Source organism: Sporomusa malonica (genome assembly GCF_900176355.1).
Taxonomy (GTDB): Bacteria; Bacillota; Negativicutes; order Sporomusales; family Sporomusaceae; genus Sporomusa; species Sporomusa malonica.
The window spans coordinates 1-57311 of sequence record NZ_FWXI01000028.1 but is presented as its reverse complement, the minus strand read 5'-3'; the positions used below and the strand labels follow the sequence as shown (position 1 = coordinate 57311).

The 57311-nt window shown below is 45.1% G+C and carries 59 protein-coding genes and 2 other annotated features (1 of these 61 running past the window's edge); of the genes, 49 read left to right on the top strand and 10 right to left on the bottom strand.

Translation table 11 applies throughout. From position 1 onward, the window contains the following. The 4 genes from B9A22_RS22275 to B9A22_RS22260 form a co-directional block, all read left to right on the top strand. Nucleotides 1-324, top strand: the 3' portion of a protein-coding gene (locus B9A22_RS22275) for a BMC domain-containing protein (protein ID WP_084578149.1). 21 nt of this gene lie to the left of the window's left edge; 324 of the gene's 345 nt are visible here — the last part of the coding sequence; its start codon lies off the left edge, out of view; the stop codon is at nucleotides 322-324. A gap of 2 nt (nucleotides 325-326) precedes the next feature. Next, nucleotides 327-776, top strand: a complete 450-nt coding sequence (locus B9A22_RS22270; RefSeq protein WP_084578148.1) for a EutP/PduV family microcompartment system protein — start codon at nucleotides 327-329, stop codon at nucleotides 774-776. Between the two features lie 19 nt (nucleotides 777-795). After that, the gene (locus B9A22_RS22265; RefSeq protein ID WP_084578147.1) at nucleotides 796-1419 is read left to right on the top strand and encodes a cupin domain-containing protein; all 624 of its coding nucleotides are present in this window, start codon (nucleotides 796-798) and stop codon (nucleotides 1417-1419) included. An 89-nt stretch (nucleotides 1420-1508) separates the two neighbouring features. After that, a complete protein-coding gene (locus B9A22_RS22260; RefSeq protein ID WP_084578146.1) occupies nucleotides 1509-1964 on the top strand; it encodes a response regulator in 456 nt (151 codons plus the stop codon). 206 nt (nucleotides 1965-2170) lie between these two features. Here B9A22_RS22260 and B9A22_RS22255 read toward each other — a convergent pair whose 3' ends face one another. Then, entirely contained in the window at nucleotides 2171-2713 is a 543-nt protein-coding gene (locus B9A22_RS22255) for a hypothetical protein (RefSeq protein WP_245824105.1), read from the bottom strand. Between the two features lie 241 nt (nucleotides 2714-2954). Here B9A22_RS22255 and B9A22_RS22250 point away from each other — a divergent pair, with 241 nt between their 5' ends. Then, entirely contained in the window at nucleotides 2955-3284 is a 330-nt protein-coding gene (locus tag B9A22_RS22250; RefSeq protein ID WP_084578144.1) for a hypothetical protein, read from the top strand. Nucleotides 3285-3323: 39 nt separating this feature from the next. Here the strand turns inward: B9A22_RS22250 and B9A22_RS22245 are convergent, their stop codons facing one another. Both B9A22_RS22245 and B9A22_RS22240 read right to left on the bottom strand, forming a co-directional pair. Further along, entirely contained in the window at nucleotides 3324-4151 is an 828-nt protein-coding gene (locus B9A22_RS22245) for an alpha/beta fold hydrolase (RefSeq protein WP_084578143.1), read from the bottom strand. Between the two features lie 99 nt (nucleotides 4152-4250). Beyond that, complete coding sequence (locus B9A22_RS22240; RefSeq protein ID WP_084578142.1) at nucleotides 4251-5147, bottom strand: LysR family transcriptional regulator; 897 nt, start codon at nucleotides 5145-5147, stop codon at nucleotides 4251-4253. A gap of 132 nt (nucleotides 5148-5279) precedes the next feature. Between B9A22_RS22240 and B9A22_RS22235 the strand changes: the two genes are divergently transcribed. The 11 genes from B9A22_RS22235 to B9A22_RS22185 all read left to right on the top strand — a co-directional run bounded on the left by B9A22_RS22235 (nucleotide 5280) and on the right by B9A22_RS22185 (nucleotide 16814). Beyond that, entirely contained in the window at nucleotides 5280-5966 is a 687-nt protein-coding gene (locus B9A22_RS22235; protein WP_084578141.1) for an epoxyqueuosine reductase, read from the top strand. A gap of 18 nt (nucleotides 5967-5984) precedes the next feature. After that, nucleotides 5985-6350 carry a cupin domain-containing protein gene (locus tag B9A22_RS22230; RefSeq protein WP_084578140.1) on the top strand — a complete coding sequence of 122 codons (366 nt, stop codon included), beginning with the start codon at nucleotides 5985-5987 and terminating at the stop codon, nucleotides 6348-6350. A gap of 126 nt (nucleotides 6351-6476) precedes the next feature. Then, nucleotides 6477-6713 (top strand) — a binding site (T-box leader). A gap of 120 nt (nucleotides 6714-6833) precedes the next feature. Further along, nucleotides 6834-7994, top strand: coding sequence for an ABC transporter substrate-binding protein (locus B9A22_RS22225; protein ID WP_245824104.1), 1161 nt, complete (start codon nucleotides 6834-6836; stop codon nucleotides 7992-7994). A 33-nt stretch (nucleotides 7995-8027) separates the two neighbouring features. Continuing rightward, the gene (locus B9A22_RS22220) at nucleotides 8028-8909 is read left to right on the top strand and encodes a branched-chain amino acid ABC transporter permease (protein ID WP_084578139.1); all 882 of its coding nucleotides are present in this window, start codon (nucleotides 8028-8030) and stop codon (nucleotides 8907-8909) included. Between the two features lie 2 nt (nucleotides 8910-8911). Beyond that, nucleotides 8912-9892 (top strand): branched-chain amino acid ABC transporter permease, encoded by a 981-nt coding sequence (locus tag B9A22_RS22215; protein ID WP_084578138.1) that lies wholly within the window; start codon nucleotides 8912-8914, stop codon nucleotides 9890-9892. Then, entirely contained in the window at nucleotides 9889-10650 is a 762-nt protein-coding gene (locus B9A22_RS22210; protein WP_084578137.1) for an ABC transporter ATP-binding protein, read from the top strand. The genes B9A22_RS22215 and B9A22_RS22210 overlap by 4 nt, the downstream gene beginning before the upstream one ends. Nucleotide 10651: 1 nt before the next feature. Beyond that, complete coding sequence (locus B9A22_RS22205; RefSeq protein ID WP_084578136.1) at nucleotides 10652-11365, top strand: ABC transporter ATP-binding protein; 714 nt, start codon at nucleotides 10652-10654, stop codon at nucleotides 11363-11365. 328 nt (nucleotides 11366-11693) lie between these two features. Further along, the gene (locus B9A22_RS22200; protein WP_084578135.1) at nucleotides 11694-13019 is read left to right on the top strand and encodes a GTP cyclohydrolase; all 1326 of its coding nucleotides are present in this window, start codon (nucleotides 11694-11696) and stop codon (nucleotides 13017-13019) included. Nucleotides 13020-13305: 286 nt separating this feature from the next. Further along, a complete protein-coding gene (gene dcuC / locus B9A22_RS22195; protein WP_084578153.1) occupies nucleotides 13306-14556 on the top strand; it encodes a C4-dicarboxylate transporter DcuC in 1251 nt (416 codons plus the stop codon). A gap of 132 nt (nucleotides 14557-14688) precedes the next feature. After that, a complete protein-coding gene (locus B9A22_RS22190) occupies nucleotides 14689-15996 on the top strand; it encodes an amidohydrolase (RefSeq protein WP_084578134.1) in 1308 nt (435 codons plus the stop codon). 272 nt (nucleotides 15997-16268) lie between these two features. Then, the gene (locus B9A22_RS22185) at nucleotides 16269-16814 is read left to right on the top strand and encodes a flavodoxin family protein (RefSeq protein WP_084578133.1); all 546 of its coding nucleotides are present in this window, start codon (nucleotides 16269-16271) and stop codon (nucleotides 16812-16814) included. Between the two features lie 62 nt (nucleotides 16815-16876). Here the strand turns inward: B9A22_RS22185 and B9A22_RS26160 are convergent, their stop codons facing one another. After that, complete coding sequence (locus tag B9A22_RS26160; protein WP_084578132.1) at nucleotides 16877-17527, bottom strand: 3D domain-containing protein; 651 nt, start codon at nucleotides 17525-17527, stop codon at nucleotides 16877-16879. Between the two features lie 214 nt (nucleotides 17528-17741). Here B9A22_RS26160 and B9A22_RS22175 point away from each other — a divergent pair, with 214 nt between their 5' ends. From B9A22_RS22175 to B9A22_RS22150, 6 genes are all read left to right on the top strand, one after another. Further along, nucleotides 17742-18047, top strand: a complete 306-nt coding sequence (locus B9A22_RS22175; RefSeq protein ID WP_084578131.1) for a zinc-ribbon domain containing protein — start codon at nucleotides 17742-17744, stop codon at nucleotides 18045-18047. Nucleotides 18048-18352: 305 nt separating this feature from the next. After that, a complete protein-coding gene (locus B9A22_RS22170) occupies nucleotides 18353-20044 on the top strand; it encodes a methyl-accepting chemotaxis protein (protein WP_084578130.1) in 1692 nt (563 codons plus the stop codon). Nucleotides 20045-20064: 20 nt separating this feature from the next. Beyond that, nucleotides 20065-20367 (top strand): STAS domain-containing protein, encoded by a 303-nt coding sequence (locus B9A22_RS22165; RefSeq protein WP_084578129.1) that lies wholly within the window; start codon nucleotides 20065-20067, stop codon nucleotides 20365-20367. A 115-nt stretch (nucleotides 20368-20482) separates the two neighbouring features. Beyond that, nucleotides 20483-23095 carry a PAS domain S-box protein gene (locus B9A22_RS22160; RefSeq protein ID WP_084578128.1) on the top strand — a complete coding sequence of 871 codons (2613 nt, stop codon included), beginning with the start codon at nucleotides 20483-20485 and terminating at the stop codon, nucleotides 23093-23095. Between the two features lie 171 nt (nucleotides 23096-23266). Further along, nucleotides 23267-23581, top strand: a complete 315-nt coding sequence (locus B9A22_RS22155; protein WP_084578127.1) for a zinc-ribbon domain containing protein — start codon at nucleotides 23267-23269, stop codon at nucleotides 23579-23581. Between the two features lie 158 nt (nucleotides 23582-23739). Continuing rightward, nucleotides 23740-24327, top strand: a complete 588-nt coding sequence (locus tag B9A22_RS22150) for an N-acetylmuramoyl-L-alanine amidase family protein (RefSeq protein ID WP_084578126.1) — start codon at nucleotides 23740-23742, stop codon at nucleotides 24325-24327. A gap of 191 nt (nucleotides 24328-24518) precedes the next feature. On the opposite strand, the gene B9A22_RS22145 is transcribed toward B9A22_RS22150, so the two are convergent. After that, nucleotides 24519-25025, bottom strand: coding sequence for a hypothetical protein (locus B9A22_RS22145; protein ID WP_084578125.1), 507 nt, complete (start codon nucleotides 25023-25025; stop codon nucleotides 24519-24521). Nucleotides 25026-25184: 159 nt separating this feature from the next. Further along, nucleotides 25185-25607: a PaaI family thioesterase gene (locus B9A22_RS22140; RefSeq protein ID WP_084578124.1), complete on the bottom strand. Its 423-nt coding sequence runs from the start codon at nucleotides 25605-25607 to the stop codon at nucleotides 25185-25187. Nucleotides 25608-25780: 173 nt separating this feature from the next. Between B9A22_RS22140 and B9A22_RS22135 the strand changes: the two genes are divergently transcribed. After that, nucleotides 25781-27043, top strand: coding sequence for an MFS transporter (locus tag B9A22_RS22135; RefSeq protein ID WP_084578123.1), 1263 nt, complete (start codon nucleotides 25781-25783; stop codon nucleotides 27041-27043). A gap of 4 nt (nucleotides 27044-27047) precedes the next feature. On the opposite strand, the gene B9A22_RS22130 is transcribed toward B9A22_RS22135, so the two are convergent. Beyond that, nucleotides 27048-27410, bottom strand: a complete 363-nt coding sequence (locus tag B9A22_RS22130; protein WP_084578122.1) for a hypothetical protein — start codon at nucleotides 27408-27410, stop codon at nucleotides 27048-27050. A gap of 242 nt (nucleotides 27411-27652) precedes the next feature. Between B9A22_RS22130 and B9A22_RS22125 the strand changes: the two genes are divergently transcribed. The 21 genes from B9A22_RS22125 (at nucleotide 27653) to B9A22_RS22025 (ending at nucleotide 48755) form a co-directional block, all read left to right on the top strand. Then, nucleotides 27653-29635: a sigma-54-dependent Fis family transcriptional regulator gene (locus B9A22_RS22125; RefSeq protein WP_084578121.1), complete on the top strand. Its 1983-nt coding sequence runs from the start codon at nucleotides 27653-27655 to the stop codon at nucleotides 29633-29635. Between the two features lie 360 nt (nucleotides 29636-29995). Beyond that, complete coding sequence (locus tag B9A22_RS22120; RefSeq protein ID WP_084578120.1) at nucleotides 29996-30370, top strand: Lin0512 family protein; 375 nt, start codon at nucleotides 29996-29998, stop codon at nucleotides 30368-30370. 46 nt (nucleotides 30371-30416) lie between these two features. After that, a complete protein-coding gene (locus tag B9A22_RS22115) occupies nucleotides 30417-31379 on the top strand; it encodes a thiamine pyrophosphate-dependent dehydrogenase E1 component subunit alpha (protein WP_084578119.1) in 963 nt (320 codons plus the stop codon). A gap of 23 nt (nucleotides 31380-31402) precedes the next feature. Then, nucleotides 31403-32374 (top strand): alpha-ketoacid dehydrogenase subunit beta, encoded by a 972-nt coding sequence (locus B9A22_RS22110; RefSeq protein WP_176215650.1) that lies wholly within the window; start codon nucleotides 31403-31405, stop codon nucleotides 32372-32374. A gap of 27 nt (nucleotides 32375-32401) precedes the next feature. After that, the gene (locus B9A22_RS22105) at nucleotides 32402-33400 is read left to right on the top strand and encodes an ATP-NAD kinase family protein (protein WP_084578118.1); all 999 of its coding nucleotides are present in this window, start codon (nucleotides 32402-32404) and stop codon (nucleotides 33398-33400) included. Between the two features lie 28 nt (nucleotides 33401-33428). Beyond that, nucleotides 33429-34625, top strand: a complete 1197-nt coding sequence (locus tag B9A22_RS22100; protein ID WP_084578117.1) for a dihydrolipoamide acetyltransferase family protein — start codon at nucleotides 33429-33431, stop codon at nucleotides 34623-34625. Between the two features lie 57 nt (nucleotides 34626-34682). After that, nucleotides 34683-35009, top strand: coding sequence for a carboxymuconolactone decarboxylase family protein (locus B9A22_RS22095; RefSeq protein ID WP_176215649.1), 327 nt, complete (start codon nucleotides 34683-34685; stop codon nucleotides 35007-35009). A gap of 17 nt (nucleotides 35010-35026) precedes the next feature. Next, nucleotides 35027-35890, top strand: coding sequence for a lipoyl synthase (lipA, locus tag B9A22_RS22090; protein ID WP_245824103.1), 864 nt, complete (start codon nucleotides 35027-35029; stop codon nucleotides 35888-35890). A 41-nt stretch (nucleotides 35891-35931) separates the two neighbouring features. After that, nucleotides 35932-36231 (top strand): DUF6506 family protein, encoded by a 300-nt coding sequence (locus tag B9A22_RS22085; protein WP_084578115.1) that lies wholly within the window; start codon nucleotides 35932-35934, stop codon nucleotides 36229-36231. Further along, the gene (gene lipB, locus B9A22_RS22080; RefSeq protein WP_084578114.1) at nucleotides 36228-36947 is read left to right on the top strand and encodes a lipoyl(octanoyl) transferase LipB; all 720 of its coding nucleotides are present in this window, start codon (nucleotides 36228-36230) and stop codon (nucleotides 36945-36947) included. Before B9A22_RS22085 ends, lipB begins: the two co-directional genes overlap by 4 nt. After that, on the top strand, nucleotides 36944-38035 hold the full coding sequence (locus tag B9A22_RS22075) for a lipoate--protein ligase family protein (RefSeq protein WP_084578113.1): 1092 nt from the start codon (nucleotides 36944-36946) through the stop codon (nucleotides 38033-38035). Before lipB ends, B9A22_RS22075 begins: the two co-directional genes overlap by 4 nt. Nucleotides 38036-38055: 20 nt before the next feature. After that, the gene (locus B9A22_RS22070; protein ID WP_084578112.1) at nucleotides 38056-38475 is read left to right on the top strand and encodes a glycine cleavage system protein H; all 420 of its coding nucleotides are present in this window, start codon (nucleotides 38056-38058) and stop codon (nucleotides 38473-38475) included. A gap of 42 nt (nucleotides 38476-38517) precedes the next feature. After that, nucleotides 38518-39978, top strand: a complete 1461-nt coding sequence (locus tag B9A22_RS22065; protein WP_084578111.1) for an FAD-binding oxidoreductase — start codon at nucleotides 38518-38520, stop codon at nucleotides 39976-39978. Continuing rightward, complete coding sequence (locus tag B9A22_RS22060) at nucleotides 39975-41144, top strand: (Fe-S)-binding protein (protein ID WP_084578110.1); 1170 nt, start codon at nucleotides 39975-39977, stop codon at nucleotides 41142-41144. Before B9A22_RS22065 ends, B9A22_RS22060 begins: the two co-directional genes overlap by 4 nt. 29 nt (nucleotides 41145-41173) lie before the next feature. Then, the gene (locus B9A22_RS22055; RefSeq protein ID WP_084578109.1) at nucleotides 41174-41584 is read left to right on the top strand and encodes a glycine cleavage system protein H; all 411 of its coding nucleotides are present in this window, start codon (nucleotides 41174-41176) and stop codon (nucleotides 41582-41584) included. Nucleotide 41585: 1 nt separating this feature from the next. Beyond that, on the top strand, nucleotides 41586-42704 hold the full coding sequence (locus B9A22_RS22050; RefSeq protein WP_176215648.1) for a lipoate--protein ligase: 1119 nt from the start codon (nucleotides 41586-41588) through the stop codon (nucleotides 42702-42704). Continuing rightward, nucleotides 42701-43780 carry a geranylgeranyl reductase family protein gene (locus B9A22_RS22045; protein ID WP_084578107.1) on the top strand — a complete coding sequence of 360 codons (1080 nt, stop codon included), beginning with the start codon at nucleotides 42701-42703 and terminating at the stop codon, nucleotides 43778-43780. Before B9A22_RS22050 ends, B9A22_RS22045 begins: the two co-directional genes overlap by 4 nt. A gap of 46 nt (nucleotides 43781-43826) precedes the next feature. Next, nucleotides 43827-44900 (top strand): radical SAM protein, encoded by a 1074-nt coding sequence (locus B9A22_RS22040; RefSeq protein ID WP_084578106.1) that lies wholly within the window; start codon nucleotides 43827-43829, stop codon nucleotides 44898-44900. Continuing rightward, the gene (locus tag B9A22_RS22035) at nucleotides 44893-45777 is read left to right on the top strand and encodes a radical SAM protein (protein WP_084578105.1); all 885 of its coding nucleotides are present in this window, start codon (nucleotides 44893-44895) and stop codon (nucleotides 45775-45777) included. The genes B9A22_RS22040 and B9A22_RS22035 overlap by 8 nt, the downstream gene beginning before the upstream one ends. Nucleotides 45778-45839: 62 nt before the next feature. Further along, entirely contained in the window at nucleotides 45840-47441 is a 1602-nt protein-coding gene (locus B9A22_RS22030; protein ID WP_084578104.1) for a lipoyl protein ligase domain-containing protein, read from the top strand. Nucleotides 47442-47699: 258 nt separating this feature from the next. Then, nucleotides 47700-48755, top strand: a complete 1056-nt coding sequence (locus B9A22_RS22025) for a 2,3-butanediol dehydrogenase (RefSeq protein ID WP_084578103.1) — start codon at nucleotides 47700-47702, stop codon at nucleotides 48753-48755. 70 nt (nucleotides 48756-48825) lie between these two features. On the opposite strand, the gene B9A22_RS22020 is transcribed toward B9A22_RS22025, so the two are convergent. Both B9A22_RS22020 and B9A22_RS22015 read right to left on the bottom strand, forming a co-directional pair. Next, a complete protein-coding gene (locus B9A22_RS22020) occupies nucleotides 48826-50739 on the bottom strand; it encodes a sigma 54-interacting transcriptional regulator (RefSeq protein ID WP_084578102.1) in 1914 nt (637 codons plus the stop codon). A 209-nt stretch (nucleotides 50740-50948) separates the two neighbouring features. Then, nucleotides 50949-51902, bottom strand: coding sequence for an NAD(P)-dependent oxidoreductase (locus B9A22_RS22015; protein WP_084578101.1), 954 nt, complete (start codon nucleotides 51900-51902; stop codon nucleotides 50949-50951). A 179-nt stretch (nucleotides 51903-52081) separates the two neighbouring features. Between B9A22_RS22015 and B9A22_RS22010 the strand changes: the two genes are divergently transcribed. The 5 genes from B9A22_RS22010 to bfr all read left to right on the top strand — a co-directional run bounded on the left by B9A22_RS22010 (nucleotide 52082) and on the right by bfr (nucleotide 56848). Then, nucleotides 52082-52546 carry a DoxX family protein gene (locus B9A22_RS22010; RefSeq protein WP_084578100.1) on the top strand — a complete coding sequence of 155 codons (465 nt, stop codon included), beginning with the start codon at nucleotides 52082-52084 and terminating at the stop codon, nucleotides 52544-52546. Between the two features lie 140 nt (nucleotides 52547-52686). Beyond that, nucleotides 52687-52986, top strand: a binding site (T-box leader). Between the two features lie 49 nt (nucleotides 52987-53035). After that, nucleotides 53036-53143: a symporter small accessory protein gene (locus B9A22_RS26505; RefSeq protein ID WP_342747869.1), complete on the top strand. Its 108-nt coding sequence runs from the start codon at nucleotides 53036-53038 to the stop codon at nucleotides 53141-53143. Between the two features lie 148 nt (nucleotides 53144-53291). Then, on the top strand, nucleotides 53292-54869 hold the full coding sequence (locus B9A22_RS22005) for a sodium:solute symporter family protein (RefSeq protein WP_084578099.1): 1578 nt from the start codon (nucleotides 53292-53294) through the stop codon (nucleotides 54867-54869). A gap of 31 nt (nucleotides 54870-54900) precedes the next feature. Further along, nucleotides 54901-56223, top strand: a complete 1323-nt coding sequence (locus B9A22_RS22000; RefSeq protein WP_084578098.1) for a phenylacetate--CoA ligase family protein — start codon at nucleotides 54901-54903, stop codon at nucleotides 56221-56223. A gap of 157 nt (nucleotides 56224-56380) precedes the next feature. Then, nucleotides 56381-56848 carry a bacterioferritin gene (gene bfr / locus B9A22_RS21995; RefSeq protein WP_084578097.1) on the top strand — a complete coding sequence of 156 codons (468 nt, stop codon included), beginning with the start codon at nucleotides 56381-56383 and terminating at the stop codon, nucleotides 56846-56848. Between the two features lie 79 nt (nucleotides 56849-56927). Here bfr and B9A22_RS25895 read toward each other — a convergent pair. Continuing rightward, nucleotides 56928-57311, bottom strand: a 384-nt coding sequence (locus tag B9A22_RS25895) for a hypothetical protein (RefSeq protein ID WP_217806019.1), incomplete at its 5' end; no start/stop codon positions are given.

Genomic DNA, 57311 nt, shown 5'->3' with positions numbered 1-57311 from the left:
CGAATGATTCAAGAATATGTTCCAGGCAAACAGGTAACGATGGCCCATATCCTGCCTAATCCGCAAGGTGGCTTGCATGAGCGTCTGGGGATTGGCGGTGACGGGGCCTTAGGCATCCTGACAATTACCCCCAGCGAGGCAGCCATTATTGCCGCCGATGCTGCCGTAAAGGCTGGCAATATTGAAATCGGGTTTGTTGACCGGTTTACCGGCTCACTCGTACTGACCGGAAATGTAGCCGATGTCGAGGCGGCTGTCCGGGCGGCAGTCGATACGCTTGTCAACATATTAGGGTTCTCGGCAGCAGAAGTGACACGGAGTTGACGATGAAAAACAAGATTCTTCTCATGGGCGGCATCGGCGCTGGCAAAACGACCTTAAAACAAAGGCTGTTGAACGAGTCGCTTGTATATCTAAAAACACAATCATTGGATTATTCCAGCATTTTTATTGATTGTCCTGGTGAATATTTGGAAATACCCCGCTATTATCATGTGTTGATTGACGCCAGTTTTGGTGCTGTTGAAGTCTGGGCCTTGCATGACGCAACCCGCCGCAACTGTCCTTTTCCGCCTAAATTTGCCACGGCTTTCCGCAGGCCGGTTATTGGGGTCGTTACTAAAGTAGACCATTGTGATGCTTGTCCTGATATTGCCGAGAATAATCTGCGTAAAGCTGGTATTGTTGGCCAGATATACCATGTATCTGCTAAGACTGGCGATGGTATACAAGAACTTGCGCTACATATGTCAAGCTTAACAAGCCAATCAGAATAATGAAAAAGGGGGTGTGGGCGTGAAAAAACTAATTTCTGCTACAACCTTGCGCCAAATGGCTGAAACCGGAAAACGAGTGGTAATTCCGCCACAATGTGTATTGACTCCCTCGGCACAAGACCTAGCCAAAGAGCTTGGTATTCAGATTGTCCGGGAAAACACCAAAGAACTACAGGGAGAAACTAGTCAGCTGGATGCAATCAGCAACAGCGACGCTAAGCCTGCGGACACAGCCGGTACTCTTGAAACACAAGTCCGAAAAGTGTTATCTGAGCTGTTAAAACCAGCTTGCACTAATCCAAAAGTTACCCACGTGAAAGGCGCAACCGTTGTATTGCAGCCTTTTGATCAGGCTCCTCCTGGACAAAATATAAAACTAGTAGATGTGATTACTGCCAGGGAGGCAAATCTTGCCGCAGGCTTTATGGCATTTGACTGTTCTGTACTTCCCTGGAATTTAACATATGATGAAGTGGATTATGTAATAGAAGGAACTTTTACGATAGAAACCGGCGGCAAAGTGCATACATGTGTTGCTGGCGATGTTTTCTATATACCAAAGAACACTAAGGTGATTTTCGGGTCACCGAATCAAGCCAAAGTATTTTATGTGACATATCCGGCAAATTGGTCAGAAGTATAGAAGGACAAAGCAGGGGCTGACCTATTTTCATTAGGTTAGCCCCTGGACGCTAATGATAAAGCAAGTTTGTTTAAAGGCAGGGAGAGCAAGTGTATAAGCTAATCGTCGTAGATGATGAAGAATTGGAGCGGCAAGCTATTCGCTTTATTGTAGACAGGTATTGCCCGGAAATATCAGTTGTAGGTGAGGCCAGTGACGGTGCGTTGGCTTTGCAGGTTGCAGCCCAGGTACAGCCCGATATTGTTCTTATGGATATTCGTATGCCAGAAATGACCGGTCTGGATGCTGCTAAACATATGCGTGCAATTGTTCCAGAGGCTAAAATTATTTTTTTAACTGCATCTGGCAATTCGAATTATGTTAAGGATGCTGCCAATTTGGGGGCAGCTGATTATATGCTGGAACCTGTCCGTCCTGACAAACTGGTGCGTAGTCTACATTGTATTACACATAGCAAGTTAGCCGAAGAATTGACGATATCAGCCAACAAGTTTGATATCGCCGGTAGTATAGAGTTACTGGGAAAAGTAGCACCGTTAGGTTAAAATAGATTTATGTGCAAGAAATTAGTCCCGTTTTTCATTAGATCCAAACTCAAAGAGCTGGGATTTTGCAAGGCTGTTATCGTGGCGTTGGCAGATTAGGTTGGAACATAATAATAAAATCTGGATTATTTCAAGAAATAAGAAATCGCTATTTGCCTGTTGAAGGACAAATAGCGATTTTTGCATTACATGATTTTGTTTTCCAATTAGAACTTAAAGTTGGCACCAAACCCTAGACCATCAGCCGTAGCGGCACCGTCTTCTTTGTAGGACTTGTAGCCAAGATGGAGGGAAGCTTGATTATTCAACTTGTAGGTTAACCCTGTTTGCCACTCTGTAACAATACTGCTTGTGGTCACAGAGGCATAACCATCAACCTTTGGAGCTAAGTTAGTACTGGCTCCGACGCCGTAAAACATTTTACTTGGACCGTCGCTGTAGTCTCGGCTGCCAACAATGAGGCGAATATTCGGGTCGAGCTTGTAGTGCGCATAGATATCTGTTGTCTTGAAATCATAGCCTGGAACAGAATAGGAGTTTCTTTCAACACCGACTATCACTTTATTTCCGATTCCATTTTCCAGATAGAAACCATCTGTGTCAATATTTTGTCCGGCTGCATCTAAGTTATAGTGATTATAACCAATATTGCTTTCGCCTTTTTGTAAGTCGGTCAGCGGCGCGGCCATGCCGACACTCGCTACTAACATAGTTCCTGTAAGAAGGGTTAAAATTTTCTTTTTCATCATGTATCCTCCTGAAAATAATTTTATCTTATGGGGGCTATTTAACGATGGCCGCATTTGAGCTTGCCTGTGCCATCGACTTATCCAAAGAATACCATGGAAGTGTGACAAAAATATGACAACGCCTGGAAAAACATGAACGGCGTTTACTATAGATCCAGACCTTCCAATAGAAATCTAAGAAATGGTGTGTATCATTTAATTGTTGAAGATATAAATAGCGAAAAGCAGAGGAGCGTGTCATATGGATAAGATGGTAAAAAAAGTAGCGATTTACTCCATGGTCGGATTGATGCAGCTGGGTTTAGCGGTTTCAGTAATAGAAGCATCACCAAGAGGTCAAGAACCTCCCAGACAAGAACAGCGTGATGACAAACGTCAGCACGAGCAGGAGAGAGAGCGAAGGATACAAGAGGAAAATGAACGGCATGAACGCGAAATGAGACGTCGCGATCACGAAAGTGAACACGAGTGGCATGAACGGCAGCGCCAGGAAAAAGAAAGACACGATAAGGCCATCAAGGCGATTACTGGACTTATCCTGCATATCCTAGAGAATGCGGATAAAGACTAGTTAAATTAAAAACCCGCGAAATTTCGCGGGTTTTTTTCACTATAGAAAATTGCACTCCTCAATAAACTCTGCCAATTCCTTGGTGAATTTATCACGCTCATCAAAGAGCAAGCCGTGACCGCTGAAGCGGAATGGTACAAGTTTAGAATGTTTAATTCCTTCCTTTTGAGCTTCAGCTAATGGGAATCGGCAGACCTTGTCATGTATTCCGTGGAGAATCAATGTAGGGACGTTTATTTTCCCCAGATCGGAAAATAAGCGTTCTTCGTCAAGCCAAGCAGCTGCAACCGCTGCGGTAGCCCAATTTGCTGCCTGTAGTCCTAATTGGAAAAACCAATCTGAAAAAGGTTTAGTTATATATTGGAAAAAGAACATATCCCCAAATCCCTGCAGCATTTTGGGGCGATCAGTATATGTTTCTTTAATAATATTGAGTACATCATCTTTGTTTAAGCCATAAGGGAAATAAGGGCGTTGGATCAGGCTGGGGGCAGCGGCTGCAAACAGGGCGAGCCTGGATACCCCATAGCCGCTATGGCGGGCCATATAACGAATGGCAATCGCGCCTCCCGTGGAATGGCCACCTAGTGTAATATGTTGTAACCTAAGTGCTTTAACCACACAAAGAATGTCGTCTGCCATTCTGTCGTAGCAATAACCCTCCCATGGCTTATCTGACTCACCAAAGCCTCTACAGTCCATTCCTATACAGCGATAGCCAAGTCGGGCAAGCTGAATAAACTGATATTCGAACATCTTATGATTTGCAGGCCAGCCGTGAATAAACAAAATAGTCTCCTGGCCCTCAGGGTTAACATCCTCTACATAAACATTGACGTCTTTTTCTACAGTAATATAATGACCCATGTTTGATTCCCCCATTAGTCACTCTTTTTATAACCATGTTATTCGTTTGAATATAAAAGAGTTACATAGGTGGTTTAATCCGGCAGCTCAAATAAGGAGTTACGTACCCGCAGTTTTAAATGCCGTAAGTGTTATGTCAATAAACGCTCTGAGAGCAGGAGAAATCCACTTGTCTTTGTGGTAGATCAATTGGGCTTTAATAGCAAAAGCTGGGCCAGCCCAAGGCAAGGCGATTAATTGATTATTCTTAAGTTCCTGACTTACCACGACATGGGGTAAAAAGCCGATTCCCCAGCCATCACAAACAAACCTCTTAATCACTTCGTTACTGCTTACTCCCATTACGGACGCGGGTTTTGCGCCTATTTGTGCGAGAATGCTTTCGAAAATTCGGCGATAGCTGCAGCCGTTTGCAGTCAGGATGAGCGATTGGCCACTTAAATCATGGGGAATGACCTGACGTTTTTTGGCTAAAGGATGGTTTGGCGCCGCTATTACGGCCATAGGCTCCTCGAAGAGTACATGTGTAATCAGATCATTCTCATTGCACGGCACATCAAGAAAAAAGACGATGTCAATGGTGTTTTTTCGGAGAAGTGTCCGATAGTCACTGCCTGTATCAAAGTGAAGATTGATTTCCACTTTGGGATAACGAGAACGGAATGTGTTGAAAACTCCAGGCAATCGATGTAGGCAAAGCGATTCCGCGGTTCCAATAATTAGAGACCCTTTCGGGATTAATGAACTGGAAATTAGGTCTTTGGCCTCGTCAGATAGTTTGAGAATTTGATTAGCATAGGCGTATAGGTGTTCGCCATCCTTTGTCAACTTTATTTGTTTGCCTAAGCGTTCAAACAGCATTGTACCTAACTCTTCTTCGAGCGCCTGAATCTGATTGGTAACTGTAGACTGGGCGTAACCAAGGTCATTTGCAGCTTTTGTAAAACTTGACAATTTTGTCGTTGTAACGAAAGTTTTCAGTAGCCGAAATTCCATATTTCCACCACCCATCGATTTTGGTGAATTATCTCATCTATATTATCAATTTTACCTATTGATAACACTATGATAGTATAATTTCTAAAAGAGGTCTAGAAAAAAATGACCTCAAATAGGAGTGGTGAGTGGATGAAAACCATTAGTGCCGAAGAAATTAGGTGTCGGGCAAAAGAACTTGGAGCTGATTTATGTGGGATCGCTTCTGTAGAGCGATTTGATGATGCACCTCCCGGATTTCACCCAACAGATGTGGCTCTGGGATGCAAAAGTGTGATCGTACTAGCTGCACGTTTTCCGAGCAGTACGCTAGCGGCTTCTTCCCAGGCGGCATATACCTTTGTTCGCAATCGGCTGGTTGACAGGATTGATTCCATTACGGTTCAAATCTCATCCGAGTTAGAACAGCTAGGATATTGTGCAGTACCCATTCCCTCATCTGATCCTTATGATTATTGGGATGACAGTAGGCGGCACGGGCAAGGAATATTGTCCTTAAAACATGCCGCTGTACGGGCAGGATTGGGTCATATGGGAAAAAACACCCTGCTTGTTAACGATGAATTAGGTAATATGCTTTGGCTAGGGGCTGTGCTCATTGATAAAGAACTCGAACCGGACCTGATAGCTGGCTATCAAACTTGTAACCCTGATTGCAGGATTTGCTTAGATTCTTGTCCAGCTAATGCCTTGGATGGTACTACTATTGACCAGCGTAAATGCCGTGGTGTATCAGCAAAATATACTGAGGGCGGCGGCGGGGTCTATGCATGTAATTTATGCCGGAAGCTCTGCCCACAAAACAAAGGGATTAAGTGAGTAATGGAGGGACACAGTATGAATATCCAGGTTGTGAATTTCGAAGAAAAATTCGCCATGATTAGCGAACTTCATTCTTATAAAGTGATTGCACAGATGAATGACTGCCATTTTAAGCTTGTGAGAATGAAAAGGGAGTTTATTTGGCATAGTCACCCTGAAACAGATGAAGTTTTTATGATAATTGATGGCAGCATGCAGATTGATTTAAGAGATAGAACACTCACCTTGAAACAGGGCGAAATGGTTGTTATACCTAAAGGAATTGAGCATAAACCATCTAGTAGGGAAGAGTGCAAAATATTATTAATAGAGCCAGCCGGAACAATTAATACCGGAAATGCTGGTGGGAATCTAACAGATGTTGAACTGGAATGGATTTAATTTTGTAAGTTAGATCCTATTGACAAAACACTGTTGTCCTGTGATAATGAATAATAAATGCAAAGTACACACGTCTAGTTGTAAAGTTGGGATGTAAGTGTAACTCTGTTTTGTCAAACAAGCATAGTAAAAGTAATGATTGGGATTAAAGCATCAATACAAGCGCTTCAGAGAGCCGGCGGTGGTGCAAGCCGGTGCGTGATTGTTGCCGTTACCTCGCCCATGAACTCTTTAGCTGACGTGTATACATAGTAAAGTATACATTAGGTTGAAGCGTTGCCCTGCGTTAACGGGAAGTTCGGTTGTTGTTGCCGGGCGCAAGGAGTATAACGTAGGGTGGTACCGCGAATTGTCGCCCCTACTGGCAGGGATACCTGTTCAGTAGGGGGTTTTATTTTTCTTCAAGGAGGTTGAGATATTAGGTTGGTACTATGATCGATATCTAGAGTATTAGTCAAATATAAAAAAAGGTGGAGAAGTATTATGTTTAAGATGCCAAGTAGTATAAGAAAATGGGCAGTAGCTACATTGGTCATGGTGTTTACCGTTTCAATGGCTGGTTGTGGTGGCAACCAATCTGCAGCTCCGGCAAGCTCAGCGGCTGGCTCAGCAGCAAAAATCGGGGTAGTATCATATCTTACCGGTGGCGGAGCTGCTTATGGCGAGGCCATTAAACAGGGGCTGGAACTAGCAAGGGATGAAATCAACGCAAAAGGCAAGGTAAAGATTGAGCTCCTTTTCGAAGACTCAAAGGGTGATAAAAATGAGGCCATCAATGCAACCAATAAGCTCATTCATAAAGACAATGTAGTCGGAATAATCGGGCCAACCCTGAGTGGCGAAATGTTTGCTGTAGGTCCAATTGCTAGTCAGGCAGGGGTTCCTATTATGGGTACTTCGACTACTGCTGAGGGTATCACTGATATCGGCGATTATGTATTTCGTAATGCGCTGCCTGAGTCCTTGGCAATACCACATGCTGTGAAAAAAGCAAAAGAAAAGCTTGGCTTGAAAAAAGTAGCTGTCATGTATTCGAATAATAATGACTGGGCAGTATCAGGGTTTAAAACTTTTGAACAGGCGATAAAAGACAATGGTATGGAGACCATTACTGTTGAGACTTTTGCTGATAAAGATACCGATTTTTCCGCTCAGCTAACCAAGATTGCTGCACTCAAGCCAGATGCAATTATGGTTGCTGGTTTGTATCAAGAGGCTGCACTCATTCTTAAAAAGGCCAGAGAGATCGGTATTACTGTGCCAATTGTCGGCAATAACGGTTTCAACTCACCGCAACTAATTAAATCTGGCGGCAATGCAGCTGAAGGAGTAGTTGTGGCAAGCCCTTGGTATCCTGGTAAAGATGACGAGAAAGTTAAGAAATTTGTAGCTGCTTACAAAGCTAAGTATGGTAAAGAGCCAGATCAATTCGCAGCCCAGTCTTATGATGCTTTATATATCATGGCTGAGGCCTTAGAAAAAGCCGGCACCACAACAGACAGGAAAAAGCTCAGGGATAGCCTTGCCAACGTAAAAGATTTCCCTGGTGTTACCGGCAAATTTGCTTTTGATGCCAAGCGTAACCCGGCTATGGATGTTACCATTCTTGTTGTTAAAGGCGGTCAGTTCACAGAATTAAAATGATAATAGCAAAGTAAAAACGAAGAGGTGAAGTTAGTGTTCCTGCAGCAAGTAGTCAACGGCCTCACTTTAGGTAGTACCTATGCGGTTATTGCATTAGGCTATACCTTGATTTTCGGCGTACTAAACATTGTCAATATGGCTCATGGCGAAATATTCATGATAGGGGCTTTTGTCGGCTTGATGCTTGTCACAAAGTTCAATATCGGTATTATTGGGGCACTTATCGGTGCGATGATTACCGGGGCAGCGCTTGGCTATCTATTAGAAAGAGTAGCTTTGCGCCCCCTGCGACGCAAGGAAGTATCACATCTGGCGCCGCTGCTTAGTACGATTGGTGTATCAATTTTTCTCGAAAGTCTGGCTCTTAAGGTATTTGGTCCGCAGGCACAGTCCTTTCCGACCGTGTACTCAGGGCAACTTCTGGATCTAGGGGTATTTAAAATTTCTTTTATCCAGATTATTATCCTTGCTATTTCATTTGGTTTGATGTTTGCACTCCGTTTTTGGCTGGCAAAGACAAAAGCAGGGAAATCAATACGAGCAACAGCAGAGAACATTGAAACTGCCGGCCTGCTAGGTGTTGACACGCGCAAGGTCATTGTAATGACAGTCATGCTGGCTTCCGGGCTCGGGGCAGTAGCTGGTGTGCTTGTAGGACTGGCGTTTAACGCTGTTGAGCCTACTATGGGTATCACTATGGGTTTTAAGGGATTGGCGGTACTTATTCTGGGCGGTCTGGGTAATATAACCGGAGCCATGGTTGGCGGCTTAATCTTAGGGATTGCTGAAGTATTCAGTGTCGCGTATGGGGATTCATCATACCGGGATGCTGTGGCATTTGGATTAATTATGGTGCTGCTCTTTGTACGCCCACAAGGCCTTTTTGGCAGCAGCACTCCCCAGGGAGGTCGGTAGCCATGGACGCACTCCTTAATCCGTATTATCTCCAGATTCTCATGTTCGTTCTAATCAATGCTATGCTGGGTATTAGTATTTATTTAACCCTGGCGACAGGGCAGTTATCCTTGGGAAATGCCGGCTTCATGAGTGTAGGTGCGTATACATCAGCGTTATTGACGCTAAAGCTGGGGCTTCCTGTATATCTGGCCATTCCAATAGGCGGGTTTGCCGCTTGTCTGATGGCGGCAGTCATTGGTGTTCCAGCTACCCGGTTACAAGGGATATATTTAGCTATTGCCACCCTTGGTTTTGGCGAGGTAGTAAGGGTTATTATTCTCAACATGAAGATTACAAACGGAGCTTTAGGGCTTTCTGGAATACCGTCATTAGGTGTACTTATTGGCAAGCAGCTCTCTGCTCTGGGGTATAGCCAAGGGTTTGCGGGATTTAGCCTGCAGCAAATAAGTAATCTGTCTGTGATTGTGATTCTGGCGGCTATCTTGACGTTTATGGTTTTCTTTGCCGTACGATTACGTAATTCCAGGATAGGCCGGGCGTTTGCGTCCATTAAGGCTGACGAGCATGCAGCCGAAGTGTCAGGAGTTAATACAACCTATTACAAGCTGCTGGCCTTTTTCTTGGGAGCCTTTGTTGCCGGGATTGCCGGGGGGCTGGCGGCACACATTACTTTCTATATTGGCCCGAAGGATTTCTCGTATCATCGCGCAGTTGAAATATTGCTGTTTGCCGTCTTTGGCGGTAGTAATGTGGTATGGGGACCGCTCTTAGGCTCAGTCATATTGACAACGCTCCCTGAGCTGCTGCGCTCAGCCGCAGACTACCGGGCCATGATTTATGGCGGTATTTTAGTCGTAATGATGATTTTCCGGCCACAGGGGCTTATCAGTGAAGAAACAATCCGTTATTGGAAGTCTAAGCTGCGGGCATCTTCTGCTGCGAACGAACAGTCAGAACCGGCAAGGAGGTCGGCAGGATGATCCTGGCACTTGAAAAAGTTAGTAAAAATTTCGGTGGTCTGGCTGCTTTGTCAGATGTGAGCTTTAGTATCGGCAAGGGTGAAATTCTTGGTGTAATCGGACCCAATGGGGCGGGGAAAACTACCCTCTTTAACCTGATTACCGGTGTTTTATCGCCAAGTGAAGGCCGGATCGTATACCAGGATAGAGCCATTGTCGGTTTGAAGCCTCACAAGATTACCGAGATGGGGATATCCCGTACTTTCCAGAATATCCGGTTATTTGGTCAGATGACAGCGTTAGAAAACGTTATGGTTGGCGCTCATTGCCGTACTAAGGCAGGGCTCTGGCAAGGCTTATGGCAGACCAAAGCGCAGCAGAAAGAGGAAAAAGCCATCAGGGGCAAAGCCAGAGCAATGCTGGAGCTCACAGGCATCGGCGACGAAGTCAATACTTTTGCCGGAGCACTGTCTTATGGCAAACAGCGCCGCCTGGAGATCGCCCGGGCGCTGGCCTCCGACCCTGATTTGCTGCTCCTAGATGAGCCTGCCGCCGGCATGAATGAGAGTGAAACAGAGGACTTGCGGTTATTGATTGCTAAAATACAGCAATTGGGTAAGGCCGTTATCCTGATTGAGCACGATATGCATTTAATGATGAACGTATGTGAGCGGTTTGTCGTGTTAAACTTTGGCCGGAAGATTGCGGAGGGTTCGCCGGTAAGCATCCAGGAGAACCCAGCGGTTATTGAAGCATATTTGGGAAAGGAGGATGTGTGATATGCTTGAAATTACACAACTTGTTGCCGGTTACGGAAATATAAAAGCGTTAAAAACGGTCGACATCTCTGTTCCCGAAGGTGCAATTGTTTCCTTAATTGGTGCGAACGGCGCAGGTAAGACGACGACTATGAAGTCGATCATGGGACTGGTTCAGCCAGGGGCAGGCCAAATCACCTTCCAGGGCCAAAATATAACAGGGTTGGCTGTACACAAGGTAGTCAATCTGGGAATATCGCTTGTTCCTGAAGGACGCAGCATACTGTCCCAAATGACAGTGCTGGAGAATTTGGAGATGGGCGCTTATCAGCGTAAGGACAACTCCATTCAGAGTGATCTGGAAAAAGTTTTTAAACGGTTTCCGATACTGGAAGAACGTAAAACTCAGTTAGGTGGAACCTTATCTGGTGGGCAGCAGCAAATGCTGGCAATAGGGAGAGCCTTAATGGCTCGTCCGAAGCTGCTGCTCCTGGATGAGCCATCTATGGGGCTAGCCCCGTTGGTAGTGGCCGATATATTTAAGGTAATCCAGGAGATAAATGCAGAGGGGACAACCATTCTGCTAGTTGAGCAAAATGTCCGTCAGGCCATCAAGATTGCTCATTATGCTTATGTTATGGAGACTGGACGCATCGTGCTCCATGGTAAATCTGAAGATATAGCCAATGATCCGAGAGTAATGGAAGCCTATTTGGGTGGGAGAAAAGTTGGCTAGGTTAGAAAGAAGCTGCTTCGATTAGTCGAAAGCAGCTTCTTTGTAGTTTGCCCCGAATGGGCGTGTCCCCTTTTTGCTTTGGGAAAAATTTTAAGATGAAGAAGCCGCTATGGATCAGCAAGCTTTGCAGATACATAGCGGCTTTTATTTTCTGTATATGTGGTTTCTCCCTGCCACCTATTGAAGTTGCAGCCTATGCGCGAAATATAAAAATAGGTTATAATGGAAAAAGTGATTAACAAGTACACGGTAGAGCTTTAACAAGGATGTTGAAGGTATTCAAAGGCCGTACCATTGAGATAGAAGAGAATTGGAGATAATAAAATACATGGAAAAATTACGAATGGCTATTGTCGGACCTTCCGATTCGGTGTCCTTAGCCTATGCGGTAGCATTGGAACGAAACGATATTTTATCGCCGCAGGTTATCGTCTATCAGGATGCATCGCAGGTACCGGAGCTTATGCAGGCACGGTGCCCGGAGTTTGATATGTGGTTATTTTCCGGTATTGTGCCCTACCACTATGCATTGTCTGTATCCACACATAAGCCACTGTTTTATCTTCCACATACCGGTTCAAGTTTATATCGGGCCTTGCTTGAAATCACGTATATTAAAAATTTGAAGTTGCATAGGATTAGCTTTGATACATATAGTCAGGTCGAGGTAGAAGAAACTTTTAAGGATATAAGTTTACCGTTGCCTACCATATACGTTAAACCGTTTTCCGACGTGGCTTCGGCCAAGGAGTTTGCCAATCATCATTATGAACTATGGCAGGCAGGCAAGATCGATATTGCCGTCACTTGTTTTTTGGCAACGTATGAAAAGTTAAAAGAATTAGGGGTGCCAGTTTTTCGTGTTTGGACGACACGGAGCAATATTCGCACTACGTTGGATCTGGCAATAAATTCCTGTTTGGCACAACGTTTTAAAGGAACTCAATTAGCGATACAAGAAATTGCTATTGATGAATACGATAATATAGTACTTGCCAGTTCAAGCTATAATGTGAAACGCATGGAAATGTGTTTATATAAGATTTTAATCGACTATGCCGAAATGTTGAAAGGTTCTCTCATAAGTCGCGGTGATGGGCAATATACTTTGTATTCTACTCGTGGCATTCTTGAAGACAGTACAAATGAACTTACCATTATTCCAATACTTGAAGAAATATCTTGTCAGGTTAAGGCTGCAGTGAGCGGCGGCATTGGTTTCGGTGTTACGGCCTATGATGCCGAACAGAATGCATTTCGTGCACTGGGCATGGCACAGCAGAAAGGCAAGGGATTATGGATGGCGGTAACCGATGATCGGGAAGTGATTGGCCCATTAAGCTCGGCAGTCCATCTTAAGTATTCCGTACAGGCAGATGCTGCGTCCTGTAAGCGAGTGGCTGATCAGCTAAACCTCAGCGTCACTACGGTAAATCGTTTGTTGGCAGTGATTGATAAACTGGATAAGGATACGTTTGGGGCAGAGGAACTGGCTGCCTATTTGACCATTACGGCACGCAGCGCCAGAAGAATCTTAACTATTTTGCTGGATAACGGCTTGACTGAATTTGCCGGAGAAGAGATGATTGCTAAGGGACGACCGCGTAAACTCTATAAAATCAAGGTACAGTTACTGCTGGCGCATTTTACATAATCAAGATAAATTCATCTAAAATAGATTGACAAAGGCTATAAAAGCAAGTAAAATATATTACATAGCAATGAAGCTCTCGTATTTTATACGAGGGCTTTTGTTGTAAAAAACGAGTAATACTCGTTTTTAAATTATTCATTTAAGGAAATATCCGTAAATGGACTGAAAATGGAATGACGGCATACTGTTTACCCGGTTTGCCTAATTTGAAAAATGACGGAAAGGAGAAGGGCTGCAGAAATAAGGAGAAACGAATTTCATAGTGATGAGGGGAGAGGTGTTTGATATGATGCTTTCAATTGGTGTGATTTTGGTCATTATTACGATTTATTTTTTAGTCAAACGTTACGATGCGCGTTTAGTGCTTTTAGTATCTGGTGTTCTTATGGCCTGTGTGGCTGGCACCCCTATGGCTTCTTTGAACGCTTTTGCCAAAGACATGACAAATGCCGGACTGATTCAGGCCGTATGTTCTGTTATGGGCTTTGCTATGGTTATGCGGTATACCGAATGTGACAAACATTTAATCAATCTGATGGCCAGTGGCTTAGGAAAAGTTCGCCCGCTTTTGATTCCCGGCGTGGTGCTTGCTACCTTTGCGGTCAATGTGGCTTTGCCGAGTGCGGCAGGAACAGCAGCGGCGGCAGGCGCAATTTTTGTACCGCTGATGATGTCTGCGGGTGTGCATCCTGCCATGGCGGCTGCAGCGGTCAAGTGTGGTACATATGGTAGTATGCTTAATCCCGGTTTAGCACATAATCCGATTGTAGCAAAAATTGCGGGCGTTGGGGTTATGGAAGTCATTGCCTTTCAATTCAAAGCTAATATTGCGTCACTGGTTGTTGCGGCGATTTTAATTACCGCTATTGCCTACTATAGAAAAGAACACCAAGGATACCACGCAGAAGGACTGGAAGTGGATAACTCCTTTAAAGTCAATCTGATTTATGCCCTGATGCCGATGTTTCCGATTCTGCTGCTCCTTTTAGGGGCTACCTTGGTGCCTGCTTTAAAAACTGATGTGCCGCAGGCTATGATTATCGGTTGTGCACTGGCTCTTTTAGTTACCAGGAAAAATCCTGTCGGCCTTAGCAATGCCTTTTTTGATGGTATGGGCAAAGCATACGGTGAAATAATCGGTATTATCATTGCGGCCGGGGTATTTGTGTCTGGCTTGACCGCAATGGGGCTAGTCAAGGCCTTTATTGACGCTATGATCCATAATCCGGCTATTGTCAAGCTATGTGCTGCCGTCGGGCCTTTTCTCTTGGGATTTATCACTGGTTCCGGCGATGCGGCCACAATGGCTTTCAATCAGGCAGTTACGCCGCATGCAGCAGATTTTGGTATGGAAGTTATGCAAATGGGCAGTATGGCTACCTTAGGTGGTACACTTGGGCGTACGATGTCTCCGATTGCTGGCGCTACTATCATTGTAGCCGGTATTGCTGGCGTTAATCCAATGGAAGTTACAAAACGCAACTGGCTGCCAATGGTGGGAGCTATGATTATCGGTATGGCCCTTTTGATGTATTGATAGCAGGAAAAAAGAGGCTGTCTTTTAAAGATGCAAGTCTGTACATCGCATAGTGGTGTACAGCTTGCGTTTTCGTATTATACCAAGTCCCAATTTGTCAGGATTAACTTATTTGACGAGGGAGATTAACGAATGAATACGGACATTTTGGAATTAGTGAAAGCAAAAAAGGAGCAGCTTGTCAATTGCCGCCGCGATTTACATAAACATGCAGAAACAGCTTGGACAGAATTTCGTACAGCAGCTATTGTGGCTGAAACCTTAACACGCCTCGGCTATCAAGTGGCAGTGGGCGAAGAGGTGATTGATGCTGAGGTTATGATGGGAGTACCATCCCAGCAGGAATTGATCAACCATCAGGAAAGAGCTATAGCCCAAGGGGCTGATCCCAACTGGGTAGGCAGAATGCAGGGGGGTAAAACCGGTGTAATGGGCGTGATGCACTTCGTTCAACCAGGGCCGGTAGTCGCATTCCGCTTTGATATGGATGCAAATGATGTAGTGGAAGCGATGCTGGAGGAACATAGGCCTTGGCGTGAAGGGTTTGCTTCTGTCAATTCGGGGGCGATGCATGCCTGCGGCCATGATGGTCATACCTCGATTGGCTTAACCCTGGCAGAGGTTTTGGCTGAAATGAAAAATGTATTTGCCGGCACGGTGAAGCTGATTTTTCAGCCTGCTGAGGAAGGGGTGCGAGGTGCGAAAGCGATGGTTTCGCGCGGCATTGTAGATGATGTGGATTTTTTTGTGGGCTTGCATGTGGGGATAGGATTGAAGCAAATGGGGACGATGACTTGTAACACTGTAGGCTTCCTGGCGACGACGAAACTTGATGCAGTCTATACCGGCGTTCCTGCGCATGCCGGCGCAGCGCCGGAAACCGGTCAAAATGCATTACTGGCGGCGGCCACAGCTGCCCTAAATTTACACGCTATTTCCCGCCACAGCCAAGGGGCTTCGCGTATCAATGTCGGGGTATTGCAGGCTGGAACCGGACGCAACGTCATACCAGACCAGGCGATATTGAAACTTGAAACACGCGGGACTACCAGCGAGATCAACGATTATATGTACCAGAGAGCCATTAGAATCCTAGAGGCAGCAGCTGCTATGCATGATGTTAAGCTTGTTTTGTCGCCGATGGGTGGTGCCGCTAACTGTGATAATAATCCGATACTTGTCGAGCGTTTGCAGCAGGTTGCTGAAAAAAGCAACCTGTTTGAAAGTATATTGCCGGAAGGAGACATCGGCGGCAGTGAAGATTGTACCTATTTCATGGAACGGGTACAGCAAAAAGGCGGGCAGGCTGCCTATCTGATGGTTGGTACCGAGTTGGCAGCAGGGCATCATGATTCGCGTTTTGATTTTGACGAAGATAGTTTAGTGCGTGCGGCCGCTTTGTTAGGCAATACAGCTATTGAGCTTTTGAGTAAGAAATAAATCGGATGATTCGGCCAATAAGCAATATACCTTTTTCATGTTTACCCAAATCAAAATAAACTTTAGTTTGCCAAAGGGCAAGCTAAAGTTTATTTTTTATTTTATACAGCACTTTAGTAACTTGCTATAGCACATGACGGTGATATTCAGTATAAAAATAGATACTATGGCACAAATAAGTGCTTACTTGTTGTTGCAATAATTACTGTGTATTATTATTGCCAGGAAAGCAATTCCCAAAAACTAAACACAAGGGGAGGTTACGGTAAGCTATGTCAAAAAATATACTTGTTTTAACAGGTAGCCCTAGAAAAGGCGGCAATACCGATAAATTGGCAGATGCATTTATTGCCGGTGCCAAGCAGGCGGGACACACAACCGTAAAATTTACAACAGCAGAAAAACACATTAAGGGCTGTATCGACTGTCAGACATGCTTCAGTAGGGGAAGCGCCTGCTCTGTTCCGGATGATTTTGCTAACCTTGCACCGCTGCTGGAGCAAGCCGATATGGTTGTGTTTGTCACACCAATGTACTGGTTTTCATTTCCTGTACAGATAAAAGCTGCTATTGACAAGTTGTATTCTTATTTAATTGCGAAGAGGACATTGAAGATAAAGAAATGTGCGCTTCTGGTCAGCGGCGGTGTGCAAGATGAAACTATGTTCGAGGGTATTGTTAAGTCCTATAAATTAATTGCTGAATTCCTGAGTTGGAAGGATCGCGGTGTAGTCATTGTACCGGGTCTTCATGATAAAGATGATATTCTGAAGACCGACGGACTAAAGAGAGCTGAAACATTGGGGAAAAACATATGATAACAAGGGAAGGCTTCACCTCAGGTGACCTTCCGCTACTCGCGGAGTAGCTCCCTTTTGTATTAATCAAGTACGAAAACCGTCACCATTTTACGGCCAAAATTAAATGCTTCACTCCGACTTTCATAAGCTAGATCAATTTTTGTGCCTTTGATGGCACTACCGATGTCGTCGGCGATGGCATAACCATAGCCCTCGATGTACAACCGACTCCCTAGTGGGATTACTTTGGGATCAACTGCGACAAGCCCCCGGCGTAGAAGATGCTCACGTTTAGTCAAGTTGCCACAGCCTGGATCCTGAGAAGTATAGGCGGTAGCCTGCATTGATAGTTTTTTGCGGTACTTATTCGGGCGGATTCGGGCTTCACGGGCTAATACATCCACAAGTTTCTGATCATACTTGCCTGTTTGCTCTAACTTAAACATTCTTTGCGCTCTAACAATAGCATCCTTAGTAGAACTCGCTAATACACCGCTCATTTCTCCTGGGTAGAACCCGGTATCAGCCAATAGTTGCTGCAATCGCTTTAGCTTGGTGTCTACTGCTTTAGGAGGTGTTTTTTTATCACTAGATACTTTGACAACCGTCCCTGAAGTTTTCGACAGTGAAACTGTTGACTTTTCCGATGTTGCGGCTTCTGCTGTTGTGCATATCATAATTAAGCAAATAATAAATATCCAAATATTCCAGGCAGACCATTTACTCTGCATCTGTTAATCCCTCCGCAAAGGTATACACCGCCTCATTGCGGCTTGTCCAAGTTCTTCTAAAAGCATTGTACCATGGTAAACGGTAAACAGAACAGCCGTTGTTTTTAATTTGATAAAAAAACCACTTTTTACTAGACATTGAAGATATGGTTTTTGACCAAAATAATATTGCAAGGCTTATAATTGTAGGCATTCTAGGAGGTAATTAATTATTATGGCTCAAGACAAAGATTTAACATGTCGTGACTGCAATGCCCCTTTCGTCTTTACTGCATCTGAACAAGACTTTTTTGCTGAAAAAGGATTTACCAATGAGCCAGGTCGTTGTCCCAGCTGCAGGGCAGCTCGTAAGCAGAGTAGTGGAGGGGGCTTTAATAACCGCAGTAGCAGCCGACCACAGCGCGAAATGCACGCTGTTACTTGCTCTGAATGCGGTAGGCAGACAGAAGTACCTTTTCGCCCCAGTGGTGATCGTCCCGTATACTGCAGAGACTGCTTTAGCCAAAACAGCCGACATTAATTATTGTATGGGAATCGATTTTAAAATGAGTTGGAGGAGTCTCTGACTCATTTCTGCTTTTTATCAATAAAATAAGCAAATTCAAAAACCTGTATTAATTTACGGGTTTTTGTAGTTTAAAATGTTGTTTGTAACATATGCATAATTTTTAAGAGATAATTGAAAAAATTAGAAACATATAACAAAAAAAGTTTGTTTAGGTGATATAATAAAGAATATATTTACTCATGCAACAGGTATTTATCGAACGATTAGATCATTAGGGGGGAGAACACTGATTCTAAGCAAGTGGAATCAGGAAATGAATGAAATTAACATTAGCAAAAAAAATGATAGGTTACTTTTTAGTAGTTCTTTTAATAGCAGCAGCTGGGTTTGCCTACACTATTCATCTGAGCAGTGAGTCGGAGGATAAAATCAATGTTCTAGGTCAGCGGGATATTCCTCAGTTAGAAATAATTAATGAGATTGCCTTTAATGCAATGGCCAAAACGGCCAATGCACGGGCGTATTTCATATACGGGGATGAACGCTATGCTAATGAATTTAGACGGGTAGCCGGGTTGAATGTCAAACTTGAAGAGGAAATGATCGGACAGGCTCGCACTGATGCGACAAGGCAGTTAATTACTGAAATAAAGGTGTTGGATGATAAGTACACAGAAGTTGCTGAAAAGAAGGTTATCGCTTCAGTTAAGGCTGGGGATAAAGAGGCGGCAATGCGTGCTCTGGTTAACGAATTAGCACCTTTAGCCGGTGAACTTATCGCGAAGATTGATGACGCCGAAAAAGCTCAGAAGGCAAGTATCGAACAAGCAGTGGCAGCGACAGTGGCCAATGCTCAACACGCCAAGTCGACGGCTGTCGCAGTAGCAACCTTGGCAACAGTTGCTGGCATTGTAGTTGCTCTATTTGCAGCCCGCAGGATTACCAAGCCGATAAAAGAATTACAGGGTCTGATGGCTGAGGCAAGTAATGGTAACTTGTTAGTAACAGCAACTGTAACTTCGCAGGATGAAATCGGGCAGTTATGCGAATCATTCAATACAATGATTACATCAGAGCTTGAAATTGTCAGAGCGGTGAGAAATAGCGCAGTTGAGTTGGCTGCGGCGTCCGAGGAAATGGCAGCCTCAGCCAACGAGGTATCGACGGCAGCAGCAAATATTTCTGAAGAAATTCAGGATGTAGCGCGCTCAATGGAGGCGGCATCAAATTCAAGCACTGACACTGCCCAGATCCTAGTCCAATTATCATCACTTATTCAGATTGCTAAAGATAAAGCCACATCAGCTACTGGTAATTCGCAAATTACAGTAGCAGCAGCTAAGGGTGGCAAGGAAACTGTTACCGAAGTAAAAAATAGTATGAACACAATTTACAACAAAACGATAGAGGCCGAAAAAGTAATCACTCTTTTAAACCAATACTCACAGCAAATCGGAACAATTAATGCAACGATTACCGGCATCGCAAAACAGACCAACCTTTTAGCACTGAATGCCGCCATTGAGGCTGCACGAGCTGGGGAGGCAGGCAGAGGGTTTGCTGTTGTTGCCGACGAGGTTAGAAAATTGGCCGAGCAATCCGATACCGAGGCAGGGAGTATTACCGAGCTTATTAATAAGATTATCGAGAATACAGATAGTGCTGTAATTGCTATGAAGCATAACCTGGCTGAGGTGGAGATAGGTGTTGAAGCGGTTGGTAAGGCGGATAAATCGCTTGAAAGCATATTGGCGGCTGTCGCGGAAACTGTGAATGACATAAATGGAATCGTCAAGGTAACTGAAGACGAAATTGCTTCATCTGACAAGATTGTGCAGCTTATCGAGGATGTAGCCGAAGATATTGAGCGAACAGAACGGGATGCCCAGCAGGTTTCGGCATCTACAGAAGAAACTACCGCAACAATTGAAACAATAGCGGCAAGTTCTGAGCAGACCAGTGCTATGGCGCAAAATCTGCAAAGCCTGATTAGTAAATTTCAAGTATAAAAGCAGAGGACGGATCAGCAATGAAACATTCGCTTACCATTAGCGGCAATCATGTAAATGTATCGTTAGACGGGAAAATATATGCTCATGATGCGGGAATCGTTCGGGATGAACTATTAGAAGTAATTGATCGGGGTGCCACAGATATTCGTTTTGATCTTTCTAAGCTTAGCTACATAGACAGTTCTGGATTAGGGGTATTAGTAACTGTTCATAAACGTACTGTGGAGAAAAATGGTAAACTTGTGTTGACAGGTGTCCAAGGAATGGTTGCCGAGATATTAAAGAGAACCAGGCTTGATAAGGTGTTACATATTGAATAGAGTATATATTGTATAGCGGCTAAAAACTAATTACGGGATATAAAGAGGCTCTAGGCTGAGTTAATTTCAGTCTAGAGCCAAACTTATTAACGTACAAGTTGAGGCGGGGGAGATAATGGTGGCAATGAATAGCTTAGAGCAGGTACAGTTAATATTTGATACGATGCCTAGTATGGCCTGGATGAAGGATCAAGATGGGGTATATCTGGTAATTAATAAACGCTTTGAAGAATTCGGTATCAAAAAGGGGATTAATATAGTAGGGAAAACTGACTTCGGCATATTTCCTGAACATCTTGCGCATCAATTCCGGGAGATTGAAGAAACAGTAATGCAATCTAAGCAACCACAAAGCGCAGACTGGCTCTATGAAAGTGAAACAGGTAATCTATGGCATGATACGTATATTGCACCTGTAGTTGGGGAGGACGGCAAGGTTAATGGAACCATTGGTTTTGCACGGAGGATATCGAGAAGGAAGCAACTTGAGCTAGAATTAAATAGGCAAAAAGAATTTTTAAAAACTATGATTGATACTATTCCGGACTTTATTTTTTATAAAGATATTAATAGTGTCTTGTTAGGCTGTAACAAGGCCTGCCTGGAAAGGTTGTACGGAGTCACAGAGGAAGAAGCTATCGGCAAAAAGATTTCGAGCATTGTAAAAGACCATGACTTTGCGACCAGTTGCCTGCAGCATGACCGGGAAGTGTTAGCAACTGGTAACATGGTGAAACATGAAGAAAAGATGGCGTTGGTTGACAGGAGTATACTTGAGTTTGAAACAGTGAAGACCCCCTTTTTCGATAGTGAGGGCAAGGTTGCAGGGCTTATCGGCGTTTCCAGAGATATTACCACCAGGAAAAGGATGGAACGACAGCTAAAGGAGAGTCAGGAAAGATATGCTGCCATTGTAAACAACGCTCCGGAAATTGTGATCATTCATCGCAATGGGATTATTAGATTTATCAATGATGTCGGTGTAAAAGCCATCGGTTATGATCGGGATGCTATTGTCGGCAGCCATATAAATTGTTATCTTACTAAAGCCTCAAGCGTATGTGTTGCCGAAGCCATGTCAAACATATGCAAGGGAGAAGCAGCAGAGGCCCATGATATTGAGTTTATCAACAAATCTGGTGAAGTTAAAAATGGGATTGTTAAAGCTGCCCGAATATCCCTGGGAGGCGAACAGGCCAACCTGATGGTTTTAATTGATGTGACCGAAAAGAAAAGGATCGAGGCAAAGCTGTGGGAAAGTGAGGAACGGTTCAGGCAGGTTGCCCAAAACATCAATGAGGTTCTAATGATTAGGGATGACGAAAAAATTCTCTACGTGAGTCCGGCGTACGAAAGAATATCTGGTCACTCACTTCAGAGTATCTTAGACAATCCCTTGTTGATGTTTGAGATCGTTCATCCGGATGATCGTGATAGAATGCAGACTGCTTTTATCCAGGGTGGACAGCAGATGGATGAATCGAGCAATGCAGAGTTTAGGTTTTTTCGGTCAGATGGTGCTATACGATGGATATGGATGCAGTCATACCCAATTGCTGTTAGTGTAGGCACCGGAAAGCAGAAGGCGATTACTTTGGTCGACATCACAGATCGCAAGCACATGGAAGAGCAACTTCGCCAGCGGGATGAACAAAACCAGCGAGAATTTACTCTGGCGGCCCGAGTGCAGCAAGATGCTTTACCGGATCCGTATAGCGGGGCAAAGGTACGAGTCAGCCCAATCTTTTTACCCTATCACACTGTCAGTGGTGACCTGATTAACTATCGGTGGTTTAAACAGCAAAACAAACTGCGCGGCTACATTGTTGATGTGAGTGGACATGGTATGGCTACGGCCCTGCAAACAGCAACAGTAAAAATGCTGCTGGACCAGAGGTTGCTTGGCGAAAAGACGATCAATGAGGATGACTTCCAGCACATTAATCAGAGAATGATGCAGTATCTGTACGAAGAATCATTTGCCGGTCTAATGTACTTTGAATTTGACTTCAGTTCCTTTATGCTTACCGTTATTACAGGTGGGATACACTTTTTTCTGGAAGACAAGCCGGGTGAGTGCAATTTAGTACCTGTATTTAGTGGTTACCTGGGGATGTTTGACAAGGCTGAAGTACAAACAATGACAAAGCCTTTTAAACCAGGAGAAATATATTGTATGATGAGCGACGGAGCGTCGGACTTGATTGAAATGTTTGGGGTAAGTAAGCAGAATAGATTTTCGCGGTATCTGGAGTGGTTTGATCAACTAGCCCAAAGACCAGAGCGGAGTGACGATTTCTCTGTTGTTTGCATTGAGATTATTGAGAAAAATACTGAGATAAGGATATGCGATATCCAAAAGCCTGATGAAACCGAAAAGGCGCAAGAACTGATTGCCACTTTTCTTGAACGAAATGCGCCCAATGGTGCCGGCTTGTTGGAGGTGGCTGTTAACGAAGCTGTCAATAATGGCCTACGCGCCGGTGGGCGGGTTGACGTCAAAATGAAACGAACCGGTAGTAGAATTATTGCAAGGATTAAGGATACCGGTCCTGGCTTTAGCGTTAAGAGGATGAGTGCTCTGCTGGACAAAGATATAGAGAATGAGCTTGATCAGCTAGGGCTGTCAGAAGGTGGCCGGGGGATTATGATGATGAAAATGTTTTGTGATCAAGTACTGTATAATACTAAAGGAAATGAAGTATTGTTGATAAAAAAAATATTCTAAATTCAAGCATTTTTTCCTATTTTACACTTTACTTTTGTTTGTGATAGTAGTATACTGAAGTAGCCCAGTGGAGGTCCAGTTAATTTTTCATTAGTCCTTCTCATTAAGAGAAGCCCAGTGAGTAATTTACGAGAAACTATCCGGGTACATCTTAATTAGGAGGAATTCAATATGAACCAAGACAAAAACTTAACCTGTCGTGACTGTGGTGCTGGATTCGTTTTCACAGCATCTGAGCAAGATTTCTTTGCGGAGAAAGGTTTCACCAATGAGCCAGGTCGTTGCCCTGAGTGCAGAGCAGCCCGCAAACAACAAAACAACAACCGTGGTGGCTTCGGCGGCCGCAGCAATAATTTCCAACAACGCGAAATGCATGACGTAACTTGTGCAGCTTGTGGCGTACAAACCCAAGTTCCTTTCCGTCCAAGCAGCGATCGTCCTGTTTACTGCAGAGATTGCTTCAGCCAAAACAACAACAGATACTAAAAACATCGACTCCCCTGCTTTTAGCAGGGGAGTTTTTAATTTCGCCGTCAATTTACTATTTGATCCTTGCCTGCTGTTGCTGATGAAACGTATATACGTTTAACGTGAAGCTGTTATTTGAATATAATAGGGTAATGGCAAAGGGGGATGAAGTGAAGATGGCAAAAGTATGTCTTGATCCTGGTCATGCGGGTGGGAATATAGACCCAGGTGCAGTTAACCCTGAAACAGGTTTGCAGGAGGCTGATGTAACTTTAGCAGTCAGCAAGTTGGTTGCGAAATACCTTGAGGCTGTTGGACATGAGGTTATTTTAACCCGGACAGAGTCTGAGCAAGCTGAAACCGACAGCTTAGCCTATCGGTGCAATCTTGCCAATGACTGGGGTGCTGATCTGATGGTCTCTATTCACTGTAATGCAGCAGCCAGTGCTCAGGCGAATGGCACTGAGATTTTTACGACATTAGGAGAGACAGAGGGCGATCGTTTAGCTACTTGTGTTATCAACCAGGTAACAGCGACTTTTCCTGACCTCCGGCTCCGGGCTGACTGGGATGATGGCGACCCTGATAAGGAACAAAATTTTTATATATTGAGATATACCGATGCGCCGGCAGCTCTCTTAGAAATGGCGTTTATTTCTAATGCACAAGAGGCTGAAAAGCTGGCAGACCCAGCCTGGCAGAATGAAATGTCGCGGGCTATAGCGCGGGGCATAACCGACTATTTCTTTTATGGGAAAAACTAGATAATTCAGTTGCACATTAAGAAAGCCACCGTTTGGTGGCTTTCTTAATGTGCATGACTAGCTATGATTTATCCGATGACTAACCCGTTCTAATACTCCCGTCCTCTGCAGGAGGGAGTATTAGAACGGGTTAGTCCCTGGATAATTCGACTAAGATTCAGGTGGGGTTAAAACCCCAGCTGAATCAAGTCTCATTTATAACAATATTCCGCAATGAGCTCTTGAGAAACAACCTGTTTTATCCCAGGTGCCCATGTGGGAAGCAGTTCTGTGGTATTGGTAAATCCCATAATCTGGCCGATGGTATTAAATATGGTATTACTATTCTTCTTGTAAAAATGCTGCCATAGATTTGGATAGGTAAGCTTTAGGTCATTTATGGCTATAATCGAGTTTAATGCTGCCTGCCAGCGTTGACGAATTGTTGCTTCATGTCCAGAAATGCAAGTTTCAATTGGCTGATCTGGTTGTAGTGACCAGGAGATGGTTGGATCGTGAACAACTAGCAGAAAATGCGAGGAATTGCCGATGGCTTTGGTTGTTCCGGCCTCAGGGTCAAAGGCCAGACCATGAATCTGATCGGCAACAATTCCATATGGGTCAGCAAGAACCCAAAAATTATGAGTAAATGGCGTATATGGGATTTTAAAAGCTCGGGCTTGAATACTCCACAGACTGGCTGCTTTTTTTTCAGGCATATGGTCTCACCTTGTTTTTATTCACATAATATGCTTATCCGATGACTAACCCGCTCTAAGACTCCCATCTTCTACAAGTGGGAGTTTAGGAGGCTTCCCTGGAAGTTGGGCGACTAACCTTCAGATGGGGTTAAAACCCCACCTGAAGCTAAGTCTACTTTATAGAAAGGAGCCTGTTACGAAAAAGGTAGCTCTGGCTTTCACCAGTAAGTTACCCATGCCGTCAAAAATATCTGTTTCAGCAACCATAGTCTGGTTGCCATTGTGGATTAGGGTAGCTGCAGCAGTAATGGCTTGCTGGCATTCGGCGCTCCGGATGTAATTCAGGTTCATATCTAAGGTTACCACTTTTTTTCCTGTGGTTGCGCAGGCCATTCCCATAGCGGTGTCTGCCAGAGAAGCCAGCGCGCCGCCGTGAGCCATATTGTATAGATTTGTATGTTTGTTACTAATTACTGGCATAGATAATTCTGCTGTACCTGCTTGGAGTTTAACGATCTCAATCTGTAGTAAAGTTACAAAAGGATTTTGTGAATAGAGTTTAGCTAAGTGATCCTTTAGCAGCAAAAATTGGTCTGTCATAGTGTGCCTCCCTGGAGTTAATGATACTATTCTACCACAATCTCGCAGGAACCATGGTGAAACGAAAAAAGAAATTAGCTTAGCGCAATAAACTGTCCGGTTGCTTTACATGGCAAACAGGTAGGATAATTTGCTTTTTGCCGCGAACAGTTACATGATAGGAGGGAGTGCTCATGAATATCATAAAGGCTCTCTATAACCGGAACTACCGGATTTTTTTTGTTGGGCAGGGTCTGTCAATCATTGGCACCTGGATGCAGAATATCGCAGTAAGCTGGTTGATTTATCGCCTTACCGATTCAGCGTTAATGTTGGGGCTGGTAGCTTTTATGGGACAGATTCCAAACTTTGTGTTGGCGCCCTTTGCCGGAGTCTGGATTGATCGATGGGGTAAGCGCAGTGTCCTTGTCATAACCCAGCTTCTTAGCCTTATTCAAGCTTCGCTGTTAGCTTGGCTTACTCTGGGAAATAGGATGGAGATCGAGTATATTTTGAGCTTAAGCCTATTTCTAGGCTGTGTAAATGCTTTTGATGTACCAGCCCGTCATTCGATCTCAGTGGAGATGGTGGATAGCCAAGAGGAGCGTCAGAATGCCATTGCGCTAAACTCTGTTACATATAATATGGCACGAATGCTTGGCCCCTTGGCGGCAGGGATTCTTATTCCTATTATCGGTGAAGGGTACTGTTTTCTGCTCAATGTCGCCAGCTATTTTATTTCAATACTATCGCTTGCTGGTTTGCGGCTGCAGGTAAATTATAATGACAAGGAGCATAACAATATGCTCCAGCACTTCCAGGAAGGTTTCTCATATACCTTTAAACAACTGCCACTCCGCAATATCCTGGTATTACTGGGGACTATCAGCCTGACAGCCATGCCTTATACCGTCTTACTGCCGGTGTTTGTTTCTCAAAACTTAGGAGCCAGCGCAGGAACCGTGGGTTTCTTAATGGCTGTTTCGGGCTGTGGTTCACTCATTGCGGCCTTCTTTATGGCCTCCAGGACAGAATTTCAGGGGCTGGAAAGGTTATTAGTGGTGGCGGCGAGCGTCATCGGTATCGGGCTAATTTGCTTCATGCTGCCTGGTGGTTTGTGGTTTTCTACTGTGCTGATGTTTATTCTTGGCGTAGGCTTTTTAATCCAGGTCGTTGGCAGTAATACTTTGCTGCAGTGTATGGTGGATGACTCAATGCGCGGCAGGGTCATGAGCTTCTATACTATGACTTTGATGGGAGTGGGGCCAATCGGCAGTCTTTTTGCCGGTTTTCTGGCAAGCCAGATTGGGGTAACCTACACCCTGGCAATCGGGGGCGTATGCTCTTTAGCCGGTGCCGTCTTTTTTGCCAGGGATTTATCGGTGTTCCGCGTTCAGGCCTGTCCCATTTATGTCCAGTCTGGGAGTCTTTCTTCCCGCGACGAATGCCGCTTTTAAGCTACTAATGATTAACGCTGTTTTCGCCATAAGCAAATAGTTGCTGGAGTCCTGTATTTGCAGGATAAGGACGATCATCACTAATGGCGCAATATACCCTGTATGTTCCCTCAGATAGTTTTACGCTTAAAAATACCTTAGTCCAAAACCAGAGTTTTCTGTCTTCGAATAAGACTCTGATCAACATCCGCGTCTCTGCCGGGACTGGGAATTTGCTAATATAACGGAAAAACTGGCTGCTTAGCTCGTCAACTTGTATTCTATACTCTTTATGAATATAGTTGCCGTTTGGGGTATATATATCTGTGACAGTAACTTTAACGATCTGATGACTACAATATGCATTTTCGCTACATGACAGGTTCATAATAGCCCACCTAACATGAGTAAATTTCCATAATTTATTACTTTTACATCATATTCTTATAGGATTGTCTTTATGATTTTTTTAGACAACCTAAAATAATGTGAAAATATTGCAGGAATTTACCGATACTCTCAGAAATTCTACATCAGCACCTCCTATGATTATATAAATCATAGTGAGGCGATGGGATATAGGAAAATAGGATAATTTAATTTTAGGCAATGGGTAGGTGGGTGGTGTAAATGTTTAAAGACAAACCGACAGACATGCCTAGCAAATCGTGTATGTGGAAAAAGTTTATTAGTGATGGCAAAATAGAAGATCAGAGTATTTTGTTGCCGCAGATTGCAGACTCCTGGGTAAGATGCTCCCAGTTGAAGCTGAATCCAGATGATGGCAAAGCGCAAAATATCCTCGCACCCGCAGAGGTCCGGATACTGCTGGAAAAAAATCAGGAGATCATCAATATTGCTAAGCCATTTATGGCCAATATTTACGAACTCTTTCGCAATTCTGGGTTTATTGTTGTATTGACAGACTCCAATGGATATGTCATGGAATGCTTTGGCGATAAAGATTCTCTCACAAGCGCTAAGAAACTTCACTTTGTACGGGGGGCAAGCTGGCGGGAATGTGATGTGGGGACCAATGCAATTTCTGTTGGGTTGGCTACTGGTAAACCGGTACAAGTTTCGGGAGCAGAACACTACTGTATAAAGCATCACTGGTGGACTTGTTCGGCTGCACCTATTTATGGGGCAGACGGTCAGATTATAGCCTTTCTCGATTTATCAGGGCCGGCTCGAGCAGCATATTCTCATACATTAGGTATGGTTGCAGCCGCAGCAAACGCCATTAGCATGCAAATTGGTATTCAGCAAAAAAATTATGAACTGTCTCTTATGAACAAGCGCCTATCCAGTATATTTAACACGATGTCAGATGGAGTAATTTTATTTGATCGATTTGGTAAGGTAAAAGAGTGTAACCCAATTGCCAAAAAACTAATGGGACACACTGGAGATATGCTCAGCGGAGTTTTGGTACAGACACTTTTTAGAGGTAATAACCAATTAATACAAAAGCTGCTAAATGGCAAAGAGACATTTGCTGAGATAGAATTTCAGGCCGGCGTCGATACCGGGCCAAACCGCTGTGTCGTTTCCGGTGAGACAATATTTGATAAGCAAGGCTGCATCAATGGTGGCGTTATCATTTTGCGGCCTGTTGAAAAAGTACATAGCTTGATTAACCGCTTAAGCGGTCATTATACCACTTTTCAATTTAATAACATCTTGGGGAACAGTGCCTCAATTCTAGATGCTGTGCGACAGGCGTCTGCGGCGGCTGCTACCTCGTCCAGTGTTATTTTACAAGGGGAAAGCGGCACTGGAAAAGAAATGTTTGCCCAGGCAATTCACAATAAGAGTGCAAGGCGCAGTGGTCCTTTTATTGCGATAAACTGTGGCGCCATCCCCCGCGAATTGGTAGGAAGCGAATTGTTTGGCTATGAAGATGGAGCATTTACCGGGGCAAAGCGTGGTGGCAGGCCTGGCAATTTTGAATTAGCTTCAGGCGGTACGTTGTTTCTTGACGAAATAGGCGATATGCCTTTAGAGCAGCAGGTTGCTTTGCTTAGAGTGCTGCAAGAAAAGAAGGTTGCCCGTATCGGCGGTAATAAAGTAATAGCTGTTGATGTGCGGATCATCTGTGCTACAAACAAAGATTTGCACAAGCTTGTTGAAAGTGGAACTTTCCGGCAAGATTTATACTACCGCTTGAATGTATTTAAGATTGAAATCCCACCTTTGCGAAAGCGCCGTGATGATATCGAATTACTGTTCTGCAATTTTGTTAAGCAAATCGGGAGTGAGCAAGGCCTTGACTATATAATTAATGCAAGTGTGCTGGAGCTGATAAACCGGTATGACTGGCCGGGAAATGTCCGGGAGCTTCACAATGTAGCTGAGCGAGCCTGCAATATGGCGGAAAACGGTGTTATTTCCATGTTGTGCCTGCCGCCTGAAATATGCTGTCCCCGGAATGCCGTAAATCATCCTATGGCCGGAAATAAGGAGATAAAGAGGGGAATACTCGAACAGGAGCTTGAGGAAATAAGGGGCTTACTTGAGAAAGAGCGCGGGAATATAAGCAAGGTAGCCGGTATATTAGGTATTGCGCGCAGCACGCTCTACCGCAAAATGAAGAGACACTCAATTTACTAATGCTACACCATTGTTGCAAAGTGTAGCGTGTAGTACGGGAACGATACAGAGTGCTACAATGAACGCTACAACAGCAGAATGCTACAGTAGATGACTTAATGTTTTGGTGAAACAAATAAGATCTTTCAGAATAGTGATAAAGAAAACACGGCTTGCGCCGAGCCTTTGGCGAAAGCGGAAGCCGATGTTGCCCTTATCCAGGAGAAAGTGATACTTTCTATCAGGATAATAAAAGGACTGCAGCTCCTGAACGGGAGATGAGCGGTCCTTTTTTTTATTGTTGGCATAAAATTTGCAACTATAGTAAGTCGCATGGTCATCCTTGCAGCGACAGTGTATAACTTTTAAAACGGAGGTGATATGGTGGAACGTAAACGATTTATTGTCGAGATAGGTATGGGGGCTGATTTACACGGAGGAGATGTCACTAAAGCCGCCCAACGGGCAGTAAAAGATGCAATGTCAAGAAGTTGTCTCTGTGGTTTATTTGACATTGCCGAAATCCGTGATCCAAACCAGATGCATGTTGAAGTGCGGCTAGGTTGTCCGCAACCGGAAAAAGTCCAAATCGATAAGATAAAAGAGGTAGTACCATTTGGCTCTGTAACTGTAGAAGCTGTGTTAGGGGGGATTGATGTAAAAGGCCTACACCTGCCGGCACTGGGCGATGGGGATACCATTGTTGTTGCTGTAGCTGCACTTACTGTATATGTTGAAATGCCTCAAACTGTTTAGGTTTAGTACCATGTACTATCAAAGAATAAAAAATGGGGGGAGAATTATGGAACTTACGAAGGAGAAATTGCTGGGGTTTTATGAAACCATGCTCACAATCAGAGCATTTGAGAGCAAAGCTGTAGAGTTGTTTGCAGATAATCAACTGCCGGGGTTCGTGCATTTGTATCTTGGTGAAGAAGCAGTCGCCACCGGTGTCTGTGGCAGTTTAACAGATAAAGACTATATTACCAGTACGCACCGTGGCCATGGGCACTTGCTCGCCAAAGGCGGCAAGGTTGACTTGATGATGGCTGAATTGTTTGGCAAGGCAACCGGCTATTGCAAAGGCAAAGGCGGTTCCATGCATATCGCTGACGTTGAACTGGGAATTTTGGGAGCTAACGGCATTGTCGGCGCCGGACAGCCGATTTCGGCCGGTGCGGCGTTTGCCTGCAAGTACAAGAAAAGCGACGCTGTGGCCGTATGCTTCTTCGGCGATGCTGCGTCCAACCGTGGCACTTTCCACGAAGCCTTGAATATGGCTTCCATATGGAAGTTGCCGCTGGTCTTTATTTGTGAAAATAATATGTACGGTATTTCCAATTGCCAGCGGGACCACATGCGGCTTACTGATGTCTCAGATCGGGCCAGCGCTTATGGCATACCAGGTGTGACGGTGGACGGGAATGATGTGATTGCTGTTTACGAAGCGGCAGCTGAGGCGATCGCGCGGGCAAGAAAAGGGGATGGCCCCAGCCTGATTGAATGCAAGACCTGGAGATGGCGCGGCCACTTTGAGGGCGATCCTGGCGCGTACAAGGATCCTGTAGAACAAGAAACCTGGATAAAGAAAGATCCTATTCCCCGGTTTGAACAAAAACTGGTAGAACTTAAATACGCTACTGCTGCTGAATTAGAAGAAATCAAGGCCAAAGTAGACGCTCAAATTGCTGCGGCTATTAAATTCTCACAAGACAGTCCGTATCCTAACCCGGAAGACGCTTTAACCGACGTTTACGCAGAATAATCTAATTTAGGAGAGGATGAAACATGATGAAAGAGATGACTTATGCTGAAGCCATTAGAGATGGAATGCGCGTTGAGATGCAAAGAGATCCCAATGTATTCATTTGGGGCGAGGATGTGGCCAAGTTTGGTGGCTGCTTTGGGGTGACAGGCAACTTGTTTACAGAGTTCCCCGGACGGGTTCTTGACACTCCTATTAGTGAAACGGCCATTGTCGGGGCGGCTGTAGGAGCGGCTGCCGCCGGTCTTCGTCCGATTGCCGAAATTATGTTTATAGACTTTATGGGCGTTTGCATGGATGAGTTATTCAATCAGGCGGCAAAAATGCATTATATGTTCGGCGGCAAAGCCAGAATTCCTATGGTGCTAAGAACTCCTTGCGGCGCCGGTATGGGCGCCGCAGCTCAGCATTCGCAGTCCATGGAAGCCTGGTTTACTCATATTCCCGGTGTAAAAACGGTTATGCCTTCGACCCCGGCTGATGCCAAAGGCCTGATGGCTGCCGCTATCCGGGATGACAACCCGGTAATGTACATTGAACATAAACAGCTTTTAGGGGTCAAAGGCGATGTGCCTGAGGGAGAGTATGTTATTCCGCTCGGCAAGGCTGATATAAAGAAAACCGGCTCTGATGTCACTATCGTGGCCTGGTCGTGGATGGTACACAAAGCCTTAGCTGCCGCCGAAGCTCTCGCCGAAGAAGGTATTAATGCTGAAGTGCTTGATCCGCGTACTCTTATCCCGCTTGATACCGAAAGCATCCTGCAATCGGTAGGTAAGACCGGCAAGCTGGTTATCGTCCATGAAGCGGTTAAAACCAGCGGGTTTGGTGGAGAAATCGCAGCCATTGTTGCTGAAGAAGGAATGGATCTTTTGGATGGCCCAATTAAGCGGGTTGCCATGCCTTTTGCCCCTATTCCATTCAGCCCGGCGCTGGAAGGCACTGTTATTCCGAGCGAAGAAAAAATTATAGCTGCGGTTAAAAGCTTGTTCTAACTAGCGGTACAAGGTGGTGAGGGAAGTATGGGGCATGTTGGTATAATCGCTAACCCGGCATCAGGTAAAGATATCCGGCGGCTTGTGGCTTACGGAACTGTTGTGGATAATCTTGAGAAAGTGAATATTGTCCGGCGCCTGATCTTAAGTCTGGCTGCAACCGGAATTACCAAAATCACGTATATGCCGGAGTACTATGGCATTGTCCAGGGTGCGGTGGAGAGTATCTGCAGCCGGCACCGGCCTGATATGGAATTTGCTGCGGCAGACATATGTATGACAGGTACCCAGATTGATAGCTTTCATGCCGCAGACTTTATGGCCCAATGCGGGGTTAACTGCATAATTACCCTGGGCGGTGATGGGACGAATCGAATGGTTGCAAAGGGATGCCGGGATGTGCCCATTCTTCCTGTTTCCACTGGGACTAACAACGTTTTTCCCACTTTGGTCGAAGGCACAATTGCCGGTTTGGCGGCTGCAGTTGTTGCTAAAGGGTTGATAGCTGGACCTCCGGCGATAAACCCCAGTAAAAAGTTGAACATCTATAAGAATGGTCAACTGGTTGATATTGCAATTGTTGACGCAGTCGTACTTAATGAACCCTTTATCGGCTCAAGGGCAATCTGGGATGCCGCAAGAATAAGGCGCATCGTAGTGACCAGGGGAGAGCCGCACAATATAGGAATATCTTCAATTGCAGGTAATCTGGCACCGGTAAGACCTGGTGAGCCACGCGGGGCTGATATTGAAGTCGGTACAGGCAGTATTCAATTACGCGCACCGATTGCACCAGGCCTGATTGAACGTGTACCGGTCCGGAATTATGGATATATCGAGATTGGTCAGGTGATTGAAGTCAATGAAGCTTGCGTAATTGCTTTGGACGGAGAGCGGGAAGTCGAAATCCGTGAGGGGGAGAAGGCGCAGATTGAGCTGACTTTTGACGGGCCTAAAGTGATAGATGCTGAGGCGGCGCTGCGGGCTGCCGTTGCACAGGGATACAGTTACATCAACACTAACTGAAAACAGTTCAACATGAGGAGGAGCATTAATGGCAACAGAAGTAAACATGCCGAAACTGGGCCTGTCCATGAAAGAAGGCACTGTCGGCAAATGGTTAATAAATGAAGGGGACACAGTCAAAAAGGGCGATGCTCTGCTCGAGGTTATGACAGACAAGATCGCTAATAAAATTGACGCTCCTGCAGATGGGGTATTGCTGAAGATTGTTGCTAATAAGAAAGCTAAACTTCCGGTTGGTGGTCTTTTAGGAGTTATCGGCACTGCCGGTGAAGACATTAGCGAATTACTGAAAGCAGCTGCCAGCAGCTCTGCCAAGCCTGCGCCGGCTGCCAAGGGAGCACAAGCCAAAGTAGCAAATAAGACTGCCGTAGCCGTACCGGGAGCAAGGGTTAAGATTTCGCCGGCAGCCCGGGCGTTGGCCGAAGCAAATGGAATTGATTACACCGTGATTGCAGGAACAGGTCCCGAAGGACGGATCGTCAGGGAAGATGTAGAACAGGCCATCGCTGACCTGAGCGCGGCAGCAGACGACCGCGCTGTCAGCGAAGTCATTCCTTATGAGGGAATGCGCCAGGCTATCGGGGAAAATATGGCCAATAGCTGGGCTGTAGCGCCTAAGGTTACTCACCATGTCGGCGTGGACTTATCTGCACTGCAGGTTTTACGTGCCACTATTAACGCCGATGTAAAAGATACCGAGAAAATCTCCGTTACCGACATTCTTGTTAAAGCTGTTGCGAAAGCGCTGCAGGCACACCCTAAAATTAACTCGACTTTGAGCGGGGATGAGATCAGAGTATTGCAAGATATCAATATCGGGGTTGCCATCGCTATTCCGGATGGGTTGGTCGTTCCAGTCGTAAAAAATGCCAACCAAAAGAGTTTGGCCGATGTAAGCAAAGAAATTAAAGACTTTGCAAAACGAGCCCGGAAAAACAAGCTGGATACTGAAGAGATGACCGGTGGTACCTTTACGATTACTAACTTGGGCGGATATGGGTCAGTCGATTACTTTACTCCTATTATCAATCAACCTGAATCAGCAATTTTAGGTATTGGCCGGACTGTTAAGCAGCCCGCTGTCGCCGGCGATCAGATTGTGATTAAACCAATCATGGGTTTGTCTCTCGCATTTGATCACAGGGTAATTGACGGTGCACCTGCTGCCGAATTTTTGGCCTTGTTAATTAAACTTATCGAACAACCACATAAAATCTTTATTTAGTCTTTTAATATTAAAATGAAAAAGAAAAGGCAGGGAGATACAATGGCAGGAGATTGCATGGATTTAGTGAGTGAACTACAAGCTGGAATGGGGCAAGTACAAGGTGAAAGCCCGGAGCTTATGGCAGCCTTTGTGCAGATGGATCAAGCCGCTTATGTTGAAGGGGAATTAGAACGCAAGTATAAAGAACTGATTGGCATCGGGATCGCCCTTGCCGTACGCTGCGAATATTGTATGAACATTCATGTTAAAAATGCCTTGGCAGAGGGAGCCACAAGAGAGGAAATTCTGGAAGCGGCAGCTGTTGCGGTAGCTTTTGGTGGATCACCGGCTATGGCCTATTTATCCACCACTATCATGAAAGCGCTTGACGCTTTCGAGTAGTGTGTAAAACTACCAGTATGCATATAGACAGACCGCTGTGGTTGACTCTGCCAGTTCCTGAGGAACTGGCGCTCAACCGGATGAAAAAGCTTCTGGACCAAGGCCGGTTGCATACCGTGTGTGAAAGCGCCGACTGTCCAAATATCGGCGAATGTTTCAGCAACAAAACATGTACATTCATGATTTTGGGTAACCACTGTACCCGGAATTGTCGTTTTTGTGCAGTAAACCACGGTATTCCCGATGCAGTTGATGAAAATGAACCACATATGCTGGCAGCTACCGCTAAGCATTTGGGGTTAAAGCATGTAGTTATTACTTCGGTTACCCGTGATGATCTGTGTGATGGCGGGGCGAGCCAGTTTGCTGCTGCTATAGGGGCGGTGAGAGAGCAGCTCCCTAAGGTCAGTATTGAGGTGCTTATTCCGGATTTTAGAGGAAGTATGGAAGCATTACAAACCGTACTGCAGGCTACACCCAATATTCTTAATCATAATATTGAAACTGTTCCTAGACTGTATTCGGTAGTTAGGCCGCAGGCTGTCTACTCGCGCTCATTGGAACTACTACACCGGACCAGTCAAGCAGGTTTCGGGATACTGCCCAAATCAGGATTGATGCTGGGCTTAGGGGAAGAAATCAGTGAAGTCATACAAGTCATGAAAGATTTATATACTGCCGGCTGTAAAATGTTGACACTGGGGCAATATCTTAGCCCTTCACCAGCGCATTTGCCTGTTGTGGAATACATACATCCTGATATCTTTAAAAGCTTAGAGCAAGAAGCTAAAAAAATCGGCTTTTCTCATGTGAGTGCCGGACCAATGGTGCGTAGTTCTTATCATGCCGGTTATTCTTTTGCCGAACTCAGTCAGGTGTGAGATAACCCCTATTTTATTAGTAATTATTAGGAGGGACACGAATGCTTAAAGCAGCCTTTATTTTTGTTGCGCCTGAGGCCAACAGCAAGCAGCATAGGTCAGTGGTAACCACACCAGCGGTGGAATTGACCGTTGTAGGGGTAAGTGATTATCAGTCTGCTGTTGTGGCAGTGAAAGAACTTGTGGAGCAAGGCATAGTGGCTATTGAGTTGTGCGGTGGTTTTGGACATGAAGGGGTGGCAGCCGTTAAAAAAGCGGTTAATAAAAAGGCTGCTGTCGGCGTGGTACGGTTTGATGTTCACCCTGGACTGGATGGCAAAAGCGGCGATGATGTTTTTTGAGGGAGAAGGCTAGCCGTAAAGCCTGTACGCTATTGCTGACCGGCCGCATTCCATACGCTGAGGCCTGGCAATTACAACAAGAGCTTGCTGCGGCACGGCGCAATGGCAGCGGCCAAGATACCTTACTGCTTGTTGAACATTTGCCTGTCTACACTATGGGGCGGTCTGGCAGTAAGACAAATATTAAGGTCTCCGATGAAATCCTGCTGTCTGAGGGCCTTGAGGTCATTGAAGTTGATCGGGGCGGAGACGTCACCTATCATGGCCCTGGTCAACTGGTAGGGTATCCGATATTGGACCTTAGAGGTTACAAACAAGATTTGCACTGCTATTCTGAGATGCTTGAAGAAGTCATTATCAGGACACTGGCCCAATATGGGATTAAGGGTTTCCGGGAAACCGGGTTAACCGGGGTATGGACTGATCGTGGCAAAATAGCTGCTATAGGCATCGGGGCGCGAGGCTGGGTGACAACGCATGGCTTTGCCTTGAACGTAGATCCTGACATGAGCTATTTTGGGTTAATTAACCCTTGCGGTATAACCAATCGCCCGGTTGTGTCAATGCGGGGCCTTGGTGTTGATATCAGCCTGGAAGAGGTAGGCAAAAAGTTGCTTGAGCAGTTTGCCGATGTCTTCAGTATCGAGCTTTCAGTGAGTAACCAGGGTGGTTTTGAAACCGGGACGGTAAGCCGGTATGGAGGACTGTTGAGATGAACCTATATCGGCTTGGGGCTATTCCTTGGGATGAGACACAGGCTATCTATCATGTTTTGGCGGAAACTCAGCAAGAAGGGTTGGTCATCTGCCGCCCTGCTGGCCGGTGTGTTTGCCTTGGGCTGCATGATGATTTACAGCAAGAGGTCAACACGAAGTATTGCCGGGGAAATAAAATACCCATTATCAGGCGGGATATTGGCGGCGGCATGGTGTTGCTGGCCGAGGAGCAAATCTTTTTTCAATTGGTATTACGTGCTGGTAACCCGCTGCTAACTGGACAAAGGGAAGCGTTTTTTGGGCAGTTTTTACAACCTGCAATCAAAACACTGGCTGACTTTACCATTAACGCTTCAATTAAGCTTCCTGCCGACATTGTTGTTAACGGCAAAAAAATTTCTGGGAACGGTGCAGGCGACATCAATGGTTTTTCAGTCTATACAGGTAATATTTTACTAGCCTTTGATCGGGCAGCCATGGCCAATGTCCTCAATGTCCCTAGCAACCGTTTTCGGGAGCAGATCAGGTTGTCTATGGAGCGGTATTTAACGACAATGGATGAGGAACTTGGCTATATGCCGGATTATGAGAGCGTCGAGGAACGCTTGGTCTACCACTTTGCAACATGGCTGGATCCCAAGCCGCGGGAGTATACCCAAGAGTTAAAGACAGCTGTCAACAAGATGGCAAGGTATTTAACTAGCTCTGAATTTTTAAGTTTGCCTGGCAAGCGGACTAAGGTGCGCCAAGTAAAAATCAATGAAGGAACTTATGTCCGCCTGCATCCATTTCCGCAATGCTTAAAGTCAACAGTTGCCGGTCAAAGTGACTGCGGCAACAGGCTTGGCGGGCCATGCTCAGGCTACGCCATCCTGGTGGTCCAGAATAATAAAATAGCGAATTTTGAAAGTCATGGGCTAACATGTCTGGAGGGATACAACCTGAATTCGCTGGCAGCCTGTCTGATTGGCAGTTCTTGGCACGAAAACGATATCCGGATTGTATTGACGCAGTGGCTGCAAAATCATCAGAGCAGCGCAGTAAAAGTTTTTAAAAACGCATTATTAGATTGGATACTAGCTAGATAGAAGTAAGGAGTGAGTTTTTAGTGGCACAATATGACATTCCAAAAGGACTCTATTATACAAGTGATCATGCGTGGGTGAAGGTTGAAGGTAATACAATCCGTATTGGCATCACTGACTTTATGCAAAAATTGGCTGGAGAAATTACCTTTATCCGAATTCCCCGTGTAGGTAAGGCACTTGCGGCCGGAGCGACGCTCAGTTCAATCCAGTCGGGTAAGTGGGCTGGGAAGATTCAGGTGCCGATGTCCGGAAAGGTTCTAGAGGCTAATAGCGAATTGCCGGGTAATCCTAAGCTCTTAAACAGTGACAGCTATGGTGCAGGCTGGATTTGCGTTATGGAACCCGATAATCTGACAGAAGGACTGCAAAGTCTAATTCACGGTGATGACGCAGATAAATTCTTCACCGAGGAGCATGCAAAGTTTGTGAAGACCGAGTAATTGTAGGTTAAATCCAACCTTTTCAAAGGAAGGAGTATTTATATGGACGCTCAAACAGTGGAAAAATTAAAGCAAACATTTGGAGATCGTGCTACTGCAGATTTATTCGAGCGAGGTTTTTATGAGCGGGATTTGGCACCTGTACCGGATTTTTTAGTTAAGCCAATTGCAGATACCCTGCCAGATATTATAATAAGACCCAAGAGCACCGAGGAAGTGGCTATTATCGTTAAGACAGCCGCCGAACAGAAGATTCCGGTAACAACAAGGGCGGGAGGCTCTACCGTTTACTTCAACACTGTATGTACACGTAAAGGCATAGTTGTAGACATAAACGGCATGGATGGCTTATTAGCAGTGGATAAAGAGAACAACATTGTCCGCGTGGGGGCAGGGTTGACTTGGTGGAAGCTGGAACGTGCGCTAAACAGCGTTGGTTTGGCTGCTTGTTCCTACCCAAGCAGTGCGCAGGCAGCAACTGTTGGCGGCTGGCTGGTGATGATGGGGTATGGGCTTGGCAGTCTAAAATACGGTTCGGTATCGGAACAGGTCATTTCAGCCCAGGTAGTCATGCCTGACGGTAGTGTCAGAGAACTAAATAAAACCAGTCAACCTCCTGTCTCCTGGCTTGCTGCTTCTGAGGGAACAGTAGGCATTGTAACCGAAGTCGAATTGAAGGTCCGTCCGTATCCGGAGAGTCAATGGCATGGTTTAGCAGAATTCCCCAATGCCGAGCAGATGCAGGATTTTATTGAGTATGCTGTAGCTTTAGACAACAAACCCTTCAACTTGCATTTCAGTGATCCTGGGTGTAATTCTCTCAGGCAGCGGTTGGGGATGGCAAGCCAGCGTGCCGCTGCTGCCTACACAGTTGCTTTTGATGTCGATGGCTCCAAAGCCGAAACTGACGCGGCATACCTTGATTACCAGCGCTGTTTGCAGAAGGCAGGCGGTGGTGATTTGGGTGAAGAAGCCGATCACGAGTGGCAGCACCGTTTCTTTTCTTTAGTGTTAAAGCGGGAAGGTCCCTCTTTATTAGGGGCGGAGATTTGGCTGCCCATTCATAGACTAGCTGATTATTTGTCTGATGTGGCTGTTTTTGAAAATAAGAAAAACCTGGGGCTAAAAAGCTACGGACATATTGTATCAACAAAACATGCCATGGTTATGACCATGTTTAATGCCGATGAACGCGATACCATCGGATATATACAGGGATTGGCCTTAGTAAAAAAGCTGCATGACATCGGAGCGCGGTATGGCGGCACACCTTACGGCATAGGGCTTTGGAATACGCCATATCTGAACAGATGCCAAACGGCAGAAGAGCTTGGTGAACTTAAACGGCGGAAGAACCTGCTTGACCCTAACAACATTATGAATCCCGGCAAAAGATATGGGCCTCCCTTGATGCTGCAACCTGCACTTTTCGGTTTGGGTATGGATTTGTTAGCAGCCACAACATTGATATACAGGGGAAAAGTGGGGGAGGAACAGGTATGAGCTCAGGCAGTTTTTATAAAAATCTGATTGATGAATCGCTAATCTGTGGCAGATGTGGCAATTGCCGCAGTGACTGCCCGGTATACCAGGAAGTTGGCTGGGAGTCGGCTGCGCCACGCGCTAAGATTTCGATGGCGCGCGAGTTGTTTGCCAGAAGCAGCGATGGCAAGATTAGTGAGGAATATGCCAAGAGAATTACACAGTGCACCATGTGTGGCGCGTGTACCCGGGCTTGTGCTGCCAGGATTGATCTTCAAACCTTATGGAAGGATTTACGGACAACACTAGTGGCCCAAGGCAGGGCGCCAGAAGCGTATAACGCCATGGTAGGGAATTTAAAGAGCAAGAAAAATATTTCTAGCTTTGCTAATACAACCAGACTTGACTGGGCTGAAGATTTGGATGAGGTGCCCGATTACCTGGATCAGGAACAGGGAGCAGAAATAGTCTACTTTGTTGGCTGTGTCTCTTCCTTTTTTCCGCGGGCTGCGCAAGTACCTGTGGCTATGGTGCAGCTACTGGAAAAAGCAGAAGTTAGTTTTACAACATTAGGCTCGGAAGAATGGTGCTGTGGCTTTCCCTTGCTGGCTGCCGGACATGCAGAAGCGATCGCTGAGTTTGCGCGGCATAATGTAGAGCAGGTACGGAAACTTGGTGCAAAAACCTTGGTTACTGGCTGTGCTTCCTGCTTCCATGTATGGAGTCATGTATATCCGGAAATTCTGGGTGAAGAACTTGGGTTCCGGCTGGTTCACGCAACGGAAATGTTAGCTGAGTTGATCCTTCAAGGTAAACTAGTTCCCAACGAGCTAAATAAAACAGTCACTTATCATGATCCTTGTGATTTGGGACGCAACAGCGGGGTCGTTAATGCACCGCGAAATATTATTAAAAGTATTCCTGGACTAAACTTCGTCGAAATGGCAACTCACGGAGAAGACTCCACCTGCTGTGGCGGTGGGGGGAATTTACAGGGAGCCGACCCAGGTCTGGCTGAGTCAATTGCGCGAAAACGTATAAAAGAAGCCGCGGCAACGTGTTCGACTATCGTAGTATCAGCATGCCAACAGTGTGAACAAATGCTGGAAAAAGCGGCAAGGACGGAAAAACTGCCGTTACAGGTTATGGATGTTTCCGAATTGTTGCTAATGGCTATAGATGGGTAGTCTTCTTGTTAGGGAAAGGAGTATGGCAAATGAATAGTAGTACATGGAGTTTCCCTGAGGAACTATTATATGATACACATTACCAGTGGATCAAAAAAGCAGGAAACAAAGTTTTATTCGGATTGACTCCTTATGGCCTTGAAATCACCGGTGATGTTTTATATTTATCTTTACCGTCGATTGGAACAGTGGTAGATGGTGGCGGTACCTGCGGATCACTGGAAGCCGGAAAATGGGTGGGGCGTGTATATGCTCCGGTAAGTGGTAAGGTAACTAACGTAAATGAAGCCGTGTTATGCAGCCCTGCTCTTATTAGCCGTTCTCCTTATATTTGCTGGTTTGCAGAAATTGAGATATCTCAGCCTGAAGAACTTGTTGATTTAATGTCGGCTGCCGATTTGCGTACTTGGCTTACAAAGGATATGAAAGCAAATGCCTAGCGTGGACAAAAGTACCGTTTTTCGGATCTTGGATTCTGCACCTCGTACTGCCGCCGAACATATGGCTTTGGATAAGGTAATCATGACTGCTCACAGCCAAGGTCTTATTCCGAATACTTTGCGGTTTCTACAATTCAAGCCGTGTGTTCTTGTCGGGGTGCACCAAAACACGTCTTTAGAAGTAAATGTTCCTTATTGTCAGCAAAAGGGTATTGATATTAACCGGCGGATCACCGGCGGGGGAAGTCTATATTGGGGCCGATTGGAACTAGGCTGGGAGATGTATGCCGGTAAGAATACCCCCGGCATTCCCCGAAAAGTAGAGAGTATGTATCGGCTATTGTGTGACGCGATGGCCGTGGGGCTAAAGACAATAGGGATTGATGCTGCCTATAGGCCAGTTAATGATATTGAAGTAAACGGACGAAAAATATCCGGCACAGGTGGAACTGAGTTAGCGGATTCCTTTGTATTTCAGTGTAGTTTGCTGGTCGACTTTAATATTGATGAAATGCTGCGGGTATTGCGATTTCCGTTGGAAAAACTAGGAGACAAAGCAGTTAATTCCATGCGGGAGCGGGTAACTTCCATTAAAGAGCAACTGGGCTATGTCCCGGAAGACCGTTTATTAAAACAAGCCGTCTTAACGGGTTTGCAGAAAACCTTAGGGTATGATTTTTCTCCTAGTGAGTTAACTTCAGATGAATTAACAATGTTAGCAGACTATTTGCCGCATTTTGAGAGTGAAGATTGGATTTATGGCAAGGCCGATCATGTAATTAATACAGTTGATTGTATTGCCAACTACAAGGCGCCGGGTGGTCTTATAAGAATTCAAATGCGTTTGGATGAAGGTGTCCGGGTAATCAAGTATTTGATTATTAGTGGTGATTTTTTCGCTTATCCGGCCAGGGTTATTAATGACCTTGAGACTGCTCTTAAAAATACTCCTATTGACAGAAACCGTATTACAGACACTATCAAGAGTTTTTTCCAAAACAACCAGGCCGAGATTCCTGGTGTTACTCCTGAAGACTTTGTTGAAGCTGTTTTACTTGCCATAGAGAGGGCGAAAGAGACTGCAATAGCCCCGAAAAGTTTCAGCGGAGGTTTACAGTGAAACCAACAAGTGAGCACTATGACGCCATTGTTGTCGGGGCCGGACCGGCAGGAAGCACTGCTGCAAAGCGTCTGGCTCAGGGTGGACTCAAGGTGTTAATGCTTGAGCAACGAACAGTGATTGGCCGTACTGTCCAATGTGCAGAGTTCGTTCCTCTTGCTATTTCACGCCATGCAGTACTGAGGGCATGCGATATAGCCCAGCAGGTCCAGGGTATTAAAACTTTGATTAACGGTGAACCGGTAAGCACACTACATGCACCGGGGTATGTACTTAACCGGGTGTTATGGGATGAATACCAGGCTCAAGAGGCAAAAACAGCAGGGGTTACTATTAAGGGGGCAACACGCGCTATTCATATCGAAGGTACGGAAGTAACATTAGTAAGTGGTGCTCAGTCCTGGAAGATGAGCGCAAAGTATATTCTTGGCTGCGATGGCCCGCGTTCTATCATCAGCAAAAAGCTGGGAAATGAACCACAGGAAATGTGTGCTGCACTACAGTATGAAATGATGCTCACTAAGCCGTTGGAACATGCAGAAATCTACTTTGACCCAGCGTATTACGGTGGGTATGCCTGGGTTTTTCCCAAAGGTAAAACCGCCAACGTTGGGGTGGCCGTTCATGATTCCTATCGAAATAGATTGAAGCCTAGCTTAGCGGATTTTTGCCGGAAAATTGTTAGCATGGGGGTAATACATGCCGGGGCGGTTTCAGCGGCAACAGGCGGCTTGATACCGGCTGGCGGTTTAGTAAAAAACTTGGCAAACGATCATTTGCTAGTAGCCGGTGATGCTGCCGGTTGTACTCACCCGATTACCGGTGCAGGCATTATGAATGCTGTTGTCAGTGGTCATTTGGCCGCACTGGCAGTGATTTTGCAAGTTAACAGTAACGGGAGAGAGCAGGTTTCCAAGAGTTACACACGCATGTTACTTGAAGAGTACGGGACTCAGTTTACTATTGCAAGTGACCGATTAATGAGCCGTAACCAAAGGTGGACAGATAACCCAGAAGAATTCAGTGCGCTCATAAGGCGTAGTTGGATTGCTTTTCCGGAGTACTATATGCAATAGTGAATTTCATAAGAAAGATATATTTATATTGAGGGGGTTCCGGTCCATGGACAATATTGGCAGACTGGAAAGCCCGGATTATGTGCAGACCAGCTTGGCTGGTGCTATGGCGTTAGGTCTGGAACCAGGGAGTTTTTACCGTAATGCCTATCCGGGAAGCTTGAATTTATTAATGACATATCAAGAAGGATGCCGGGCCAACTGCAGTTACTGCGGATTGGCGAGGGAACGGCATGCTGCCCCTGATGAAAACACCTTCATCAGGGTAAAGTGGCCGGCATACAAGCTGTCAAATATAATAGAGATTTTGATGCGGCCGCCGCAGGCTGCTGCCGCGAAAGTTCAGAGGTTAGGCCGTATTTGCATTTCCATGATTACTCATCCCGAGGCAGCGGATGATTGCATAGAAATTGTCAAGCGGTTGAGTGACGCAACCCCCTTGCCAATTAGCGTATTGGCGTCACCTACCATGCTGCAGGATGCAAGTGCTTTTTTTAGGGATATCAAATCTGCCGGTGCAGACCGGGTAGGTATAGCGGTAGACGCTGCGACTCCGGAATTATTCTCGGCTACGCGAGGGCAGGCAGTGGGAGGACCGCATCGATGGGAGACATACTGGGAGTCCATCGAACAAGCGGTTAAGGTATTTGCCAAAGATTATGTCAGTGTTCACCTAATTGTCGGGTTGGGTGAAACTGAGCAAGCAATGGTTCAAACCATCCAAAAGGCCAATAAATACGGCGCCCAGGCGCATCTATTTTCATTTTGCCCGGAGCCAGGCAGCTTATTAAGTAACCATAAACCGCCCTCCCTCGGTCAGTACCGGCGCATCCAAGTGGCAGCCTACCTGCTTAATCGAAACCAAATTACAGCAGATGAGCTTTGCTTTGATGCTCATGGTAAAATAATTAGTTTTGGCAAGCAGTTGGATGCATTGCTGGGGGACGACCTAGCGGCAGGACAGCCATTTATGACCTCAGGCTGCCCTAACCGGGAAGGCTGCGTAGCTTGCAACCGGCCGTATGGAAATGAGCGTCCGGGCCCTGTGCTGCGAAACTATCCTTTCCAGCCGGGAGATAGTGATATACAAACCATTAAAGGACAGATTTGGGATGACTAACATTGCGTTCTATGCGCCAGGAGTACGGCACTATGACAATGGCTTATATCAAAATAGCGCAAACTCTTTTGTTAACATAAGTATAACCGGTTCCGAGTGCCAATGCCGCTGTGAACACTGCCAGGGACAGCTGCTAAATAGCATGCTATCAGCTACAGAGCCTGAGCTGTTAGTGGAACTGGCCGCTGATTTACGTAGGCGGGACTGTCGCGGTGTGCTCATTAGCGGTGGGGCCTGTAAGGACGGCAGTGTACCGTTAATGCGTTTTGCCGGAGCACTAAAAGAAGTTGCCAGCATGGGTTTGTCGGTCGTAGTTCACCCTGGGTTGCTGACCGATGATATGGCAAAAATATTGGCTCATTCAGATGTAACGCGGGTAGCCCTTGATTTAATTGGGGATAGTGCTACAATTCGCGAGGTATATCACCTGGCACGTATCCCTGAAGACTATAAGAACAGCTTGCGAGCAGCACATCTTGCAGGTCTGAAGGCTTCACCGCATATTGTCATCGGACTTCATTATGGTGAGATTCGAGGAGAATATGAAGCTCTTAATATGGTCGCAGCTGAAGGGGCGGAAAGTCTGGTCTTAGTACTATTGAATCCCTTACGGAGTACCCCAATGCGAGATGTTGTTCCCCCGGCGGTCGAGTCGGTTGCCAAGATTTTTAACACTGCCAGAGAGCTGCTGCCAGATATCCCGATTGCTCTAGGCTGTGCCCGTCCACCAGGGACCTATGCCCGAACAGTAGAACGGTTGGCGGTTGAAGCCGGTTTTAACGCTATTGCCTATCCAGCCCGTGAAACTGTGGATTATGTACATTCGCTCGGCTATAACGTTACCTATCAAGAAACCTGTTGTGGTTTGTTGACTTAATCTTCTAGGAATCCCGGCTTCGAACGGCGTAGCCGGGATTAATTTTTTGGAGGAATGGAAAGATGAAGCCAGTTTGGCGGCTAATAGACACAGGATACCGAACATGTGCCCAAAATATAGCTTTGGATAAAGCGCTGCTCATTGCTTGTAACGAGCGATTAATTCCCGATACACTACGCTTTTTTCAATTTACTTCTGACTGTGTTTTGGTTGGATATCATCAAATAGCCGAACAAGAAGTTCGATTAAGCTTCTGCCAAGAACAGTCTATTGAGATTAATCGCAGATTAACAGGTGGCAATACAACTTATTGGGAAGAATCTACGCTGGCCTGGGAAACCGTAGTGTATAGCGAAGGTTGTGCTACAGCGCAACAAATAGAAGCGTTGACAAGGAAAACTGCCTCGGCCATAATCCAGGGTCTAAGAATACTTGGGATAGATGCTCAATTTGAATACCCTTCTGCCCTGGCAGTGGCTGGGCGTAAAATTGGTTGGCTTGGTGGAACACGGCATGGAAATGCAGTCCTCTATCAAGGATATATTCGCGTTAGCGCAATAAACGTTGATACTATGCTACGTGCGTTGCGTATTCCTACTGAAAAGTTAAAAAATAAAGATGCTGATTTGTTTAAAAAGAATATTGGCAGTCTGGAGTTGCTTCTTGCTGAGCTGCCCTCGTTAGATACAATCAAGTCGGCGATTGCAGCAGGTATGTGTGAGATTTTTGCTGTTTCTGCAGCTTATGGGAAACTACAAGAAATTGAAGAGCGCCATTTTACGGCGGCATATAGTGAGATTACTTCGCAACAATGGGTTTTGGGCCAATCTAAAGCTCCTTATCCAGAGCATTATCAACTCCGGGATACCTCAAAAGGGCAGGCTGCTATTACTGTTTCTATGTCCATAGATGCTAAGCAGCAAAAGATTCACACTGTAAAAATATCCGGAGACTTCCAAGCGTATCCCCTACAACTGGTAGATAAACTTGAGGCGGGATTGTGCGGTACTGCAGCTAACCCTGAATTAATAAGAAAAATAGTGAGTGATTGTTTCAAGGAGCAGCAAGCTTTCGTTCCTGGATTAATGCCGGACAGCTTCTGCCAAGGAATCATCAGGGCTCTTAACAAACTATGCTTTCTTAATTGGGGCGTCTCTCCTGAGGAGCTAAACGAAATCACGGTAACAGGTGATTGTGCAGAGCAAGATATTCTTGAACAGGCAGTAACGCCGCTGTTGGTGCCTTATTGTGCGAAAGACATAAATTGTCAGTATCGCTATAGAGAAGGGTGCGGACGATGTGGCAGATGTGATATTGGTGACGCTTATACACTGGCAGACGAGTATGGCTTGGAACCAATCACTATCCAAAACTACGAGATGCTTGAAGAAAAGTTGAAAAATCTAAAGACGAGTGGATGTAAGGTTTTCATCGGAACTTGCTGTGAGTCTTTTTGGGTCAAACATGCCAAGGATTTCGAGCGAATTGGATTGCCTGGTATACTTATTAATGTTGATAACTGTACTTGCTATGAACTTGGAAAAGAGCAAGAGGCTTATCAAGGGAGTTTTGAGAACCAGACTAGATTAAAAAAGACGCTTATTTGCCGGATCGTGAAGGGGATTTTAACCTACAGCAACGTTTCGGTAAAGCTTACAAGTTGAAAAATGTTATCTATCCCGGCCTAATGCCTGGGGTATTTTTTTATGTGTAGCATAGATGTACGGTGGAGCTACAAGTTTGGATAATTATGGAACAGAGTACGACAAACATATGTTTAGACCTTAATATTGTGTACAAAATATTGGATCATTTTCATTGATTTCCCGGATAAATAGGCTGGTTTATATTGGCATATTTATTGCAAAAGTAAAGTTTGTGAGGATGCATTGTATTATTCCCTATTAAAAGGAGGAGTTTGGATGAAAGCAGCGGTATGGTATGGTAAAAAAGATGTGCGGGTGATGGAGGTTCCTGAGCCGCCGAGCCCGAAAGAAGGCTGGGTTAAGGTGAAGGTAGAATGGTGTGGGATTTGCGGCTCAGATCTTCATGAATACCTTGCAGGTCCGATTTTTATTCCGGTGGATAAGCCACATGCCTTAACCGGGGGGACAGCTCCCATAATTCTCGGTCACGAGTTTTCCGGTGATGTAGTTGAAGTTGGTCCTGGTGTAACAAACGTAAAAGTTGGGGATCGGGTTGCTCCAGATGCCTGTCAGGTATGCTGGGAATGTCCGCGGTGCAAAGAAAATCGTTACAGTCTATGTGAAAAACTTGCCTTCACCGGGCTAATGAATGACGGGGCATTTGCAGAGTATGTAAATGTACCGGCCTATACAATATACAAGATTCCTGACGAAATGTCCTACGAAGTCGCTGCACTTATTGAGCCCTTGGCGGTTGGGATGCATGCCGTCCGGCGGGCACCGTTAGTGCAGGGTGATACCGCAGTGATTATGGGGGCAGGAACAATTGGTCTTGCGACCTTGATGTGTGCCAAGGCTGCCGGGGCTAGTAAAATATATACGGTAGAAGTAGCCAAGGCAAGGAAAGAATATGCGTTAAAGGCTGGTGCTACAGCGGTTCTGGATCCAACAGAAGTCGATGTAATTGCAAAAGTGAAAGAACTTACCAATGGGGGCGCAGATGTAGTGTTTGAGTGTGTAGGTAGTGACAAAACTGCGCCGATCGCCATAGAACTTGCCCGTTCCGCAGGAAAGGTGGTAATTGTGGGCATATTTGAAAAAGCAGCATCGCTGAATTTCAATGCCTTGTCTTTCACGGAAAGGGAAGTTATGGGATCTTTGGCCTATTACGGTGAGTTCGCTCCGGCTATTCAACTCGTATCTGACGGCAGGATTGATGTTGCGCCGCTGATTACCGGCAAAATAAGCATTGATGACATTGTGGAAAAAGGTTTTGATGAGTTAGTAAACCGGAAAGAACAAAACATCAAGATTTTAGTAAAACCCTTCTAAAATAAAGTGGCCATAAGATGCAGGTTGAGAACCAACATACATCTTATGGCCACATTCATTATGAAAGATTTTAATTGGATATATTATATTGGCGCATTTTTCGATACAAAGTGCTTCGAGCAACCCCCATTGTCTTAGCAGCATGACTAATATTGCCACTTGCTTCAAGCAAGAAGTCAAGTATTTGCTGGCGCTCCTTATTATTAAAATTCTGTTTAATCATTTCTCTCGCACATAGAGTTGGATTTTCCGTTAAATCAGGATGACAAATAGTCAAATCTTTTTGATTTAGAAGGTGTTCAGGTAAGTGTTCAGGCTTGATGATATTCTCGTCGGCGATACTAATTACTCTTTCCACAATATTCTGTAACTCACGAACGTTACCCGGCCAACGATAGTGCTGAAGCAGAGTAATAACTTCAGGATCAACTTTTTTAATGGTTCGTCCCCACTCACGACCCATCGTATTTAGCATATAGCTGAATATTAACGGGATGTCTTCCTGGCGTTCACGCAGCGGCGGAATTTTTAAGGATATGACATTTAAACGATAGTATAAGTCTTGACGAAAATTACCCTTCTCGACTTCTTGGGCCAGATTTTTGTTTGTTGCGCAAATAATTCTCAGATCAACAGGAATAACTTTATTATCGCCCATACGCGTTATTTTTCGTTCCTGGATTACTCTAAGTAAGGCAACTTGCAGTTCGAGCGGAGTGTCTCCAATTTCATCCAGAAAAATCGTGCCGCCGGAAGCAAATTCAAATTTACCCGGTCTTCCTCCGCGTTTAGCTCCGGTAAAGGCGCCCTCTGTATAGCCAAACAATTCGCTTATCATTAGCTCACGGGGAATTGCCCCGCAGTTGACGGCGACAAAAGGTCCTTTGCGCCTTGAACTTTGATTATGGATGGCTTGAGCAAAAACCTCTTTTCCAGTACCACTTTCTCCCTCAATCAGTACATTTGATATTCCTGCTGCTGCTTGAGAGGCTAATTGAATAGTCTTGAGTATTGAGGGACACTGCCCAATAATATTACCAAACCGGAAGGTCGCTTGAGCGCCGCTTAGGCGGTTGACCAGGTTATGAACAATTTTCATTGGACGAAGAATAATAACTGCGCCGGATGTCATTCCCACATCGTCAACTATCGGTCTTCCGGAGGATATACAGTGGAGACGCCCCAAGCTGGCATCAATAAATATTTCGAAATCATTGTAAGCTGTTTGGTGTCTATAAGCATTTTCGATAAAGGGAGTCTCGCTGCCCATTAGTTCTTTGACAGATTTATTCAACAGATCGGAAGCCGGTCTTCCGAAAATTTCTTCGGTTATTACATTTACTTGTTTGATAATACCTTGTTCATCGACGATCAAGACGCCGTCTGACATGGTATGGAATATATTCTCAAGACGGTTATAGGACAAGACTATTTCCCGGTGGTTTTCCTTTAACTTCAATGTTTGGTAGGCGTTCTTGGACAAAGTGTTAGCAACTGAGAACAGGACTTTAGCGGTCGCTTGAACTTTTTCTTTGGTTACTACCGGGATTTCTTTTATGGCAGCTATATATCTGTCTGGATTTACACCCAGTTCTTTTGCAAGTTTGCGGCAGCCATCTTCACAGGGCTCTTCTGTTAAAACCTGTCCGCCAAATATTGTTCCAAGTACTTTGCCTTCAAGGATAATGGGGGCGGCAAAATCGATTAAGCCTGCGTGACATTGGTATACCGCGGGCTTACCTGTCCGCAGTGCCTCTGCTGCTCCTCGCATATCGTTCTCCTGGCAGCGCTTTAGGCCGAGAGGACTCGTTCTGATAATATCCCTGCAAAACGTGGAAAAGCAGCTAGGGCAAGTGATCGCTTGTCCCTGATTATCCTCTATCAAACTACCCACGCCTACACTTAAGGCGAAATTGTCCTGAAAATCTTGCAGAAAAAAAAGATCAAAGAGGTCATGTAATCTCACGGTACTTGTATTAGTCATTTATTGGCCTCCCTAGTAATTCAAGTTACGACCAAAAAGTTGTTTGATTTTGAGAAATAAGGCATATTTATCTAACTATTCTGCAAAAAGTAGTTTTGTCCTGCATAAACAGCGATAACAATCCAATGTCTCTTGGTAAAAATGGTGTTATAAATATACCGGAGACAAGAAAGAGCTGACCTAATATTAGGCCAGCTCCTTAGTAAATATTAACTTACCACATTGACAGGTTTTCCTTGAATAAAGGCTTCGATATTGCCAGCCATCATATTAATTAGCCGCTGTCTCGCCTCGAATGGTTTCCAACCGATATGGGGGGTGAGAATGACGTTTTTCATAGCAAATAAGGGATTATCTAGCTCTGGCGGCTCCGGGTCTTGTACGTCTAGTCCTGCGCCAGCAATTTTTCCTGCTTGCAAGGCTTCGATTAAATCGGTTTCTTTGATAAGAGCCCCTCTTGAGGTGTTGATAACAAACGCCGATGGTTTCATTATACTTAACTTATCTTTATTAATGATATGCTTTGTATCCGCAGTGAGTGGGCAGTGCAAGGAAATAAAATCACTTTGCTTGAGTAATTCTTCGAGCGATACAGACTTGATTTTAGGGTCGTTCCATAATTTGTGTGTTCTATTGTATACGAGGATATTCATACCGAGTGCAAGGGCGACTTTAATTACTTGCTGGCCAATGCTACCTGAACCAATGATGCCAAGAGTTTTATTTAATATTTCAAAATGCGGCACCATGAGGTGTTTGGTAAAGTTATCATAGTTTTTCTGGTTGAGCATAAGCTGCTGCTGTGGTAGTGAGGCACTTAGGCTTAACATGAAGGTGATTGCCAGCTGAGCAACTGCTTCAGTGCTGTAGCCAGGAACATTGCAGACCGTAATGTTTTTTTCTCTGGCGGCGGCTAGGTCTATATTGTTATAGCCAGTGCCGGCTTCGCAGATGAGTTTAACCGAGGGCGGGAACTGGAGAATTAAATCTTTTCCCACAGGGAGCTCTTTGGTAACAACAATGTTTTGATCCTTAACTCTTTCTAGAATTTCCTGATCGCTGCTTGCAGCATATTTCGTGACTGTAGTAAGTTTGGCTAACTGTGAAAAATCCAGTTTGTTGTCAAAGTCCAGTTTGGCTGCGTTTAGAAAGACTGTTTTCATAGTTGACCCCCTAATGTAGAACATTTACAATTTTAAGTATATTTGGCCACTGGAGGCCTGTCAACTTTTTCGCCAGTTTAAGGAAGCCGGCGAAAGTGTAGATAATTTAAGCGGAAGGAGGAAAACTGTAAATAGCAAAAATCATCAAGGCATCCAACTTTAGAGGAGACGTGATTTAGATGAAACAATTTTTGCAGCTATTTGCGCAGATACTTTCTCGGTTTCGAGATCTAGCTTTACTTTTGTTCCGTCTTGGCTTAGGCGGTATGTTTATGTGGCATGGCTGGCCTAAGATTATTGGCGGCACTGAAAAATGGGCAGGGCTTGGCAAGGCCATGGGAACCTTCGGGATTGAGTTTGCCCCAGGTTTTTGGGGGTTCATGGCAAGCTTTGCCGAGTTTGGGGGCGGATTATTATTTGCGCTTGGCCTATTTTATCGTCCGGCCTGCTTTCTCCTGTTTAGCAATATGTTGGTAGCCTTCACTAGCCAGATGATGGATGGCAAAGGACTGCAGAAAGCTTCTCAGTCTTTGGAAGATGGGCTAAGCTTTTTTGGTGCAGCTTTTATTGGACCAGGCAAGTACAGTTTAGACCATTATTTGGGTATTGAGGAATCTACAGCGAGAATCTTCAAAAGACGGTAACAAAGAACAATAGCTGGGATTTTATAGGAAAAACAGCTTGACAAAATACAGGTGTATTGCTATATTATACTCATTGAAACAATATTGTTTTAATAATACAGAATCAATGAAATATCATTACATTTGGTTATATAGCTATCCCAAAGACTGTGAAGAGGAGAAGTAGCATTCAATTGCAGCTCAGAGAGCCGGCGGCAGGTGCGAGCCCGGACTGGGGTTGAATCGTGAAGTACACCTCGGAGTTGCTAGCTGAAGATTTCAAGAACTCGTAACAGGGTTAGTGGAATTGGTAGGTGTGGTCGGAACTTCCGCCGTTATTAGGAAGGGGGTATCGGTAAGCGAGTGTCTTACCCGTACTCTGCAGAGCGGAGTTGGTTAGCAGGTTAGCTTATCAGCTCTACAAGGGTGGTATCGCGGGAAGTAGAACTCCCGTCCCTTACATACGTAAGGGACGGGAGTTTGTATTTTTTTTTCAGGAGGTGACTGCTGATGTTAGGACTAACTGATCCCTGGATTGCTTTGGCCTATTTATCTTGCCTTGGCTCTGCTGCGCTTTGTATTATCTATGCGGCGTGGAAAAGTACCCAAGAGGAATAAAGATAGACTTAGCTTCAGTTGGGGTTTTAACCCCAACTGAAGTTTAGTCGACCTTATCCAGGGACTTAGGCGCTCTTAACTCCTGCTTGTAGAAGCGGGAGTCTTAGAGCGACTTAGTCATCGGATAAAGCGATGGGAGGAGATTTTATTGGATAATCAGTTGTTGTATGTAATGCTTGTGCTATATTTAGGAATGACCGCATTCCTTGGGTATCTTGGCTTTAGGCATACCAAGTCAGCCAAAGACTATATGATTGCAGGGGGAAATGTGCACCCGGTATTAATGGCTTTGGCATACGGAGCTACCTTTATCTCAACTTCAGCAATTGTTGGGTTTGGCGGTGTAGCAGCTGTCTATGGGATGAGTTTACTATGGCTAACGGCGTGCAATATTTTAGTAGGTATATTTATCGCTTTTGTTTTTTATGGAGTCAAGACTCGCAAACTTGCCCACCAGCTGCAGGTAAAAACTTTTCCTGAGTTTTTGGGTGTTCGCTTTGAATCCCCCTTTATTCGGAAATTTGCGGCAGGTGTTATCAGTTTGGCCATGCCGCTGTATGCTGCTGCCGTTATGATTGGCGGAGCACGCTATATGGAAGAGGCTCTTAGTATGAGTTACACTTCAGCAGTCCTTATATTTGCTGTGATTGTGTTTGCGTACGTTTTTTTCGGTGGATTACGTGGGGTTATTTATACTGACGCCATGCAGGCTGTTATTATGATCGTCGGAATGATAGCATTAGCTGTCCTTACGTATACATCACTGGGTGGAATTACGGCGGCTCATACTAAATTAACCGCTCTTACTCATCTTGTTCCGCCTGCGTTAGCAGCTAAGGGGCATCAAGGCTGGGCAGCTATGCCGGCGCTTGGCTCAGAGCTATGGTGGTTTGTTACATCCACGCTAATTTTGGGTGTTGGCATCGGTGTCTTGGCTCAACCGCAACTGGCTGTCCGGTTTATGACAGTAGCCAGTTCAAAAGATATATATAAAGGGCTAAGCGTGGGTGCGCTGTTTATTCTGTTTATCCCGGGTGTTGCTTATACTGTGGGGGCATTATCTAATGTATATTTTATGGAACATGCCGACAAGCTTGCTTTGGCAGCTACAGCAGTTGGTGGTGCTGCTCCGAATATCGACAAAATTATTCCGTTATATATTACCCAGGCAATGCCTGAATGGCTGAAATATCTATTTTTATTTACATTGCTATCGGCGGCTATGTCGACATTGAGTGGTCAATTCCATATTATTTCCACGTCTGTTTCCTATGATTTGAACCCTAGTCGCAGCGGGAGTGACAAAAAAACGTTGTTGGTTGCCCGGCTGGGCACACTGTTTGGTTTTGCAGTCACCATCTTACTGGCTTTCCAGTTGCCGCTGGGCGTTATTGCTATAGCGACTGCGCTGTTTTTTGGGATGTGTACCTCTGCCTTTTTGCCGATGTACACAGCGGCACTTTATTGGCCCAAAGTAACTCCGCAAGGTGCAGTCTGGAGCATGGTAACAGCCTCTATTGTTTATTCAGTGGTAGTGCTATTTATGCATGAGAGAGAAGCGGCAATTTTTGGTCTCTGTTTTAAACTGTTTGGTGTGAGTACATTGGCGGTTGCGCCATGGACATATATTGATCCGCTTGTCATTACCTTGCCAATAAGTTCATTGGTACTTGTTGTGGTAAGTGTAGTGACTCAGCCTGTACAACAGGTGGTCACCGTGAAGTAGAAACAAAGCTTAGGAGAAGGGGTAGATATTTATGATATGGGATAAAGAAGCTGAATGCCTGGATCGAAGACAAATGGAGGAAGTGCAACTGACCAGGTTGCGCCATGTAGTACAGCGAGTTTATGAAAATGTTCCTTTTTACCGCCAGGCATTAGACAATAAATGTGTAGGATTGAACCACATCCGTTCTCTGCAAGATGTTAGTCTGCTTCCATTTACTACGAAGGACGACATACGCAATAATTACCCGTACGGGTTATTTAGCTCACCCCTCAAAAAAATCGTACGCTTACATGCCTCTTCTGGAACTACCGGAAAGCCTACTGTGGTTGGCTATACCAAACAAGACATAGAATTATGGGCTGATATGGTGACCCGTCTGGCTGTCGCTGCCGGTGCACGGGAGGAGGATGTCGCGCAGGTAGCTTTTGGTTATGGACTGTTTACCGGAGCTTTTGGCTTGCACTATGGACTAGAAAGGCTTGGCGCTACAATCGTACCAGCGTCTACAGGCAATACAGAACGACAGATTATGCTTATGCAAGATTTTGGCACAACCATATTGGTAAGTACACCGTCGTATTCTTTGTATCTTGCTGAAACGGCCCAGAGTATGGGCATAGATACCCGGTCGCTCAATGTACGGTTGGGGCTGTTCGGAGCCGAGGGCTGTTCCGAAGAGATGCGCCAAGTCATTGAGCGTATCTGGGGTATCGACGCTGTTGAAAACTATGGAATGAGTGAATTAATCGGTCCTGGTGTTTCAGGAGAATGTCAGTGTAAGGAAGGGTTACACATTAATGAAGATCACTTTTATCCAGAAATTATTGATCCGATAACCGACATGCCGCTGCCTTACGGGGAGTTAGGTGAATTAGTTATTACCACCATGACCAAAGAAGGATTTCCGCTGTTACGCTACCGGACCCGTGATATTACCAGCCTTAATCCTGAACCCTGTAAATGCGGCCGGACATTGGTACGTATGACAAAAGTGCAAGGACGTACTGATGATATGCTTAAAATTCGCGGCGTCAATGTTTTTCCCTCACAAATTGAAAGCGTATTAGTGGGTATCCGGGAAATTGGACCCCACTACAATATCATTGTTCGCAGGAAGGGTTACCTGGATGAGATGGAAGTGATGGTTGAGCTGGCCGATGATACGCTATTAGAAGATTTCCGTAAATTGGAAGGGTTGCAGAATATGATTCGGCATAAGCTGAGGGTCATTCTATCAATTGATGCCACAGTGAAATTGGTGCAACCGAGAACTATCGCTCGTTCAGAAGGAAAAGCAAAGAGAATTATCGATTTAAGAGGTAAAGAAAACACGGCTTGCGCCGAGCTTTAGCGAAAGAGGAAGTCGATGTTGCCCTTATCCAGACGGAAAGAGACTGTCCTACAGGATAAAGAAGAATGATTATTTTTTTGTTGCATTAATAGGATAAAAATGGTACCTTAGACATAGGGTTGAGCTAAAAGTACATAACAGGAAGGAGTTTGATCAAATGAAAGGAAATCCCCAATTAATTGAGACCTTAAATTCTCTTCTTGCTGATGAACTCAGCGCCATTAACCAGTACATTGTTCATTCAGAGATGTGTGCTAACTGGGGTTATGAGAAACTCCACAATCAATTTGAACACCGGGCTATTTCTGAAATGAAGCATGCCGAGAAATTAATTGCGCGTATCTTGTTCCTTGAAGGCACACCCATTGTTTCTAAGTTGAAAGAAATACATATTGGCAGTGACATTCCTAAACAACTTGAGTACGACCATGCAGCCGAGCAGGGCGCCATTGAAGCTTACAACGCAGCAATAAAACTGGCAGGAGAGGTCAGTGACTTCGCTACCCGTGAGATACTTGAGGAAATCCTTACTGATGAAGATCGCCATATTGACAGTATCGAAGAATTGCAAGACCAGGTTTCACATATGACTTTGCCGATATTCCTGTCGACACAAGTAAGATAACGTACCTTCGGCACCCTTCCAATATATGGAGGGGTGTTTTTATATTTTTACATTGACAAGGAGTAAATCATCTGATAAATTAATATCTTGCGTAGGGGATTATCCCGACATCAGCAGTAAAAAATAAAGAAAACACGGCTTGCGCCGAGCCTTTGCGAAAGCGGAAGCCGATGTTGCCCTTATCCAGACGGAAAGTTATACTTTCTAACAGGACAAAAAAAATCAATTTGACATAATAGCACGAATGTGATAATCTATAAAAGTCGCCAACAGCGGCGGAAATAATTAACATGAATAATAGTATTGACATCGATAAGCGAAAAATGCTATTATGATATTCCGCCATTATGACAAGCGGCGAACAAACACGGTCCCGGACAAAGCGTATCATCCATGATACGTCCGTGACACTAGTGCATCCATGCACGTCGTTCCCTGAAAACTGAACAATGTAAAGTAATGC

What these genes read in the sequence shown, in the direction of transcription:
- B9A22_RS22255 (WP_245824105.1), bottom strand. Translation starts at nt 2,713, where the DNA reads ATGATGAAAAAGAAAATTTTAACCCTTCTTACAGGAACTATGTTAGTA.
- B9A22_RS22155 (WP_084578127.1), top strand. Translation starts at nt 23,267, where the DNA reads ATGAACCAAGACAAAAACTTAACCTGTCGTGACTGTGGTGCTGGATTC.
- B9A22_RS22100 (WP_084578117.1), top strand. Translation starts at nt 33,429, where the DNA reads ATGGCAACAGAAGTAAACATGCCGAAACTGGGCCTGTCCATGAAAGAA.
- B9A22_RS22060 (WP_084578110.1), top strand. Translation starts at nt 39,975, where the DNA reads ATGAGCTCAGGCAGTTTTTATAAAAATCTGATTGATGAATCGCTAATC.
- B9A22_RS22205 (WP_084578136.1), top strand. Translation starts at nt 10,652, where the DNA reads ATGCTTGAAATTACACAACTTGTTGCCGGTTACGGAAATATAAAAGCG.
- B9A22_RS22185 (WP_084578133.1), top strand. Translation starts at nt 16,269, where the DNA reads ATGTCAAAAAATATACTTGTTTTAACAGGTAGCCCTAGAAAAGGCGGC.
- B9A22_RS22175 (WP_084578131.1), top strand. Translation starts at nt 17,742, where the DNA reads ATGGCTCAAGACAAAGATTTAACATGTCGTGACTGCAATGCCCCTTTC.
- B9A22_RS22040 (WP_084578106.1), top strand. Translation starts at nt 43,827, where the DNA reads ATGGACAATATTGGCAGACTGGAAAGCCCGGATTATGTGCAGACCAGC.
- B9A22_RS22105 (WP_084578118.1), top strand. Translation starts at nt 32,402, where the DNA reads ATGGGGCATGTTGGTATAATCGCTAACCCGGCATCAGGTAAAGATATC.
- B9A22_RS22035 (WP_084578105.1), top strand. Translation starts at nt 44,893, where the DNA reads ATGACTAACATTGCGTTCTATGCGCCAGGAGTACGGCACTATGACAAT.
- B9A22_RS22010 (WP_084578100.1), top strand. Translation starts at nt 52,082, where the DNA reads ATGAAACAATTTTTGCAGCTATTTGCGCAGATACTTTCTCGGTTTCGA.
- B9A22_RS22150 (WP_084578126.1), top strand. Translation starts at nt 23,740, where the DNA reads ATGGCAAAAGTATGTCTTGATCCTGGTCATGCGGGTGGGAATATAGAC.
- B9A22_RS22210 (WP_084578137.1), top strand. Translation starts at nt 9,889, where the DNA reads ATGATCCTGGCACTTGAAAAAGTTAGTAAAAATTTCGGTGGTCTGGCT.
- B9A22_RS22120 (WP_084578120.1), top strand. Translation starts at nt 29,996, where the DNA reads ATGGTGGAACGTAAACGATTTATTGTCGAGATAGGTATGGGGGCTGAT.
- B9A22_RS22015 (WP_084578101.1), bottom strand. Translation starts at nt 51,902, where the DNA reads ATGAAAACAGTCTTTCTAAACGCAGCCAAACTGGACTTTGACAACAAA.
- B9A22_RS22190 (WP_084578134.1), top strand. Translation starts at nt 14,689, where the DNA reads ATGAATACGGACATTTTGGAATTAGTGAAAGCAAAAAAGGAGCAGCTT.
- B9A22_RS22000 (WP_084578098.1), top strand. Translation starts at nt 54,901, where the DNA reads ATGATATGGGATAAAGAAGCTGAATGCCTGGATCGAAGACAAATGGAG.
- dcuC (WP_084578153.1), top strand. Translation starts at nt 13,306, where the DNA reads ATGATGCTTTCAATTGGTGTGATTTTGGTCATTATTACGATTTATTTT.
- B9A22_RS22055 (WP_084578109.1), top strand. Translation starts at nt 41,174, where the DNA reads ATGAATAGTAGTACATGGAGTTTCCCTGAGGAACTATTATATGATACA.
- B9A22_RS22025 (WP_084578103.1), top strand. Translation starts at nt 47,700, where the DNA reads ATGAAAGCAGCGGTATGGTATGGTAAAAAAGATGTGCGGGTGATGGAG.
- B9A22_RS22200 (WP_084578135.1), top strand. Translation starts at nt 11,694, where the DNA reads ATGGAAAAATTACGAATGGCTATTGTCGGACCTTCCGATTCGGTGTCC.
- bfr (WP_084578097.1), top strand. Translation starts at nt 56,381, where the DNA reads ATGAAAGGAAATCCCCAATTAATTGAGACCTTAAATTCTCTTCTTGCT.
- B9A22_RS22225 (WP_245824104.1), top strand. Translation starts at nt 6,834, where the DNA reads ATGTTTAAGATGCCAAGTAGTATAAGAAAATGGGCAGTAGCTACATTG.
- B9A22_RS22240 (WP_084578142.1), bottom strand. Translation starts at nt 5,147, where the DNA reads ATGGAATTTCGGCTACTGAAAACTTTCGTTACAACGACAAAATTGTCA.
- B9A22_RS22250 (WP_084578144.1), top strand. Translation starts at nt 2,955, where the DNA reads ATGGATAAGATGGTAAAAAAAGTAGCGATTTACTCCATGGTCGGATTG.
- B9A22_RS22085 (WP_084578115.1), top strand. Translation starts at nt 35,932, where the DNA reads ATGCTTAAAGCAGCCTTTATTTTTGTTGCGCCTGAGGCCAACAGCAAG.
- B9A22_RS22170 (WP_084578130.1), top strand. Translation starts at nt 18,353, where the DNA reads ATGAAATTAACATTAGCAAAAAAAATGATAGGTTACTTTTTAGTAGTT.
- B9A22_RS22065 (WP_084578111.1), top strand. Translation starts at nt 38,518, where the DNA reads ATGGACGCTCAAACAGTGGAAAAATTAAAGCAAACATTTGGAGATCGT.
- B9A22_RS22110 (WP_176215650.1), top strand. Translation starts at nt 31,403, where the DNA reads ATGATGAAAGAGATGACTTATGCTGAAGCCATTAGAGATGGAATGCGC.
- B9A22_RS22230 (WP_084578140.1), top strand. Translation starts at nt 5,985, where the DNA reads ATGAATATCCAGGTTGTGAATTTCGAAGAAAAATTCGCCATGATTAGC.
- B9A22_RS26505 (WP_342747869.1), top strand. Translation starts at nt 53,036, where the DNA reads ATGTTAGGACTAACTGATCCCTGGATTGCTTTGGCCTATTTATCTTGC.
- B9A22_RS22095 (WP_176215649.1), top strand. Translation starts at nt 34,683, where the DNA reads ATGGATTTAGTGAGTGAACTACAAGCTGGAATGGGGCAAGTACAAGGT.
- B9A22_RS22235 (WP_084578141.1), top strand. Translation starts at nt 5,280, where the DNA reads ATGAAAACCATTAGTGCCGAAGAAATTAGGTGTCGGGCAAAAGAACTT.
- B9A22_RS22160 (WP_084578128.1), top strand. Translation starts at nt 20,483, where the DNA reads ATGGTGGCAATGAATAGCTTAGAGCAGGTACAGTTAATATTTGATACG.
- B9A22_RS22165 (WP_084578129.1), top strand. Translation starts at nt 20,065, where the DNA reads ATGAAACATTCGCTTACCATTAGCGGCAATCATGTAAATGTATCGTTA.
- B9A22_RS26160 (WP_084578132.1), bottom strand. Translation starts at nt 17,527, where the DNA reads ATGCAGAGTAAATGGTCTGCCTGGAATATTTGGATATTTATTATTTGC.
- B9A22_RS22115 (WP_084578119.1), top strand. Translation starts at nt 30,417, where the DNA reads ATGGAACTTACGAAGGAGAAATTGCTGGGGTTTTATGAAACCATGCTC.
- lipA (WP_245824103.1), top strand. Translation starts at nt 35,027, where the DNA reads ATGCATATAGACAGACCGCTGTGGTTGACTCTGCCAGTTCCTGAGGAA.
- B9A22_RS22135 (WP_084578123.1), top strand. Translation starts at nt 25,781, where the DNA reads ATGAATATCATAAAGGCTCTCTATAACCGGAACTACCGGATTTTTTTT.
- B9A22_RS22030 (WP_084578104.1), top strand. Translation starts at nt 45,840, where the DNA reads ATGAAGCCAGTTTGGCGGCTAATAGACACAGGATACCGAACATGTGCC.
- B9A22_RS22020 (WP_084578102.1), bottom strand. Translation starts at nt 50,739, where the DNA reads ATGACTAATACAAGTACCGTGAGATTACATGACCTCTTTGATCTTTTT.
- B9A22_RS22270 (WP_084578148.1), top strand. Translation starts at nt 327, where the DNA reads ATGAAAAACAAGATTCTTCTCATGGGCGGCATCGGCGCTGGCAAAACG.
- B9A22_RS22075 (WP_084578113.1), top strand. Translation starts at nt 36,944, where the DNA reads ATGAACCTATATCGGCTTGGGGCTATTCCTTGGGATGAGACACAGGCT.
- B9A22_RS22125 (WP_084578121.1), top strand. Translation starts at nt 27,653, where the DNA reads ATGTTTAAAGACAAACCGACAGACATGCCTAGCAAATCGTGTATGTGG.
- B9A22_RS22145 (WP_084578125.1), bottom strand. Translation starts at nt 25,025, where the DNA reads ATGCCTGAAAAAAAAGCAGCCAGTCTGTGGAGTATTCAAGCCCGAGCT.
- B9A22_RS22245 (WP_084578143.1), bottom strand. Translation starts at nt 4,151, where the DNA reads ATGGGTCATTATATTACTGTAGAAAAAGACGTCAATGTTTATGTAGAG.
- B9A22_RS22215 (WP_084578138.1), top strand. Translation starts at nt 8,912, where the DNA reads ATGGACGCACTCCTTAATCCGTATTATCTCCAGATTCTCATGTTCGTT.
- B9A22_RS22140 (WP_084578124.1), bottom strand. Translation starts at nt 25,607, where the DNA reads ATGACAGACCAATTTTTGCTGCTAAAGGATCACTTAGCTAAACTCTAT.
- B9A22_RS22130 (WP_084578122.1), bottom strand. Translation starts at nt 27,410, where the DNA reads ATGAACCTGTCATGTAGCGAAAATGCATATTGTAGTCATCAGATCGTT.